The organism is Xanthomonas sp. CFBP 8445, assembly GCF_025666235.1.
Lineage (GTDB): Bacteria > Pseudomonadota > Gammaproteobacteria > Xanthomonadales > Xanthomonadaceae > Xanthomonas_A > Xanthomonas_A indica.
Genome location: NZ_CP102594.1, coordinates 885,139 through 941,457, shown reverse-complemented (window position 1 = coordinate 941,457; position 56,319 = coordinate 885,139). Strand labels below are relative to the sequence as shown.

Sequence of the window (56,319 nt, the reverse complement as noted above, 5' to 3'; positions counted from 1 at the left end):
TCGATCAGCAGCGGCCGCGCGGCCTTGATGGTCAGCTTGCGCGACTGCGACTTGCCGCCACCCAGATTGGAGAACATCTGCCGCAGTTGCTGGCCCATTTCCTCCATGCCCGGCGGGGTCATGATGTCCATGCTGACGTTGACCGCGACATCCAGCTCGATCTCGCGCTCGTCCAGTTCGCCGGCACGCAGCATGCGCCGGAACTTGCTGCGTGTGTCGCTGTCCTGCGCCGACGGCTCGTTGCGCGCGGCTTCCGGATCGAAACCGATGCCGGCGCTGCGCCGCGGCAGCAGCGCATCGAGGATACGGTCCTCGGCACGCTCTTCGGCCTGGGTGCGCACGCGGGTCTTGGCCTGCTCGCGGTACAGCTTGACCGCAGTGTCGGCCAGATCGCGCACGATCTGCTCCACGTCCTTGCCGACATAGCCGACCTCGGTGAAGCGGGTCGCCTCGACCTTGACGAAGGGCGCATTGGCCAGCGTCGCCAGGCGCCGCGCGATCTCGGTCTTGCCGACGCCGGTGGGGCCGATCATCAGGATGTTCTTCGGCATCACCTCGTTGCGCAAGGCGTCGGGCAACTGCATGCGCCGCCAGCGGTTGCGCAGCGCGATCGCCACCGCGCGCTTGGCCTCGTGCTGGCCGACGATGTGACGGTCCAGCTCCTGCACGATCTCACGCGGGGTCATGGTGGAGGTATCGGAATTTGGCATTGGGGATTGGGGATTCGTAAAAGCGGAGGAGGAACGATCGATGCGTGTCAGGGCACAGGGAAAGGAGCGCTCTTGCGAATCCCCAATCCCCAATCCCGAATCACAGCTCTTCGACCACCACGTTGCGATTGGTATAGATGCAGATGTCGCCGGCGATGTTCAGCGCTTCGACGGCGATGGTGCGCGCGTCCAGCGTGGTGTGGCCGAGCAACGCACGCGCCGCCGACAGGGCGTACGAGCCACCGGAGCCGATGGCGATGATGCCGTCCTCCGGCTCGATCACATCGCCGGTGCCGCTGATGATCAGCGAGGTCTCCTTGTCGGCCACCGCCAGCAGCGCCTCGAGCTTGCCGAGGCGGCGCTCGGTGCGCCAATCCTTGGCCAGTTCCACGGCGGCGCGGGTCAGCTGGCCGTGCTTCTCCAGCTTGGCCTCGAACAGTTCGAACAGGGTGAACGCATCGGCGGCGGCGCCGGCGAACCCCGCCAACACCTGGCCCTCGCGGCCAAGCCGGCGCACCTTGCGCGCATTGCCCTTCATCACGGTGTGGCCCAGGGTCACCTGGCCGTCGCCGGCCACGGCGACGCGGCCATCGCGGCGCACCGACAGGATCGTGGTGGCGTGGAAAACATTGGGGTTCTGACTGGGATCCATGCGGCCTCCGGAGCGATGACTCAGGTGTGGGGGCTGGCGACGCGCGGTTCAAGCGTCGTCGGTCGCAGACCGGTGGTCGCCGAGCCGGGCGTGCGCCGGCCGTGCCGGATCGGCAGAGATGCCCCAGGCAAGATGCCAATCCTCGCCCTCGGTCTCGATCGGGTGCAGGGTGCGTCCGGCGCCGTTCCCGCAGGCCAGATCATGCGCGGCGCAATAGCGGTCGCAGCCCCAGCACAACCGTTCGGGGTGGCGCGGCGCCAGCGGAAAGGGTTTGGCCATCGGTGAGCCCTCGCAACGTGGGAGGGCAGTGTCGTCCCGCCTTTGCCGAATCGCCTTGATCCAGAACAAGCGCGGGTGCGATAGCAACCGTGCGTCCGCGATGCGGCGCTCAGGACTTGCGCTTGGCCCGCGGGTGCGCCGCGTCGTAGACCTTGGCCAGGTGCTGGAAATCCAGGTGGGTGTAGATCTGCGTGGTGGCGATGTCGGCATGGCCGAGCAGTTCCTGCACGCCGCGCAAATCGCCGGAGGATTCCAGGATGTGGCTGGCGAAACTGTGCCGCAGCATGTGCGGATGCACGTGCTTGAACAGGCCCTGGCGCCCGGCCAGTTGCTTGATCCGGATCTGCACCGCACGCGCGCCGATCGGCGCCCCGCCGCGCCCCGGGAACACCGGCGCGGCGGCTTCGCCCCGGCTTTCCTCGCGCCATTCCAGCAAGGCCTTTCGCGCATGCGAACCGACGGGCACCAGCCGCTGCTTGTTGCCCTTGCCCAGCACGCTGACCATGCCGGCGACGAAATCCAGATCGCGCCAGCGCAGCGCGCACAGCTCGCTCAGGCGCAGGCCCGAGGAATAGAACAGTTCCAGCAGCGCGCGGTCGCGCAGGCCCAGCGGCGCATCGGTCGGCACTTCGACCAGGCGCACCGCCTCGTCCGCGTCGAGCACCTGCGGCAGCTTGCGCGGCGCCTTCGGCGCGCGCAATGCCGCGGCCGGACTCGCAGCGATGTGACCGTTCTTGAGCAGCCAGGCGTAGAAGCTGCGGCACGCCGACAGACGCCGTTGCAGGCTCTTGGGCGACAACCCGCGGCGGTGCTCGGCGGCGATGAAGTTGCGCAACTGCGCGGCGTCGAGCGCGGCCGGCTCGCCCAGCAGATTGGCTGCCGCCCACGCCGCCAGCGCCGCCAGGTCGCGCCGATACGCGTCCAGGGTATGCGCGGACATGCGCCGCTCGACCTGCAGGTAGGCGAGGAACCGGGACTCGGGACCCGGGACCCGGGACCCGGGAGAAGCGGCAGCGTGCGCAGCGCCTGCAGTCTCCTTCCCCGCCTCATGGACGGCGGTCCCGGTCGTGGCTTTTCCCCGGGTCCCGGGTCCCGGATCCCGAGTCCCGGCCCCACTCATCGCTGCAACGCCACCGCCAGCGCCTCGCCCATCATGCGCAGGAACAAGGTGCCCATGCCGGGATAGAAACGGTTCGGGTCGCGGCTGCCGACCGCGATCAGGCCCAGGCCGGGCAGCGGCAGCAGCGCGGTGGATTGCACCTCGTCCACGCGCTCGCCGTACAGCAGCGCCTGCTTTTCCGGTTGCAGGCGACCGCAGATCGGCTCGCCGTCCTTCAGGCAATCGCGGAACGGCGCCAGCCGCGGATCGTCCGCCGCCAGCACCTGCAGCCACGGCGCCTGCTCCAGGCCAGGCAAGGGCTGCAGCAGCACGATGCTGACCAGGTCGCCCTGGAAATCCTCCTGCAGCGAGGCGGCCATGGCGCGCACGCTGTCGGCGGCGCTGCGCTGGCGCATCAGCGCCAGAGTCAACTGGTGGGTGCGCACCGCCAGCCGTTCGTTGACCTGCGCGTTGGCGGCCAGGTCGGCCAGCCGCCGCGACAGTTCGCGGTTCTTGTCGCGCAGCACTTCCAGCTGGTAGCTGGCCAGCGACGCGGTGGGGCCGTCGTCGCGCGGCACCACCAGGGTCAGCGCCAGATCGGGAAACTGCTTGAGGAAGCCGGGATGGCGCCGCAGCCACGCGGCCACCTCGTGCGCACCGAGCTTGTCCTGGCTGTCGCTCATCGGATCCACTCTCCATCGAAGACGAAGGTCGCCGGCCCGGACATCACCACCGGCGCGGTGTCGTCCGGCCACTGCACGCGCAGCTCGCCGCCCGGCAGGCTGACGCGCACGTCGCGCTCCACCCGGCCGCGCTGCATCATCACTGCGGCCGCCGCGCAGGCGCCGCTGCCGCAGGCCAGGGTCTCGCCGACCCCGCGCTCGTACACGCGCAGACGCAGGTGGCCGCGGTCGATCACCTGCACGAAGCCGACGTTCACCGAATCCGGGAACGAGGCGTGCTGCTGCAGCAACGGGCCCAGGCGGTCCACCGGCGCCGCATCGACCAGGCCCACTTCCAGCACCGCGTGCGGGTTGCCCATCGACACCGCGCCGAAGCGCACGCTGCCGCCCTGCAGCGGCAGCACGTACTCCTCGCGCGCGCGCGGGAAGCCGACCAGCGGCACCTCCTCCGGCGCGAAGCGCGGCACGCCCATCGCCACGGCGAACGCGCCGTCGGCGCCGCGGCTGATGTGGTGACTGCCGGCAGGGCTTTCGATGACGAAATCGTCCGCGGCCGGCGCGCTGCCGTCGCGCACCAGCCAGGCGGCGATGCAGCGCGCGCCGTTGCCGCACTGCCCGGCCGCACTGCCGTCGGTGTTCCAGATGCCGTAGCTGGCCACCGCGTCGGCGGCATGCGGGGGTTCGATGGTCAGAATCTGGTCGCAGCCGACGCCGAAGTGGCGGTCGGCCAGACGCATCGCCAGTGCGGCGTCCGGCGGCGCGGTGCCGTCGCGCAGGTCGAGCACCACGAAATCGTTGCCCGCGCCCTGCATCTTGCTGAAACGCAGGCGCGCGTCGCGGCGGGCCTCACTCATTCCCATTGGTGGGCATGGTGGTGTCGTTGGCCGGCGGGCGCTGCCCGTCCACCGGTTGCGCCTGCCCGGCAGGATCGGTGGTCGCCGGCGGCGTCGCGTCGGGCGCGGGCGTGGCGGGCGCGGCTTCCACCGGCACCGGCTTCTGCGGCATCACCAGCGGCCCCTTGTTGCCGCAGCCGGCCAGGGCCAGCAGCGCAACGGCGGGGAGGACGAGACGGATCGAAGAAGAAGACGATGTGCTCATGCGCCGAGTATAGCCACACCGGCATGAACCGGCCGTGCCGCGGTCGCAGGCCGCGCCGCGCTCATTCGCGCGGCGGTTCCGGCCGCCACCACAACCACAGCGCCACCACGCTCATGCAGCCGATCGCCAGCACCTGCACCCACAGCCGGTGCACGAACAGCAGCAGCACCAGCGCGCACGCGGCCATGGCCAGCGTCGCCATCCACTTGCCGCGGCGGCTGACCGCGCCATGCCGTTCCCAGTCGCGGATGCTGCGGCCGAAACGCGGATCGCGCAGCAGGCGCCGGCGCAGCCGCGGCGAACCGCGCGCAGCGGCATAGGCGGCGATCAGCACGAACACCGTGGTCGGCAAGCCCGGCACGAAGATGCCGACGATGCCGGTCGCCAGGCTGGCATAGGCCAGCAGCCACCAGGCCCAGCGGAAACGGGAGTTCGGACGCATCGGGCCATGATAAGCCCGCGCCGGCGCGGGCAGGCATCGACCGCCTGCCGAGGCAACCGCGGTGGCCGTGCGGCAGCGGCTGTGGGAGCCGCTTCAGCCGCGACGAGCGCGGCGATGGCGTATCCGACTCATTGCAGTCGGGACTGAAGTCCCTCCCACAGGGAGTGACCAAGCCACCAGCGCTGCTGCCTGCTCTCGCGGTGATCAAGCGTTCCGCCCACCGTCCACCGTAGGAGCGGCTTCAGCCGCGAGGCGCGAAGCCACTGGTGCATCTGGTCTCATTGCAGTCGGGACTGAAGTCCCTCCCACAGGGAGTGACCAGACCATCAGCACCACGGCCGGCCCTCGCGTGAGACACACGCGATCCGCCCTTCGTAGGAGCGGCTTCAGCCGCGACGCGCGTTACCGGGAATGCCCGTCGCGGCTGAAGCCGCTCCTACGCGGCGACGGCGCTTCCTGCCAGACCGCAAAAGAGGAAGGCGATCGGTCAGCTGATGCCGCTCTTCCGAGTGCGCCGGGTCGCTCCTTGGGAGGTCCGTCATGACGACGAACGACGCCAGCGTCCCCTTCAGACCTCAGCGCAGGCTGACCCGGCACCGCGCCCAAAGGGTCGGCACATCGGCTGCCCCGCAGGCCAGCCGATGCGTGCCACGCTCACTTGGCCGGCTGCTCCACGCCCAGCTGGTCCAGCATGAAGGCGTAGGACTCGGCCATTTCGCGGTAACGACGGAAGCGGCCGGACTTGCCGCCGTGGCCGGCTTCCATGTTGACGCGGAACACGATCGGCTGGCTGCCGGTGTCGTTCTCGCGCAGCTTGGCCACCCACTTGGCCGGCTCCCAGTACTGCACCTGCGAGTCCCACAGACCGGTGCCGACGTACATCGCCGGATAGGCCTGGCGGGTAACGTTGTCGTAGGGGGAGTAGCTGAGCATGTAGTCGTAGTACGCCTTCTGCTCGGGATTGCCCCACTCGTCGTACTCGTTGGTGGTCAGCGGGATGCTCGGGTCGAGCATAGTGGTGACCACGTCCACGAACGGCACCTGCGCCACCAGCACGCGGTAGTCCTTGGGCGCCATGTTGGCCACCGCGCCCATCAGCAGGCCGCCGGCACTGCCGCCGGCCGCGGCCACGCGGTCAGGCGCGGCGTAGCCCTGTTGCACCAGCCCGCGGGTGACGTCGATGAAATCGGTGAAGGTGTTCTTCTTGTGCAGCAGCTTGCCCTGGTCGTACCAGTCGCGGCCCATTTCCTGGCCGCCGCGGATGTGCGCGATGGCATAGACCACGCCGCGGTCGAGCAGGCTGACCACCGGCAGGTTGAACGCCGGGTCGGTGGACATGCCGTAGCTGCCGTAGGCGTACTGGTACAGCGCGGCGCTGCCGTCCTTCTTGAAGCCCTTCTTGTAGACCAGCGACACCGGCACCTTGACCCCGTCGCGCGCGGTCACCCAGACGCGTTCGGTCTGGTACTTGCTGGCGTCGTAGCCGATCACCGGCTGCTGCTTGAGCAGCTTGCGCTCGCCGGTGCGGGTGTTGAGTTCGTAGGTGGTGGCCGGGGTGGTCAGCGAGGTGTAGCTGTAGCGTAGCCACGGCGTGTCCGGCTCGGCGTTGATCGACAGGCCCATCGAATACGCCGGCTCGTCGGCCTTGACGTACTCCTCCTTGCCGTCGGCGAAGTGCAGACGGATCCGCTCCAGGCCGTCGGAGCGCTCGGCGATGGCGGTGAAGCCGTCGAACAGTTCGAAGCCGTCGATGAACACCTTCTCGTCGTAGGGCAACCAGCTCTGCCACTGGCTGCGCGCCGTGGCGCCGTCGGGCGCGGTCATCAGCGCGTAGTTCTTGGCCTTCCAGTTGGTGCGGATCACCCAGCGGCCGTCGAAGTGGTCGGCGTGGTACTCGACGTCGCGCTCGCGCGGCGCCAGCACGGTGAAGCGCTGCGGATCGGCGGCCGGCGCGTAGCGCTGCTCGGAGGACACGGTGCTTTCCACGCCGATGACGATGTACTTGTCGTCGCGGGTGCGGCCCACGCCCATGTAGAAGCTGTCGTCCTTTTCCTCGTACACCAGCACGTCCTGCGCCGCCGGGGTGCCCAGCACGTGCTTCTTGACCCGCACCGTCAGCAGCGTCTCCGGGTCGTTCTCGACGTAGAACAGGGTCTTGTTGTCGTCGGCCCAGACCACGTCCGGCGACACGCCGGGAATGCGATCGGCGTAGACCTCGCCGGTGTCCAGGTTCTTGAAGCGCACCACGTACTGGCGGCGGCCCACCTCGTCCTCGGTCCAGGCCAGAATGCGGTTGTCCTGGCTGACCGCCGCATCGCCGACGCTGAAATAGCCCTTGCCGGCGGCCATGATGTTGACGTCGAGCAGGATCTCTTCCGGCGCCTCCATGCTGCCCTTGCGGCGTGCCTGGATCGGGTAGTCCTTGCCGCTCTCGTAGCGGGTGTAATACCAGTAGCCGCGCTCGCGATACGGCACGCTGCTGTCGTCCTGCTTGATGCGGCCGACGATCTCTTCGTACAGCCGGTCTTCCAGCGGCTTGAGCGGCTTCAGCACCTGGTCGGCGTAGGCGTTCTCGGCGTTGAGATAGGCCAACATCTGCGGGTTCTTGCGCGTGTCGTCGCGCAGCCAGTAGTAGGCGTCCTGGCGAACGGCGCCGAACGGCGCCTTGACCGCGTGCGGCTGCTTGGCCGGATGCGGCGGAGTGGCCGCGGCGGCGGAGGCGGAGGAAGCGAAGGAGGCGGTCATGAGCAGGACAAGGCTCGCTAGCAAGGGGCGGTGGGGCATCTAATGGGGCTCCGGCGGCGGTAACGCAACGGGACGCGCCGCCCCGGCCGGGCGGCGGCAGCGGGCGGGCGCCGCGCAGTGCCGGCCGAGTCTCCCTGCAACGCCGCGCCGTGGCAAGCGTGCCGAGGCCGCGCGCGCGATACGGCATGAAATTCGGTCGCTCGGCGACCCGCGGCGCCGCGATGGCGCTGCGGCATGCCGCCTTTCGCGCCATGGCGCATGGGCGTGCCACGACCGCTTGTTCGCGGGGATCGCGACGCCTGACACGCCGACCGACACATGCACCGCGCTGCACGAGCGTTCCGCCTGGGTGCAGCGCACGCGGCGCCTGGCACGGCACCGCGCTTCGCAGTCCTCTCGACACGGCTAACACGCGCGACAGCACCCTCCTCTATCATCGGCGACATGGCTTCCCTTCACGGCGACACCCTCAGTGCCTCGTCCGCCGCGCCTGGCTACAGCCAGCGCAGCCGCGAGATCGAACCCTTCCACGTGATGGCCCTGCTGGCCCGCGCCAACGAACTGGAGCAGGCCGGCCACGACGTGATCCACCTGGAGATCGGCGAACCGGACTTCACCACCGCCGCACCAATCGTCGCCGCCGGCCAGGCCGCGCTGGGCGCCGGCCATACCCGCTACACCGCCGCGCGCGGCCTCCCGGCCCTGCGCCAGGCGCTGGCGGACTTCTACCGGCAGCGCCACGACGTCGACCTGGACCCGGCACGCATCCTGATCACGCCCGGCGGCTCCGGCGCGCTGCTGCTGGCCAGCGCGCTGCTGGTCGATCCCGGCCGCCACTGGCTGATGGCCGACCCCGGTTACCCGTGCAACCGCCATTTCCTGCGCCTGGTCGAAGGCAGCGCGCAGCTGGTGCCGGTCGGCCCGGACAGCCGCTACCAACTGACCCCCGATTTGGTGCAGCGGCACTGGAACGCGGACAGCGTCGGCGCGCTGGTGGCCTCGCCAGCCAATCCCACCGGTACCGTGCTGTCGCGCGCCGAACTGGCCGCGCTGTCGCAGACGCTGCGCGCCCGCGGCGGGCACCTGGTGGTGGACGAGATCTACCATGGCCTGAGCTACGGCATCGACGCACCCAGCGTGCTGGAGGTCGACGACGACGCCTATGTGCTCAACAGCTTCTCCAAATATTTCGGCATGACCGGCTGGCGCCTGGGCTGGCTGGTGGCGCCGCGCGCGGCGGTGCCGTCGCTGGAGAAGCTGGCGCAGAACCTGTACATCAGCGCGCCCAGCATCGCCCAGCACGCCGCGCTGGCCTGTTTCCTGCCGGAAACGCTGCAGATCCTGGAAGCGCGCCGCGCCGAATTCGCCCAGCGCCGCGACTACCTGCTGCCGGCGCTGCGCGCGCTCGGCTTCCGCATCGACGTCGAGCCGGAGGGCGCGTTCTACCTGTACGCCGACGTGTCCGATTTCACCGACGATGCGCAGGCGTTCTGCGCGCACTTCCTGGAAACCGAGCACGTCGCGTTCACCCCGGGCGTGGATTTCGGTCGTCACCGCGCCCGCCAGCACGTGCGCATCGCCTACACCCAGAGCCTGCCGCGGCTGGAACAGGCGGTGGAGCGGATTGCGCGTGGACTGACGCGCTGGGCGCGCTGAGGCGACCAACAACGGCACGCGACAGCGACTGGAGCCTGGCATGCTCATCTACCGCGAAGCCATGGAATCGGATCTGCGTGCGATCTGCGCACTCGGCGAAGAAGTCAATGCGCTGCACCATGAGGCATTTCCCCACGTCTTCGCCGGCGCCGGCGATGCGGACCGCGATGCGGCGCACTGGAACAGCAGCATTGGCCGGGACGATGCCACCACCTTCGTCGCCGAAACACAGGGCGTTCTCGTCGGCTTCGTCACGGTCGGCATGGTGACGGAATCGCACTCGCTGCTGCAGCCCATGCGCTTCGGCCGGGTGGGCAGCATAGGCATCACCGGCCGCCATCGGGGCCAGGGCATCGGCCCGGCGCTGATGCAGCGTGCGCACGACTGGGTGGCACTGCGTGGCGGTGTCGAAATGCGCCTGAACGTCTGGGCCTTCAACACGCACGCGCTGCACGTGTACGAAGAACTGGGTTATGAGGTCCGTTCGCTGACCTTGGTCAAGCCTTTGGCCGGCGGCACCTGAGCACCCGCTGCGGCGGCGACCTGAAATCGAGCAGAGAGCAGGCATGGCGTCGACGCGATCGCGACGCGACGCGACGCGGTGCACGCGGGCTCGCGCGTTCAATGGCTTGCACGCGCCAGGCCGGAGATGGTCCGCGCCCCGACCGGGACGCGGACCGCACCACTCACTTGGACAGCTGCTCCCACAGGAAGCTGTACGCCAGCGCCTGCATGTGCGCCGCCTGCGCGTTGTTGGCCGCGCCGCCGTGGCCGCCTTCGATGTTCTCGTAGTAGGTCACGTTCTTGCCAGCGTCGATCATCTTCGCCGCCATCTTCCGCGCATGACCCGGATGCACGCGGTCGTCGCGCGTGGAGGTCAGGAAGATCACCGGCGGATAGGTCTTCTTCGGGTCGAACAGGTGGTACGGCGAGAAGGTCTGGATGAACTTCCAGTCGTCGGTGTCCGGGTTGCCGTACTCGGCCATCCACGAGGCGCCGGCCAGCAGGTGGCTGTAGCGCTTCATGTCCAGCAGCGGCACCTGCACCACCACCGCGCCGAACAGCTGCGGGTACTGCATCAGCATGTTGCCGGCCATCAGCCCGCCGTTGCTGCCGCCCTGCACGCCCAGGTGCTTGGCCGAGGTGATCTTGCGCGCGACCAGATCCTGCGCCACCGCCGCCATGTCCTCGTAGGCCTTGTGCCGGTTCTGCTTCAGCGCCGCCTGGTGCCAGCGCGGGCCGTACTCGCCGCCGCCGCGGATGTTGGCCAGCGCGTACACGCCACCCTGGTCGAGCCAGGCGCGGCCCAGGCTGCCGGAGTAGAACGGGGTCATCGAGATCTCGAAACCGCCGTAGGCATACAGCAGGGTCGGCGCGCTGCCGTCGGCCTTGAGCTGCTTGGGCCGGACCAGGAAGTACGGGACCTTGGTGCCGTCCTTGGACACGGCGAAGTGCTGCTCGATTTCGTCCTTGGACGCGTCGAAGAAGCTCGGCATCGCCTTCAGCGTCTCGATGCTCTGCGGCCCGCGCTGCACGTCGGCCAGCATCAGCGTGGTCGGGGTCAGGAAGTCGGTGGAGGTCAGCCACACCTGGTCGTTCTCGTCGGCATCGACCGCATCGACGCTGGTGCTGCCGAAGGCCAGGTCGCCGACCGGAAACGCCGTGCGCGCCCACTCGCCCTCGCCCGGGGTCAGCACCCACAGCCGGCTCTTGACGTCGTCGAGCACGTTCAGCACCAGCCGCGACTTGGTCCAGGCGAAGGACGCCAGCGACGCGGTCTCGGTCGGCGTGAACAGCACCTGGAAGTTGCGCTTGCCGGCCATGAAGTCGTCGAACTTGGTCGCCAGCAGCGCACCGGCCGGGTAGGTCGTGCCGCCCACCGTCCACGGATCGCGCAGCTCCAGGGTCAGCCACTGGCGGTGCACGCCCTTGTTGGCCGAATTGGGCACGTCGATCTTGGTCAGGCGGCCATCGGTGCCGCGCAGGTACATCTCATCGTTGTAGAAGGCCAGCGTGCGGCTGACGAAATCGCGCTCGTAGCCAGGCGTGTCGTCGTGCATCGCCGCGATGTACATGTCGTCCGGCTTGCCCTCGTAGACCAGCGTGGCGCTGCTCATCGGGGTGCCGCGCTTCCACTGCTTGACGACGCGCGGGTAGCCGGAGCTGGTCAGCGAGCCGGGGCCGAAGTCGGTGTACAGATAGACGGTGTCGGCATCGATCCAGCTCAGCCCGCCCTTGGCCTCGGGACGGAAGAAGCCGTCCTTGATCCACTGCTTGCTGCTCAGGTCGAACTCGCGGGTGACGTCGGCGTCGGCGCCGCCGCGCGACAGCGCGATCAGGCAGCGGCGGTACTCCGGGCGCAGGCAGTTGGCGCCATGCCACACCCAGTTCTCGCCCTCGGCCTTGTTCAGCGCATCCAGGTCCAGCACCGTCTCCCACTTCGGCTCGGGCTTGCGGTACTCGTCCAGGGTGGTGCGGCGCCACAGGCCGCGCTCGTGCGCGCGGTCCTTCCACAGGTTGTAGTAGTACGGGCCGATCTTCTGCACGGCCGGGATCTTGGCGTCGGAATCCAGCACCTCGCGGATGCCGGCCTCGCGGGCCTTGAAGGCGGGGGTGTCGGCCAGGCGCGCCTCGGTCTTGGCGTTCTGCGCCTTGACCCAGTCAAGCGCCTTGGCGCCGGTGACGTCTTCGAGCCAGGCATAGGGGTCTTGGGGCATCGCGGTTTCCTTGGCCGCGGCGGTGCCGGCGGCGAGCAGGCCGGCGATCAGGCAGGCGTGTGCGAGTGAGGACATGGTTCGGATCCGGGAAGGACAGCGCCGCACCGTAGCATGCGGCCTCGCCGCCCTCCCCTGCCGAAGGTCAGGCTGGGCGCGCGCTCCGCAGCGCCGGCCGGCGCCGCCGCGCCTGCGCCCGCGGCCGGGCCCGCCATTGCCCCCACAGCCGGCGCAGCGGCGGCAGCGGGAAGCGATGCAGGGCCCACCAGGCGCTCAGCGGCATGCCCAGCAGCCACAGCGGCCGCCAACCCAGCCATTCGCTGTGGCCGCGCGCGGCCGGCCACACCAGGACCAGGGCCAGTCCGGCGAGGATCGCCTGGCGCAGCAGGCGGCGCAGGCCGGGGTGCGGGACGTGGTGGCGCGGGGACGACGAGACGATCGGCATGGCGGCAGTTCCTGGAAGTCGAGGCGCGCAGGTTGCCGCTGCGACATCTCAGAGGCTGCGACGCATCATTGACATGGCGCACGCGCATACTTCACCGGCGTTCGCCTTTCGCCCCGGAACCCTCCTATGCGCCTGCTTTCCCTGTTCGCTTCCGTGCTGCTGCTGGGCATGGCCGTCCCCTTGCCGACGGCCCGCGCCAAGTCGCCGGACCCGGAACAGGAGCCGGCACAGCCGCCGATCGATCTGCAACGCTTCATGGGCCGCTGGTACGTGATCGCCCACGTGCCGTACTTCGCCGAGCGCGGCCACGTCGCCAGCAGCGACGAGTACACCCTCAAGGACGACGGCAAGATCGCGGTGCGCTACGAGTACCGCAACGGCTTCGACGAACCGGTCAAGGAGCTCAACTCCCGCGCCACGGTCAAGGAAGGCACCGGCAACCGCCGCTGGACCACCTGGTTCTTCAGGATGGTGCCCACCAAGTACCGCATCCTGGAGGTGGCGCCGGACTATTCCTGGGCGCTGATCGACTACCCCGGCCGCGACCTGGCCTGGGTATTCGCACGCTCGCCGAACATGAGCCACAAGCAATACCGCGAACTGGTCGACAAGCTGGACCACCAGTACGGGGTCAACATCGACAAGCTCAAGCGCGTGCCGCAACGCCGCGACCAGGTCGGCAAGCTCGGCTTCGAAGTGCCGAACAAGCCCTAGGCAACACCCTGGGCCAGGCCGGTCGCGACGAACGACCCGGCCCGCGCCGCCGGCGCACCCGGTGCCGCCCATAAGCCGTTCGGTCCGCAGCGTCCCACGGCTGCCAACGCTCGCCGCCGCCACGCCATCGCACGCCCGGCATGGGAGCGACGCCACGATCACCCGCCGCTCAGCGAAGCGCCCGGCGCGGCCCGTATGATCGGGGCGCCCTCCCCCACAGACAGGTGCATCGCTTGGCCAGCGTCCTTTCCGAACCCCTCGACGAAGCGCCCCGCGGCTGCGCGGACGCCACCCTGCTGCGCGGCCAGGTGTTCGCGCAGAACTGCCCGTCCCGCGCCGTGCTCAGCCATGTCACCAGCCGCTGGGGCGTGCTGGTGCTGGTGGCGCTGCGCAAGGGCACCCACCGTTTCGGCGACCTGCGCCGCAGCCTGGAAGGCGTCAGCGAGAAGATGCTGTCGCAGACCCTGCAGGCGCTGGAGGCGGACGGCCTGGTGCAGCGCACTGCCTACCCGGTGGTGCCGCCGCACGTGGAGTACGACCTGACCCCGCTCGGCGAGGAAGCCGCGGCGCACGTGCACGCGCTGGTGGACTGGATCGAGCGCAATATCGGCGTGATCCTGGGTGGCGGCGCGCCACTGGACGCGGCCTAGGCGTCCACCTCCAGGCTGCAGCGGTCAGCGGCGGAATGCCCCAGTCGCGGCTGAAGCCGCTCCTACGAGGGCCGCTGCGTCGCCCAGAGACGGACTGCATCCCGCACGCTACGGCGCACGCCGCCGCGGCACGCCAGTTCCCACGTAGGAGCGGCTTCAGCCGCGACGCTTTCCGGTCATGTCGCGGCTGAAGCCGCTGCTACGGAAATCACGCCGCGCGCAGCGGCGCCTCAATCGTCGCTGTAGTTGCTCAACGCCAGCGACAGCAGCGCCTTGGCCTGCTCGCGCAGCGACCGCGGCTCGACGATCTCCGCATCCGAGCCGTAGTGCAGCACGTCCATCAGCAGTTCGCGCGAGACGCTGTAGGGCACCTTCAGTTCGTAGCGGCCGTCGGCCAGGAAGCGGCCCTGCTGCTTGGAATGCCAGTGCTCGTCGGCGACCCAGCGCGCCGCCTTGGGGCTGAACACGATGGTGGCCCAGCCCTTGGGCGCGCCGGAGAAGATGCCGTAGCTGGCCGCCAGCTGCGAATCCAGCTCGGCGTCGGCCACGTCCTGCGCCGGCTGGTCGAGCAGGCGCGCATGGTTGATGCGGTCCACCGCGAAGCTGCGCACCGCGTCGCGGCCATGGTCCCAGGCGTCCAGGTACCAGTTGTCGCGGTAGTGGGTGATGCGCTGCGGCGACACCGTGCGCTTGGTCGATTCGTCGGTGGAGCGGGCGCGGTAGTCGAAGGACAGGCGCTTGCGCTCCAGCACCGCCGAGGCGACGGTGCGGAAACTGGCTTCGTCGAGCTTGCGGCCGCGGTGCGGGATCACCCGCACCCGCTCCACCGGCCAATGGGTCGCCCCCGCCTGGGCCGCGAGCAGGCTCTCGATGCGCTGCTGCAGCGGCGCCAGCACCGAGGACAGCACCCCGCCGCCGGTACGCGCCAGCAACTGCTGCGAGGCCAGCAGCGCATGCAGTTCCTCCGAACTCAGCCACAGCCCCGGCAGCTCGAAACGGTCGCTCTCGCCGGATTCGTAGCGGAAGCCGGCCTCGCCGTCGCCCTCCACCGGCGCCATCAGCGCATCGCGCAGGAAGGCCAGATCGCGGTAGACGGTGGCGCGGGAGCAGCCCAGTTCGTCCTGCAGCCGCGCCACCGTCACCGGGTAGCGCGCGGACTTGAGCAGGCGGTGCAGTGCGTTGATGCGTTCGTAGCGGTCCATGGCCTCGATTATGTCTGAGTCGCGGGCGGAAAACGCCTGCCCGGCGCAGCGGCCGGCAGCGCGCCCGAACCGTCGATGAAGCCGGCGCCCGGGGCCGGCCAGGGTGTCATGTGGATCCGGTATGATGAAATCGTTTCCATTTCGTTAGCCGAAGGCTGCGTCCTCACCCCCGGAGAGAAGCCATGTCCCGCCGCGCCACCCTCGTATCCGCCATCGCCTCGTTGCTGCTGAGCACGTCCCCGGCCTGGGCCGCCGACGTCGCCACCTCGTCGGCAACCACGGACCCGGCCAGTTCGCCGTGGAGCGGATCGGGCGAACTCGGCTTCGCCTCCTCGCACGGCAACAGCACCAACGAAAGCCTCAACGGCCGGCTCAAGGGCCAGTACGTGGACGGCGACTGGATCCACAGCCTGGACCTGCTCGCCCTGCACGCCAGCGCCGAGTACACCGACACCAATCCGGACGGCACCACCACGCGCAAGCGCCAGACCACCTCCAACCGCTACACCGGCAGCGCCGGCAGCGCGCTGCAGCTCGGCGAACACCGCCAGCTGACCGCCTCGCTGCGCTACGAGCGCGACGACTTCGCCACCTACGACCGCCTGGCCACGATCGGCATCGGCTACGGCACCCGGATCATGGACGGCGACCGCCGCAGCATCGATGTGCAGATCGGTCCCGGCGTGCGCCGCGCCCACGACGTGGTCGAGGACCGCACCGAGACCGGCCTGATCGGCCGCGGCCTGGTCGACTTCAAGTACGGCCTGACCAGCAACACCGAACTGGGCAACACCCTGCTGGTCGAATCCGGCGCATACAACACCTTCGCGCAGAACGACCTGGGCATCTCGGTGAGCATGAACGAGCGCCTGGCGCTGAAGGCCGGCTGGCAGGCGCGCTACAACAGCGACGTCAGCGACGACAAGAAGAAGACCGATACCTTGACCACCATGAACCTGGTCTACAAGTTCAAGTGAGCGGGGATTTGGAAGTGGGGATTCGGGATTAGTTACGGGGGTGCGGCGAGCTGCCGCGCCGCAGAGACCCGTTGATCCGCCTCTCGTCGTAGGAGCGGCTTCAGCCACGACGGGCATTTCCGGTACGGCCGTCACGGCCAAGGCCACTCCTGCGAATGGCCTTTCGTCGTTGTCAGAGGCGTCCTGAAGCCGCTTCTACCAGTCGCTGCCGCGGCACCGCGCACGCCATCAGACCGGCAGGTCGACATCCAGCAATTCGCGCGCGCCGGCGCCCAGCAAGGCCTCGGCCACGGCCTGGCCCAGGGCGTCCGGGTCCCGGGCGCTGCGCTGCAGCTCCGCGCGCACCAGGCGTCCGTCGGCGACGCCGCCGACCAGGCCCTGCAGCAGCAGGTCGTCGCCGCGCCATTGCGCGAAGGCGGCCACCGGCACGTGGCAGCTGCCGTGCAGGGCGCGGTTCATCGCCCGCTCCGCCTCCACGCAACGACGGGTCGGCGCGTCGTCGAGCGCGGCGAACAGCGCCAGCGCGGCGCTGGCGTCCTCGCGGCATTCCACCGCGATCGCGCCCTGCGCCGGGGCCGGCAGCCAGTCCGGCGCCTGCAGGCGCTGGGTGATGCGCGCCTCCAGGCCCAGCCGCTGCAGGCCGGCGCAGGCCAGCACGATGCCGTCGTAGCCGCCGTTGTCGAGCTTGGCCAGGCGCGTGTTGACGTTGCCGCGCAGATCCAGCAGTTCCAGGTCCGGGCGCCGCGCGCGCAGTTGCGCCTGCCGCCGCAGCGAGGAGGTGCCGACGCGCGCGCCGAGCGGCAGCGCGTCCAGCGAGGCATAGAGGTTGGAGATCAGCGCATCGGCCGGATCGGCGCGCGGCAGGATCGCCGGCAGCACGAACGGCCGGTCCAGCTCCATCGGCACGTCCTTGAGCGAATGCACCGCGCAATCGGCCTCGCCGCGCAGCATCGCCAGCTCCAGTTCCTTCAGGAACAGGCCCTTGCCGCCGATCGCCGCCAGCGAGCGGTCCAGGACTTCGTCGCCGCGGGTGCTCATCGGCACCAGCACCACGTCCAAGTGCGGGTGCGCGCGGCGCAGGCAGGCGGCGACATACTCGCTCTGCCACAGGGCGAGCGGACTCTTGCGGGTAGCGATGCGCAGGATCTTCATGCGCGCATTATCGCGGAAAGCCGCTGCCTGCCGCTGCCGCCGTGCGAACTGGCCGGCGTCAACGCTGGTGGATCTCCTTGCGCAGCTGCGCCACGCAGCGCCGGCTGACCTCCAGCGGCTGCTTGCCATGGCGCAGCACCGCCTGCACCTGGCCCTCGCCGAGCCGGCGCAGCTCCACCAGTTCGTGGCGCGCGACCAGGCAGTTGCGGTGGATGCGCACGAAGCGCTCGGCGAACTCCTCCTCCAGCGCGCGCAACGATTCCTCGATCAGGTCCTCGCCGCGGGCGTGGTGCACCACCACGTACTTTTCCTCGGCCTGCAGATAGTGGATGTCGTCGACCGGGATCAGCCGCAGGCTGCCGCGCAGGCGCGCGCACAGGTGGGTGCGCCGCTGCGGCGCCGGCGCAGCGGCATCGCCGTTGACGCGGCCGGCCATGAAGGTGCGGGCGCGCTGCAGGGCCGCGGCCAGGCGCTCGGCGCGCACCGGTTTCATCAGGTAGTCGATCGCCGCCGCCTCGAACGCGGACAGCGCATGCGCGTCGTAGGCGGTGCAGAACACCACCGCCGGGCGCGGCTCGAACGTGGCCAGGTGGCGCGCGGCCTCCAGCCCGTCGAGGCCGGGCATGGCGATGTCCAGCAGCACCAGGTCCGGCTGCGCGGCGGCGCAGGCGTGCAGCGCGTCCATGCCGTTGTCGGCTTCGGCCACCACTTCCACGCCGGCATGCGCGGCCAGCAGCGTGCGCAGGCGTTCGCGCGCCAGGGGTTCGTCGTCGGCGATCAGCACCTTCACCCAGGTCTCCCTCGCTCGGCTGGCGTGCGCTGCGGCCGATACTAGCCCCGGTTCCGGGCGCCCGCCACGGGTATCGCATCAGACCGCCAGGCGGCCACCAGGCTCAGGTGCCGGCGAGGCAGGCATCCATCCAGTCGCCCAGGTCGGCGATTTCCTCGGCGCACACCTGATGCGCCATCGGGTAGCGCCGCCACTGCACCGGCATGCCCAGCGCCTGCAGGGTCTGCGCGGTGCGCTCGGCGTACGTCTGCGGGATCACCGGGTCGCCCTGCCCATGGGCCATGAACAGCGGTTGCCGCAGGGCCGCCGGCGCGTGCCAGCGGGCGACGCTCTCCAGTTCGGGCAGATAGGTGGACAGGCCGATCAGGCCGGCCAGCGGCCGTTCGCGGCGCAGGCCGGTGGCCAGGGTGATCGCGCCGCCCTGGGAAAAGCCGGCGAGCAGCAGGCGCTCGGCCGGCACCCCACGCGCGTCCTCGCGCGCGATCAGTTCCTCGACCTGGGCCACCGATTCGGCGACACCGGCGCTGTCGGCGCGATTGGAGAAATCCATGCTGACGATGTCGTACCAGGCGCGCATGCGCACGCCATTGTTGATCGTCACCGCCCGCACCGGCGCGTGCGGGAACACGAAACGCATGGCCGGCCAGTGCGGCCGCAGCAGTTCCGGCACCAGCGGCGCGAAGTCATTGCCGTCGGCGCCCAGGCCGTGCAGCCACAGGACGGTCCAGGCCGGCGCAGCGCCGGTCTCGTGTTCCACTGTTTCCAGCATGTCGGTTCCCGATGGAGGAGGCCGGCTAGTATGCCCGCGTCAGCCCTGGGCCTGCGCCTCGGCCTCGGCACGGCGCGCAGCGGCCTCGCGGCGCAGTTCCGCCGCGCGCAGCAGCACCGCCGGCGGCTGCGATTCCTCGGGAATGGCGAGGATGCGCAACTTGCGCAGCCACAGGCCGGCGGCCCGCGAGGAACTGATCGCCACCACCGGCACCGCCAGCGCCATGCCGATCACCACCGGCGCCATCCATGCCGCCAGCGACGGCGACACGGCATAGGCCATGCCGCCCATCAGCAGGCCGAACGCGCTGAGTCCACCGTAGCTGCGCAACAGCGCCGACCACGAAATGCGGCCGTCGTCGCGCTGCTGCGCATCCCAGCCCGAATCCTTGCCGGCCAGCACTTCGGCGACGCCGCGCGACTGCACGTACATCACCACCGGCGCCATCAGCGCGGCCAGCAGCGTTTCCAGCAGCATGCTCACGAAAGCGCGCACCCCGCCGCCGCAGCCGCGGCGTTCGCCGGGCTTGAGCAGCATCGCGAAGTAGCCCATCACCTTGGGCGCCAGCAGCACGAACATGGTGACAGCGAACACCCAGGCCACCCGCGTGGAATCCTGCTGGTGCCAGTAGCGCGCCGGCGAGAACGGCGAGATCACCGAGGCGACCAGGTCGAACCCGCCGTTCTGCAGGGGAATGGCGATGCCGATCAGCATCAGCATGCCCCACATCGGCGCGGTGAAGTAATGGCCGATGCCGATCAGCATGTGCATGCGGCTGACCCAGTGCAGGCCGCGCGCGCGCACCACCTTGGAGTGCTGCAGGTTGCCCTGGCACCAGCGGCGGTCGCGCACCAGCAGGTCGGTCAGCGTCGGCGGGCCTTCCTCGTAGCTGCCCTGCAGGTACGGCACCATGTGCATGGCCCAGCCACCACGGCGCATCAGCGCCGCCTCGACGAAGTCGTGGCTGAGCACGTGGCCGCAGAACGGCTTGCGTCCGGGCAGCGACGGCAGGCCGGCCTGCGCGGCGAAGGCCTCGGTGCGGATCATCGCGTTGTGGCCCCAGTAGTTGCTTTCCGAACCGTGCCACCAGGCCACGCCGAAGGCGATCACCGGGCCGTAGACTCGGCCGCCGAACTGCTGCATGCGCGCGAACAGGGTATTGCCGTTGACCACTTCCGGCAGGGTCTGGATCAGGCCCACGTCGGGGTTGGCCTCCATGCCGGCGGCCAGGCGCACGATGCTGTCGCCGGTCATCAGGCTGTCGGCGTCCAGGATCAGCATCTGCGGGTAGGCACCACCGAAGCGGCGCACCCAGTCGGCGATGTTGCCGGCCTTGCGCCCGGCGTTGCTGGCGCGGCGCCGGTAGAACAGCCGGCCGTGGCCGCCGACGCGCTCCACCAGCTCGGCGTACACCTTTTCTTCTTCCGCGCCGACCGCCGGGCGCGTGGTGTCGCTGAGGATGAAGAAATCGAAGCGCTCGATCTGGCCGGTGGCCTCCACCGACTCGTAGATCGCCTGCAGGCCAGCCATCAGCCGGTGCGGATCCTCGTTGTAGGTGGGCATCAGCAGCGCGGTGCGGTTGCGCACGACCGGCAACGGCGCGTCCGGATCGATACCGAGCTTGCGGCCCTTGCCGAACACCAGGGTGAAGAAGCCGGCCAGGGCGCTGACGAAGGACAGCGCGATCCAGGCGAACAACGGGATGAACAGCACCATCAGGCAGGCTTCGAGCACGCTCACGCCGCCGATCAGCAGCACCTTGCAGATCAGCCAGCTAGCGTAGGCGGTCATCGCCGCAGTCGTGCCGAACACGTAGAAGCGCCGCCAGCCGATCCCGACCGGGGTGCTGGGCAGGCGCTTGTTGCGCAGCTTGCCTTCCTGCAGCGACTGCAGCGGCATGGCCAGTGGCGCTTCGGGCGGCAAGACCGCCTGGCCGGCATCCAAGGGCGTATCGACGGGCACGGCCGGTGTGGGGGCGACCGCGCTCATGCGATCCGCCGATCGCATCCGGCGCCGCAGCGCCATCGGGAAATGCCGCGGGCGGCCGGCGCGGCGGATGCCGCTGCGGCCACGCGCGTCTTGTCATGTACGCCAGTTGCTACCACGTGCTCTCCTGTCGACGGGCAAAGACGCCTGTCAATGTAAACCTTAAATAGTAAGCTTTCGCGAAGGCGGCCATCGGCGCCATGGCGGCGCTGCCCGCCCGTCCGTTCAGCCACGCCTTCACTCGCGCTCACCCTGGTTTCACCGCGCGCGCCGACCATGAAGCCCTGTCCGGCAATGGAGGATCGGCGCATGCGGCACCCGGCCCGGCGACGCACTGACACCCCTGACGACCAGCAACGGCCATCGACGGCCGCGGCGGCACCGACGCAGCCCGGCCAACCGGCGTTGCTGATCGTGGACATGATCAGCCGTTTCGATTTCCCCGGCGGCGCGCGCCTGGCGGCCGCCGCGCTGCCGGTGGCCGAGCGCATCGCCCAGGTCCGCGCGCGCTTCCATCGCCGTGGCTGGCCGGTGCTGTTCGCCAACGACAACTTCGCCGACTGGCGCACCGATTTCGAAGGCCTGTGGACGCTGTGCGCCGATCCGAAACAACGCGGCGCGCGCATCGCCGCCTGCCTGGCGCCGCGCCCGCAGGACTACTACGTCCTCAAGCCCAAGCACTCCGCCTTCCTCGGCTCGGCCCTGGCCCTGCTGCTGGCGCGGCTGCAGACCACCCACCTGCTGGTCACCGGCATCGCCACCGACGCCTGCGTGCTGGCCACCGCGATCGACGCGCGCATGCGCGACTTCCAGGTGCAGGTGCCGCCATCGTGCTGCGCGGCGCTGGACGCCGGGCGCCAGCAACGGGCGCTGCGGCTGCTGCGCGAGGCGTTCGCGGTGCACATCAGCGAGCGGCTGCCGGCGCGCGCGGGTCGATGAGCGGGGCTACTCCGCCGCCGGCACCAGGTCATCGCCCGCGTCGTCGAGCGGCCGCGGCACGAACGGAAACGCCAGGGTGATGGTGGTGCCGCATCCCAGTTCCGATTCGACGTCGACGAAGCCGCCCGCCTGGCGTACTAGGCCATAGACCTGGGCCAGGCCCAGCCCGGTGCCCTTGCCCTCGGGCTTGGTGGTGAAGTACGCCTCGAACAGGCGGGACTTCACCTCGTCGGACATGCCCTCGCCCTGGTCGCTGACCGCCAGGGTCACGTAGCGGCCGGGCTGGCGCATCGCCGCCGCGCGCGAGGGCGGCACCGCCAGGGCGCTGCAGCGGATCGTCACCGCATCGCCTGGGCGGCTGGCGTCGCGCGCGTTCAGCGCCAGGTTCATCACCGCCTGCTCGACCGCGTTGCGGTCGGCATAGGTCGTCGCCACCTCGGCGCAGGGCAGGAGTTGCAGGCGCATCTCGCCGCCCAGCGCCTGCGCCAGCAGCGGCTGCATCTGCGTCACCAACGCGTTCAGGTCCAGCCAGGCCGGCTTGACCGGATGCGCGCGGGCGAAGCCGAGCAGGCGCCGGGTCATCCCCGCGCCGTGCTGCAGGGCCTCATTGGCGATGCCGAGCAGCCGCCGCTGGTCCGGCTGCAGGCGCTGCGGATGGTCGGCGACCATGCTCACCGAGGTCATGGCGGTATGCAGCATGTTGTTGAAGTCATGGACCACGCCGGCGAGCATCTGCCCGATCGCCTCGCCCTTCTGCGCCTGGGTCATCGCGCGCTCGGCCACGCGCTGCGCGGCCAGGGCGATATCCAGTTGCCCGCGCAGTTGCGAATGCTCGGCCTGCCAGCGGCGGCCCAGCGCGACGGCATCGGCATCCTCGATCGCGTTTCCCTCGCCCTCGACCGGGGGAAGATGGCCGAGCGCGCGCAGGGCCTGTTCGACCTGGCGCTGCTGGGTGACGTCGCGGCTGATCACCAGCACGCTTTCGACCCGGGCCGCGGCATTGGCCAGCGGGCTGACCATCACGTGCCACCAGCGCTGCCGTCCGTCCAGCGACGGGCGCTGCGCCCAGAATTCGCGCTGCTCATTGCCCAGCGCCGCGGCGAAGGCGGCCTGGGTGAGCGAACGCATGTCCTCGGGCCACAGTTCGGCCCAGGGGTGGCCGACCACATCGGCAGGATCGGAGACGCCAAGCAGGGCAAGGCCGTGGGGATTGATCGAGCGCACGATGCCGTCGCGGCCGACTTCCTTGATGCAGTCGTGTGAGAGCTCGACGATCTGCCGATAGTGGGCGTGCGTGGTCAAGCTGCATCTCGCAGTAAGTAAGGTCGAGAATATCGGGATTCACACAACGTCACCAGCGCTTCACTGCCGAATCGTGAATCTGACAACGATCACTCACGGGGCGATAACGGCATTATGCGCGCGACATCCGTCTCCACCGCCATTCTTTTGGTGGAGGACGACCAGACGATACGGGAGTTAGCCGCCGCCATGCTGGCCGCCGATGGATACCGGGTGCTGTCGGCGGCGACCGCACAGGAAGCGCTGGAGGTGCTGGAGCGGCACCCGGACGTGGAGTTGATCTTCAGCGACGTGCAGATGCCCCGCTGCGACGGCCTGAGCATGGTGCGTCAATTGCGCCGCCGCGGCATCGTCATCCCCGCCCTGCTCACGTCCGGCATGCATGCGCCAGAACCCTGGATGCTGCCTGCACGCACCGGCTTCCTGCCAAAGCCATACCGCCGCACCGACCTGTTGGCGGCGTTGGACCGTCTGCAGACCGGAAGCTGAGTGGCGCACGCGCCGGCATGCGTTGCCGCGGCGCTCGCACGCGGCATGCCCGACATGGGGGGTCAGGCGAAGACCAGCTTGCCGTACCGTGCCGAACGGATCGCCGCCAGGCGCTCGGCGACGAAGTACGCGCCGGCGTGCGCATCACGGAAGTACACCCCGTCGAATGCGTGCCGACCGCGCACCACGCCATCGTCGCCGGTGATCCGGATCTGCGGCTCGAGCACGCCATCCGGGCACGCGCGCAGCAAGCCGTCGAGGACGAAGCCGTCCAATTCGCGACGCATCTGCGGTTTCAGGACTGTCATGAGCACACTGCACCATAGACCGCATGAAGCTCGCACAACGGAGGTGTCCGCCGCGGTCGCACCGAAGCGCGGCACGCATGCGGCAATGAAAGCTAAACGGTTCATTGGCGCCCAGGCCGCGATGCAGGCCTGCGGCGCCTGACGTTCGGCGAATCCACTATGCGCCGCTCTCGCAATTTCGCTGTAGACAAGCGCGCGCTTCACGCCTCTTTTATCGCGCCATTCGTACTTTGCTCCTGCATTATCGCATTGCAACAACGCTGTCCCGTTTCGACGCTGCTGTGCCTCTTTCCTTGCTTCACGTCGCGCGCCCGCCAGGACGCGCGGCGGCAGTCGCTTTCCGTGTGCCCCGTCCTCCCCCTTCCCAGACGGAACCGCCATGTCGCCCCCCACTCCCGCCGACCTGACCGATAGACAACGCGATACCCATCCGGTGCTGCATGCGCCGCGCCGCCGCTACCGCGACGCGCGCGGCCGCTTCGTCCGCAATGCCGAGGTGACCGTCAAGCTGAACCCGGCGCCGCGCCGGACCAGCCTGTTCGTGACCTCGGAAATGGCCGACTTCATCAAGGCCGGCGGCCTGGGGGACGTGGCCGCGGCCTTGCCGCGCGCGCTGCGCGGCAGTTGCGACATTCGCGTGCTGATCCCGGGCTACCCGGCGGTGCTGCGCAAGACCGGGCCGCTGGAGATCGTCGGCCACATCGCCGCGCACGCCGGGTTGCCGGATTGCGCGCTGGGCCGGGCCGAGCGCCCGGACGGCCTGTGCGTGTACGTGCTGCTGTGCCCGCAGCTGTTCGAGCGGCAGGGCTCGCCTTACGTGAGCAGCGAAGGCCGCGACTGGGAAGACAACGCACTGCGCTTCGCCACCTTGTCCCATGCCGCCGCGCAGATCGCCGGCGGCCGCGCGGGGCTGGACTGGACCCCGGAGCTGCTGCACCTCAACGACTGGCCGTGCGCGCTGGCCGCTGCCTACGTGCGCTGGTCCGGCGGGCGCACGCCGTGCCTGCTGACCATCCACAACCTGGCCTACCAGGGCCTGTTCCCGTACGCGATGGCCGGTGCCCTTGGCATCCCCGCCGAGGGCCTGCAGGACCTGGAGTTCTACGGGCAGATGTCGTTCCTGCGCGCGGGCATCGTCCACGCCGACCACGTCAACACGGTCAGCGTCAGCTACGCCGCGCAGATCACCGGCCCGGCCCAGGGCTGCGGCCTGGACACGCTGCTGGCGCGACGCGCCGCCAGCGGCCGCCTGAGCGGCATCGTCAACGGCATCGACGCCAGCTGGGACCCGCGCACCGACGCGCACCTGCCGGCCCACTTCGGTATCGGCCAGATCCAGGGCAAGCGCGAGAACGCGGCGCAGGTGCGCCAGGCGTTCGGCCTGCTCGACAGCGACGGCCCGCTGTTCGCGGTGGTCTCGCGGCTGGTGCACCAGAAGGGCCTGGACCTGATCTGCGAGGTGGCGCCGCAGATCGTCGCGGCCGGCGGCCAGATCGTGATCATCGGCGGCGGCGAGCCGCAGATCGAGCAGGCGGTGGCGGCGCTGGCGCGGCGCTACCCGGGCCATGTCGGCGCGCACATCGGCTTCGAGGAGCGGCTGGCGCGGCGCATGTTTGCCGGCTCCGACTTCCTGCTGATGCCCTCGCGCTTCGAGCCCTGCGGGCTGAGCCAGATGTACGCACAGCGCTTCGGCAGCCTGCCGATCGCCCACGCCACCGGCGGCCTGATCGACACGGTGGACGACGGCGTCACCGGCTTCCTGTTCGAGGAAGCCTCGGCCGACGGCCTGCGCCGCTGCCTGCAGCGGGTGTTCCGTACCTTCCGCCTGCCGGGCCTGCTGCAGGCGATGCGCCGCGCGGCGATGCTGCGGCCCAGCGGCTGGGAACTGGCCGGGCGCAAGTACATGGCGCTGTACGAGCGCACCGCCGGCCCGGTGGCGGCGAGCGGCCATGTGTCGGCGATGGCCGGCGCCACGCCGCCGGCCGCGGCGGGCGCCACGGCTGCCGCATGAGCGATCGGGAACACGTCGTGGACCCGGCCGCCGGCCGGGACCCGGCGGCGGACACGGAGGACGACGGCGACGGCCTTGCGCTGCAGGCGCTGGCGCGCGGCGAGGCCGGCGATGCGTTCGCCTGGCTCGGCCCGCATCCGCAGGCCGACGGCACGGTCCGGGTCCGCGTGCTGGCGCCGGGCGCCGAGGCGCTGGGCCTGCTCGATGCGCAGGGCAAGCTGGTGGCACGGATGCGCGCGCATGCGCAGGCGACGGGTGTGTTCGAGGGCGAGCTGAAGCAGCCCATGCGCTACCGGCTGCGCATCGTGTGGCCGGACGCGGTGCAGGAGTGCGACGACCCCTATGCGTTCGCGCCGACGCTCGATCCGGCCTGGCTACAGGACCTGGCCGCCGGCGACGGCGCCGCGCTGCGCACCGCGCTCGGGGCGCACCACATCCGTGTCGGCGAGGTGGAGGGCGTGCGCTTCGCGGTGTGGGCACCGCAGGCCAGGCGCGTGGCGCTGGTCGGCGACTTCAATGGCTGGGACGCGCGCCGGCATCCGCTGCGCCTTCATGCGGAATCCGGGGTATGGGAACTGTTCGTGCCCGGGCTGCACGGCGGCGAGCACTATCAATACGAATTGCAGGCTGCCGACGGCAGCGTGCTGCCGCGCAAGGCCGATCCGGTCGCGCGCTGCAGCGCGCTGGCGCCGTCCACCGCCTCGGTGGTGCCGTCCACCGACACCCATACATGGAATGACGCGGCCTGGCTGGCACAGCGCGAGGCGCAGGCCGGCAGCGCGCAGCCGCTGAGCATCTACGAACTGCACGCCGGCTCCTGGCGCCACGACCGCCACGGCCAGCCGCTGCACTGGGATGCGCTGGCCGCCGAGCTAATTCCCTACGTGCGCGGGCTCGGCTTCACCCACATCGAACTGCTGCCGATCGCCGAGTATCCGTTCGGCGGCTCCTGGGGCTACCAGCCACTGGGGCTGTACGCGCCGACCGCGCGCCACGGCGACGCCGACGGCTTCGCACGCTTCGTCGACGCCTGTCACCAGGCCGGTATCGGCGTGCTGCTGGACTGGGTGGGCGCGCACTTCCCCGACGACCCGCACGGCCTGCACCGCTTCGACGGCAGCGCCCTGTACGAACACGCCGACCCGCGCGAAGGCGTGCACCGCGAGTGGAATACGCTGGTCTACAACTACGGCCGCCCGGAAGTGGTGGCCTACCTGATCGGCAGCGCGCTGGAGTGGATCGAGCGCTTCCATGTCGACGGCCTGCGCGTGGATGCGGTGGCGGCGATGCTGTACCGCGACTACGGCCGCAACGCCGGCGAGTGGATCCCCAACGCCCACGGCGGCCGCGAGAACCTGGAGGCGATCGCCTTCCTGCGCCGCCTCAACGACGAGATCGCGCAGCGCTTCCCCGGCGTGCGCACCATCGCCGAGGAATCCACCGCCTGGCCGGGCGCCACCGCGCCCACGCAGCAGGGCGGGCTGGGCTTCAGCCACAAGTGGAACATGGGCTGGGCGCACGACACGCTGCGCTACCTGCAGCGCGATCCGCTGTACCGGCAGCACCACCACAGCGAGATGACCTTCGGCCTGGTGTATGCGTTCTCCGAGCACTTCGTGCTGCCGCTGTCGCACGACGAGGTGGCGCGCGGCAAGGGTTCGCTGCTGGCGCGCATGCCCGGCGACGCCTGGCAGCGCTTCGCCAACCTGCGCGCCTACCTGGCCTTCATGTGGGCGCATCCCGGGCGCAAGTTGCTGTTCATGGGCTGCGAGTTCGGGCAGTGGCAGGACTGGGACCACGACCGGCCGCTGGACTGGGCGCAGGCGCAACAGCCCGAGCACCGCGGCGTTGCCCGGCTGGTCGCCGACCTCAACCGGCAGTTACACGCGTTGCCGGCGCTGTACCGCAGCGACCGCAGCAGCGACGGCTTCGAATGGAGCATCGCCGACGACTCCCGCAACAGCGTGTTCGCCTTCGTCCGCCACGACCGCGACGGCACCACGCCGCCGCTGCTGGCGGTGAGCAATTTCACGCCGAACGTACACCACCAATACCGCGTGGGGGTGCCGCGTGGCGGACGCTGGCGCGAGCTTCTCAACAGCGACAGCGGCTATTACGGCGGTTCCAACCAGGGCAACGGCGGCGTGCTGTCGACCCTGCCGCAGCCGATGCACGGGCATGCGCAATCGCTGGCGCTGACCCTGCCGCCGCTGTCCACCCTTTGGCTGCAACCGGACCTTTGACCATGGCCACGACTGCTGTATCGACCGATTCCCCCGCCGCACCGCGCGCGGCGCTGCGCCCCGGCGCCTGGCCCGGCGCCAACGGCGAGGTCGCCTTCGCGCTGTGGGCGCCGGATGCCGAGCGCGTGGAGCTGGTGTTGGGCGACGATCGGCGGCAGCCGCTGGAGGCGATCGGTGACGGCTACTTCGCCGCCACCCTGGCGTGCGCGCCCGGCACCCGCTACCGCTACGCCATCGACGGCGGCACGCCGGTGCCGGACCCGGCCTCGCGCTGGCAACCCGACGGCGTCCATGGCCCAAGCGCGGTGCTGGCCACCGACGGCTATGCCTGGCGCCACGGCGACTGGCGTGGCCGGCCCTGGGCCGAGACCGTGTTCTACGAACTGCACGTGGGCACCTGCGGCGGCTATGCCGGGCTGCGCGCGCAGTTGCCGACGCTGGCCGCGCTCGGCGTCACCGCGATCGAACTGATGCCGCTGGCCGAATTCCCCGGCCGCCACAACTGGGGCTACGACGGCGTGCTGCCATACGCGCCGGCCTCGGCCTATGGCCATCCCGACGAACTCAAGGCGCTGATCGACGAGGCCCACGGTCTGGGCCTGAGCGTGTTCCTGGACGTGGTCTACAACCATTTCGGCCCGGATGGCAATTACCTGGGCCAGTACGCCTCGACCTTCTTCCGCGAGGATGCGCCGACGCCTTGGGGCGCGGCGATCGATTTCCGCTTGCCGCCGGTGCAGCGCTACTTCATCGACAACGCGCTGATGTGGCTGCACGAGTATCGCTTCGACGGCCTGCGCCTGGATGCGGTGCACGCGATCGTGCCCAACGCCTTCCTCGACACCTTGCGCGAGGCGATCATGGCTAGCGTCGCCGACGGGCGCCACGTGCACCTGGTGCTGGAGAACGAGGCCAACCAGGCCGGCGTGCTCGAGCGCGGCTACAGCGCGCAGTGGGACGACGACTTCCACAACAGCCTGCACGTGCTGCTGACCGGCGAACACGAGGGCTACTACGCCGGCTTCGCCGATGCGCCGGCGCAGCACCTGGCGCGGGTACTCGGCGAAGGCTTCGCCTTCCAGGGCCAGGCCGACCACCGCGGCCACGCGCGCGGCGAGCCCAGCGGCCACCTGCCGCCGCACAAGTTCGTGATCTTCGCGCAGAACCACGACCAGATCGGCAACCGCGCCCGCGGCGACCGGCTGATCACCCAGGTGACCGAGCCAGCGCTGCGCGCGGCGCTGGCGTTGACCGCGCTGACCCCGATGATCCCGCTGTTCTTCATGGGCGAGCCGTGGGGCAGCCGCGCCCCGTTCCAGTTCTTCACCGATTTCGCGCCGCCGCTGGACGAGGCGGTGCGCGAGGGCCGGCGCCGCGAGTTCGCGCACTTCGCCGCTTTCGCCGATCCGGAGCAGCGCGCCACCATCCCCGATCCCAACGCGCCCAGCACCTTCCAGGCCTCGATCGCCGACATCAGCGATGCCACCCATGGCGAGGGCGCGCGCTGGCGCGACTGGTTCGCGGCGCTGCTGGCGCTGCGCCGCGAGCATCTGGTGCCGGCGCTGACCCAGGCCAGTGCGCTGGGCGCGCGGGTGCTCGGCCCGCGGGCGGTCGCCGCGGGCTGGCGCCTGGGCGATGGCGAATGGCACGTGGCCGCCAACTTCGGCGACGCGCCGGTGGCGCTGGACCTGCCCGGCGGCACCGTGCACGCGGAGAACGCCGGCGGCGATGCCGCGCAGTTGCCGCCCAACGCCTTCGTTGCGCGCTACCGGCCTGGCAACGCCGCATGAGCACCCGCTGTCGCGACGCCATCGCGACAGCGCACCCGGCACGCTGGCCGCCTCGTTCGCTGCCCACCGCCGCGCACGCGCCGACGGCGCGCGCGAGCGGGAGCGCGGCGGGCGCCACTTCCTCCGCTTTGCAGCCCGGTTCGCCCTGCCCATGACCGACACTTCCTTGCACACCCTGGCCGACGCCGCCGGCCTGCTGGTCGACTGGATCGACGCCAGCGACACCCCGCGCACCGTCGGCGACGACACCCTGCGTCACGTGCTCGGCGCGCTGGGCCTGGACGCGCGCGACCCCGCCGCCTGCCGCGACAGCCTGCGCCGGCTGCAGGCCAACGTGGCGCTGCCGCCGCTGCTGACCGCCGACGCCGGCGCGCCGGTCGAGATCGGCGCCGCACCCGGTGCGGCGTACCGGCTCGACAGCGAAGACGGCCGCGCGCTGCACGGCCACTGCGACGCGCAGGGCCGCCTCGTCGCGCCCGAGGCCGCCGGCTACTGGACCTTGCAGCACGGCGACCGCCGCACCATCCTGGCGGTGGCGCCGCCGCGCTGCTACGGCGTCGCCGACGCGGTGGGCGCGGCGCAGCCGCGGCGCTGGGGCCTGTCGCTGCAGGTGTATTCGGCGCCGGGCGCCTACGATGCCGGCATCGGCGACGCCGACGGCACCGCTGCCTGGGCCACGCGCATCGCCGCGGCCGGCGGCGACGCCATCGCGCTGAGCCCGGTGCATGCGGCGCGGCCGATCGGCGCGCACTACAGCCCCTACTCGCCCAGCGACCGTCGTTTCCTCGATCCGCTGCAGGCGGCGCCGGCGCGCGTGCTCGGCGCCGACGCCGCGCAGCGCGCACTGGACGCGGCCGGGCTGGCGCAGGCCTTCGCCGAGGCGCAGGCGCGGCCGCTGATCGACTGGCCGGCCTCGGCCGCCCTGAAGTGGCAGTGGCTGCGGCAGCTGCACGCCGATTTCGACCAGGCCGACGCGGCGCTGCGCGCCGACCTGGCCGCGTTCGAACGCGACGGCGGCAGCACCCTGCATGCGCATGCCGCATTCGCCGCGCAGGATTTCGGCGATGCCGATCCAGGCCTGCACCGGTTCGCGCAGTGGTTGGCCGCGCGCAGTTGGGCCGACGTGCAACGCCAGGCGCGTGCCGGCGGCATGGGCATCGGCCTGATCGCCGACCTGGCGGTGGGCTTCGACGCGCAGGGCGCCGAGGCCGCGGCCTGGCCGCAGGCGGTGCTGCAGGGGCTGGAACTGGGCGCGCCGCCGGACGCGTTCAACGGCGACGGCCAGGCCTGGGGTATCTGCGGCTACGCACCGACCGCGCTGCGCGCGAGCGGCTTTGCGCCGTTCATCGAGCTGCTGCGCGCGGTGATGCGCGATCGCGGCGGCGTGCGCATCGACCACATCCTCGGCCTGCTGCGGCTGTGGGTGATCCCGCGCGGCGCGCCCTCGTCCACCGGCGTGTACCTGCGCTATCCGCTGCACGACCTGCTGCGCCTGCTGGCGCTGGAGTCCTGGCGGCACCGCGCGATCGTGATCGGCGAAGACCTGGGCGTGGTGCCGGACGGCATCCGTGCCGAGCTGTCGCGCCGCGGGGTGATGGGCATCGACGTGCTGCTGTTCACCCGCGACCGCGATGGCATGTTCCTGCCGCCGGCGCAGTGGCGCCCCGACGCCCTCGCCACCACCACCACCCACGACCTGCCGACCCTGCGCGGCTGGCGCCGCGGCGAGGACATCGACTGGCGCCGGCGCCTGCAGCTCAGCGACGCCACGCAGCAACGTGCCGATCACCAGGCACGCACCGACGACGTCGCGCGCATGGACCAGGCGGTGGCCGCGGCGCTGCCGCCCGCTGAGGCCGCCGACCCGGAACTGGGCGCGCTGCGCTTCGTCGCTGCCACGCCGTCGCCGCTGGCGCTGCTGCCGGCCGAGGACGCGCTGGGCCTGGACCAGCAACCCAACCTGCCCGGCACCGTCGACGGCCATCCGAACTGGCGCCGGCGCCTGCCCGCACCCGATGCGGCCGCATCCGCCGCCACCCTCGCCACACGCCTGGACGCCTTCGCCCAAACCCGCCAGACCACCGCCACCGCCGCGCAAGGAGCCGACGCATGCGCATGATTCCCCTGCGGGCCACCGCCCGCCTGCAACTGCATGCCGGTTTCACCCTGCTCGATGCCGCCGCGCAGGTGCCGTACTACGCCGGGCTGGGCATCAGTCACCTGTACCTGTCGCCGATCGGCACCGCCGTGCCCGGCTCCACCCATGGCTACGACGTCACCGATCCGCGCCAGGTCAATCCCGAGCTCGGCGGCGAGCCGGCGCTGCTGCACCTGTCCGAGCGCGCGCGCAGCCACGGCATGGGCCTGATCCTGGACATCGTGCCCAATCACATGGCCACCCACCCGAGCAATCCGTGGTGGTGGGACGTGCTCACCCATGGCCGGCGCAGCCGCCATGCCGGCTGGTTCGATATCGATTGGCGTGCGCCCGGACGCGAGGGCAAGCTGTGGCTGCCGGTGCTGGACCGCCCCTATGCGCAGGCGCTGAGCGAAGGCGCGCTGCAACTGCAGGTGGCCGAGGACGGCAGCGTCGTCCTGCTGCACCACGACCAACGCTTCCCGATCCGCCTGGACGGTGCCATCGCCCAGGAACCGGCCAGCGCGCGCCCGGCCTGGGCGGCCCGGCTCAACGACGCCGCGCGGCTGGGCGACGACGCCCTGCACCGGCTGATCGAACGCCAGTGCTATCGCCTGGCCTGGTGGCGGGTCGGCAACGACATGCTCAACTACCGCCGCTTCTTCGACATCACCTCGCTGGCGGCGCTGCGCGTGGAGCAGAACGACGTGTTCGCCGCGGTCCACGAGTTGCCGCTGCGGCTGGTCGCCGAGGGCCATCTCGATGGCGTGCGGGTCGACCACGTCGACGGCCTGGCCGATCCCACCGGCTACGTGCAGCGGCTGCGCACGCAACTGGACCGCGCCGGCCGCCGCCGCGGTATCGCCCCGGGCGGCATCGCCCTGTACCTGGAAAAGATCCTGGCCCCGCACGAGCACTTGCGCAGCGACTGGCCCTGCGACGGCACCACCGGCTACGACTTCATGGACCAGGTCGCCGCAGTGCTGCACGATCCGGCCGGCGCCGCGCCGCTGACTGCCCTGTGGCGGCGCTGGAGCGGGCGCAGCGGCGACTTCGGCCAGGAACAGCGCGCCGCGCGCGACGAGATCCTGCAGGGCTCGCTGCAGGCCGAGTTCGTCCGCACCGTGCAGGCGCTGGGCGCCGCCGCGCACCTGGATCCGCTGACCCGCGAGTTCAGCCCGCAGATGCTGGCGCGCGGGCTGATGGCCTTGCTGCGGCAGTTCGAGGTGTACCGCACCTACGCCGGACCCGACGGCCTGGACGACGACGACGCGGCGCGCCTGGCCCAGGCCGCGCAGCGCGCGCGCGCCGGCGCCGAACCGCGGGTCTGCGCGGCGATCGACGCGATCGAACGCTGGAGCCGCGACGGCCGCGGCACCGGCAAGGCGCAGGTGGCGCTGCGGCGGATCGTGCGCCGGCGCCTGGAGCAGCTGTCGGCGCCGCTCAACGCCAAGTCGGTGGAGGACACCTCCTTCTACCGCCACGGCGTGCTGCTCTCGCGCAACGAGGTGGGCAGCGAGCCGGACGTGTTCGCGCTGACGCCGGAGGAATTCCACGCGGCCAACGCGGTGCGCGCGCAACGCTATCCGCGCGCGCTGCTGGCCACCGCCACCCACGACCACAAGCGCGGCGAAGACGTGCGCATGCGCCTGGCCGCGCTCAGCGCGCAGGCGCCGTGGTGGGACGCGCAGGTGACGCGCTTCCAGGCGCTGTCGGCCGACCTGCTGCCGGCCGGCAGCGCCGCACCGCTGCCCGGCGACCTGCTGATGTTGTGGCAGATGCTGGTGGCGGCCTGGCCGCTGGAACTGGCGGTGGACGACGCCGACGGCCTGCACGACTACGCCGAACGCATCGGCGCCTGGCAGCTCAAGGCCGCGCGCGAAGCCAAGCTGCGCACCCACTGGACCTGGCCGGACGAGGACTACGAGCGCAATGCGCGCGCCCTGCTCGACGCCGCGCTGCTGCAGCCGGCCGGTGCCGCGCTGCGCGAGGCGCTGGCGCAGGCGGCCGCGGCGCTGGCCCCGGCCGGCGCGCTCAACAGCCTGGTGCAGACCACCCTGCGCCTGACCGTGCCCGGCGTGCCCGACCTGTACCAGGGCAGCGAAGGCTGGGACCTGTCGCTGGTGGATCCGGACAACCGCCGCCCCGTCGACTACGCGCTGCGCCAGGCCTGGCTGCGCGACGCCACCGCGCCGGACGCCCTGCTGCAGGATTGGCACAGCGGGCACGTCAAGGCCTGGCTGACCGCACAGTTGCTGCAGTTGCGGCGCGCGCATCCGGCGCTGTTTGCAGGCGGTAGCTACCGGCCGCTGCAGGCGCAGGGCGCACAGGCGCAGCACGTGCTGGGCTTCGTGCGCGAACACGAGGGCGCCTCGCTGGTGGTAGCGGTGCCGCGGCTGAGCGCCGCCGCGCAGGCGTTGCGGCCGGACGCGCCGCTGCGGGCGCAGCTGGATTGGCGTGACACGGTTCTGACACTACCGCAGGCACAGTATCGTCCGGTGCTGGCCGGTGCTACCGTCGACGCCATGTCGGCCGTCCCGGTGTCGGCCCTGTTCGCCGAATTCCCGGTTGCCGTGCTGGTGGCCTCCCCCTGATCCCGCAAGAAGCCATGGACGCAGAAACACGCCAACGCCGTATCCGCCAACTCGCACACGAAATCTGGGAAGCCGAAGGGCGACCCGACGGCCATGCCGCCCGCCACTGGGCCATGGCCGAACGCCTGGCGGACGCGGAAGCGGCCGCTGAAGCCCACGTCGACGCCGACGCACTGCCGCCTCCGCAATCGCTCCGCAGCGCCGGCAACGGCTCCGCCTCCTCGTAAGGATTGTCCATGCCCGTGCGTAAGCTCACCCGCCGTTCGCGTATTCGCGAAGGCCTGCCCTACCCCCTGGGCGCCACCTGGGATGGCCTGGGGGTGAACTTCGCCCTGTACTCGGCGCACGCCACCAAGGTGGAACTGTGCCTGTTCGACGATCGCGGCCGCGAGATCGAGCGCATCGCGCTGCCCGAGTACACCGACGAGGTCTGGCACGGCTACCTGCCCGACGCGCGCCCGGGCCAGCTCTACGGCTACCGCGTGTACGGCCCGTACGCGCCCGACGCCGGGCACCGCTTCAACCCCAACAAGCTGCTGCTCGACCCCTACGCCAAGCAACTGGTCGGCGAACTGAAGTGGGCGCCGGCGCTGTTCGGCTACACCATCGGCCACAAGGATGCCGACCTGAGCTTCGACCGCCGCGACAGCGCCGCCTACATGCCCAAGTGCGCGGTGATCGATCCGGCCTTCACCTGGGGCAAGGACCAGCGCCCGCAGACGCCGTGGGACAGCACGGTGATCTACGAGACCCACCTGCGCGGCACCACCATGCGCCATCCCTCGGTTCCCGAGGCCTGGCGCGGCACCTTCTCCGGGCTGAAGGTGGACGAGGTGGTCGAGCACATCAAGCGCCTGGGCATGACCGCGGTGGAACTGCTGCCGGTGCACGCCTTCGTCGACGACGAATACCTGCTCAAGCAGGGCCTGCGCAATTACTGGGGCTACAACACCATCGGCTTCTTCGCCCCGCACCCGCGCTACATGGCCACGCGCACGGTGTCCGAGTTCAAGCAGATGGTGGCGCGCCTGCACAGCGCCGGGCTGGAAGTGATCCTGGACGTGGTCTACAACCACACCGCCGAAGGCAACGAACTGGGGCCGACGCTGTCGTTCAAGGGCATCGACAACGCCAGCTACTACCGCCTGGCCGAGGACCGCCGTTTCTACATCAACGACACCGGCACCGGTAACACCTTCGACCTGACCAACGCCGGCGCGCTGCGCATGGTCAACGACTCGCTGCGCTACTGGGTCTCGGAGATGCACGTGGACGGGTTCCGTTTCGACCTGGCCACCATCCTCGGCCGCGAACACCACGGCTTCGACCCCAAGGGCGGCTTCCTCGACGCCTGCCGCCAGGACCCGCTGCTGAGCCAGGTCAAGCTGATCGCCGAGCCATGGGACGTGGGCCCGGGCGGCTACCAGGTCGGCGCATTCCCGCCGGGCTGGTCGGAGTGGAACGACAAGTTCCGCGACAACGTGCGCGCGTTCTGGCGCGGCGACGAAGGCCAACTGGCCGAACTGGCCACGCGCCTGACCGGCTCGGCCGACCTGTTCCACCACCGCGGCCGCCGCCCCACCGCCTCGGTCAACTTCGTCACCGCCCACGACGGCTTCACCCTGCACGACCTGGTCAGCTACGCGCACAAGCACAACGAGGCCAACGGCGAGCACAACCGCGACGGCTCGGACAACAACATCTCCGCCAACTACGGCGTGGAAGGCGAGACCGACGACGAGCAGATCAATGCCCTGCGCCTGCGGCAGATGCGCAACATGCTGGCCACGCTGCTGCTGTCGCAAGGCACGCCGATGCTGCTGGCCGGCGACGAGTTCGGCCGCAGCAAGGGCGGCAACAACAACACCTACTGCCAGGACAACGAACTGACCTGGCTGAACTGGGAAGCCGGCCCGCGCGCGCACCAGCTCAGCGCCTTCGTCTCGCGCCTGACCCACCTGCGCGCGCACTACCCGCTGCTGCACCGCGCGCGCTTCTTCGACGGCGTCTACGACGAGGAACTGGGCATCAAGGACGTGACCTGGCTGGCCCCGGACGGCGAGGAAATGACCGAGGCCTCCTGGCACGACCCGCACGCCCGCGCGCTGATGATGCGCCTGGACGGCCGCGCCCCGTCCAGCGGCCTGCGCCAGGCCGCCTCCAACGTGACCCTGCTGATGATCGTCAACGGCGCGGTCGAGGACGTGCAATTCACCCTGCCGCTGGTCGAAGGCGAACACTGGCGCGTGCTGATCGACACCGCCGAGCGCGACCACGAGCACGGCCTGCCAGGCGGCGCGCAGTGGCACGGCATCGGCCGCTCGCTGACCCTGCTGGCGGCCGAGCGCGACAGCAAGTCCACGGCGTCGCATCACCGCAATGCGGATGCGCCGACGGCGTGAGGTGATGGCAGCGCCCGGCGCTCTGCCGGGTGCTGCCGGTCGCGGCTGAAGCCGCTCCTACGAAAATCGCTTGCCACGCCAGCAGTGCGCTGAGGCTGTGTAGGAGCGGCTTCAGCCGCGACCCGCCATCCACGCAGCGCCGGGCGATGCCTACCTCGTCGCGTTCAACAGCGCCGACACAGCCGCCACGGACCGCCGCACTGAGGCGCCAGCCTGCACACCGCTACCGCGCGTGTCCGTCCACATACGGCCGCGCCTGCAGGATCACCACCTCGTCGCCGACCACCGCCCACTCGATGTCCTGGTCCGCGCCGCCCAGCGCCTGCTTGGTCATCGCGCCAACCTTGGCCAGTCGCGCGATGAGGGCATCGGTCAGCACCTGGCGAGGACCGGTGATCGGGACCTCGCGGACGCCGCCGGCGGCATTGGCCACGAGTCGGGTGTCCTCGGCCGAGCGGCTCAGCACCTGCACCGCCTTGGACCAGCTCGAATACATCACCTGTTCGGCCTGGCGCTTGCCCTCCACCACGCGAATGCCCAGGCCGCGCTTGGCCGAGATGTAGGTGACGTGGCGGCGCGCGGCATCGAACGGGTCGCGGGTGATCATCACCCCGGAGCTGTCGGACGGCGCGGCCAGTTGCACCAGCACCGCCATGGCCACCGCGTCCTGCGGCAAGCCGGCGGCAGCGCGCGCTTCGTAGGCTTCGAAGTTGTACACCGACGCCCACACCGTCTGCACGGCCTTGGCCAATGCATCGGCGCGGGTGACGTTGGGCACGGTGGTGTACAAACCCGCACCGCTGAAGCCGGGCAGGTCCTCGGAGTTGGACGAGCTGCGCACGAACACGCCGGCGCCGTGCAGTTGGTCACGCCATTGCGCCTCCAAGGCACGCACGAAGGCAGGATCCGGCGCGGCATCGGCGATCTCGGCACGCAGCGCCGCCAGCGCGTCGCGGCGCACGTTCGCGTCGGTGGCGAAGCCGGGGCGGCGCTGCAGGTCGCGCAGGCGCCGCTGCACCTGCAGGCGCTGCAGCGTCGCCTGGTAGAACGCGAACGGAATGCAGAAGCCATCGGGCACACGCGCGGCCGGCGGCAGCACCGCCTTCAAGGTGCCGAGATTGGCGGCCTTGGTGCCGCAGGCGCGGCTGTCGCGGGCGCGCAGCACAGCCAGGGGTTTCAGCGCGGCCACGCTCAAATCCGGACGCGGCAGCGTGCGTGCCGCGGTGCGCGGGACCGCAGCGGATGCGGCCGCCGGTGGAGCCGCAAGCGGCGTCACCCGGTAATCGTTGTGGGTGACGTCCAGTTGCACCCAGCGGCCGTCGTACTGGCGCAACGCCGCCTGCGCGTCGCGCACATACACATTGGGAATGCCCCAGCCCTTGGCCAGCAGGTTGACGTGCGACAGCAGCGTGGATGGACGCTGCGTGACCAGGCCGGCGACCGGCGCCAGCGCGATCGGCACCTCGTCCAGCACCGGGATGTCGCGCGGCGACAGCGTGCGGAACTGCGCCTCCGAGCGCACGATACGCAGCCGCCCCTCGGCATGACCGGTGTTCAGCGGCAGGAAGCGCTGCTCGCGCAGCAGCGCTTCCTGGGTCACGAAGGCCAAGCCGGCGGACTTGGCCACCTGTTCGTGCAGCGTGGAGTTGGTCTTGAAGCGCAGCGTGTCGTAGAACGAGGCGCGCAAGGCCGCGTCGGTCTGCTGCAGCAAGGGCGCGGTGAGGCGGTCGCCCTCCCAGAATTCGTAGGTGTAGCCCGGCAGATCCCGCTGCCAGCTCAGGGTGCCGAACAGGAAGCGTCGCTGCGGCTCGCGGTACTGCGCCTTCAGTGCGGCCTTGCCCATGCGTGGCGCCAGGCGCTGGCGCACGAACTGTTCGTGCAGCGCGAACCGCAGGGTGTTGAGGTAATAGACGCGCCCGCCCTGCTGACGGTCGATCACGAACAGCAGATGCGGCAGTTCCAGCGCGGTGCCGGCGTCGTAGACCCGTGCGAGTTGCAGGAACTGGGCGCGGCTGTCGAGGCGCGGCAGGGAATCCGGTCCCGTCGCCGGCTGCGCGGCGGCGTCGCGGCCCGGGCGCTGCTCGTAGGCCGAGGGCTTGCGCGCGGTCTGCGCCAGCGCGGGCGCCAGCGGCCACAGCAGCACGAAAAGGAAACACCACGCCGACACGCGTGGCCAGACAAGCGGACGGGCTCGATCCATGATGCCGGTTCGGGAGGGCGACGAGCGCGGATCATACGCCAGCGCCTGCATGTTGGCTGCGCGGCGAAGCGCCATCGGGCGCGGTCGGCGTTCCGTCGCGGCATGGCCGTTGGCAACGGCAGGAGGGCAAGAACGCGACGGCGCTCCCTTGCCGACTCGTTCCAGGAGACCCTCCTTTCGGTATCGTGGGCCGACAGGACGTTGTGCCGTGGCGTGTGGCCCATGCCGCACCCTCTGCGCCGCGACCTGATGCACCTCACCCAGCCAGGAGTCCGCATGCCGCTGTATCCCCTGTTCGCCGACCTGGCTGGACGCCGCGTGCTGGTCGTCGGTGGTGGCGAGGTGGCGATGCGCAAGATCGAGGCGCTGCTGCACGCCGGCGCGGACGTGCTGGTCTACGCGCACGCGCTCAATGCCACGGTGGCGCAGTGGCTGGCGCAGGGCCGGCTGCAGCGCGCCGACGGCGCCTTCGATCCGCAGTGGCTGGACGAGGCCTGGCTGGTCGTGGCGGCCACCGACGACGACGCCTTCAATCGGCAGTTGGCCGAACAGGCCGGCGCGCGGCGCAAGTGGGTCAACGTGGTCGACGACGCCGCGCTGTCGACGTTCCAGGTGCCGGCGATCATCGACCGCGACCCGCTGCTGATCGCGATCTCCTCCAGCGGCGCGGCACCGATGCTGGCGCGGCGCCTGCGCGAGCGCTGGGAAACCGAACTGGACCATTCCTATGCCCAACTGGCGCAACTGTTCGCACGCCACCGCGCCGACATCCGCGCGCGCCTGCCGCAGCTGGCGCAGCGCCGGCGCTGGTTCGAGCAGGTGCTGGAGGGGCCGGTGCAGACGCTGCTGCAGAGCGGCCAGCACGCCGCCGCCGAGCAGGCCTTCGCCGACAGCCTGCAGCGCAGCGACGAGGTACCGCGGCAGGGCAGCGTGTGGCTGGTCGGCACCGGCAATGGCGATCCCGGCGCGCTGACGCTGAAGGCGCTGCGCGCGCTCAACCAGGCCGACCTGCTGCTGTGCGGTGCGCAGGTGAGCGCGGCGGTGCTGAGCCTGGCGCGCCGCGATGCCAGCCGCCAGCCGCTGCCGGACGATCCGGCCGCGCACCTGGCGTTGCTGATCGAACAGACGCAGGCCGGACAGCGCGTGGTCAGCCTGCTGCCGGGCGATGCGTTCCGGCAGCCGCCGCATGCGGCGCTGGCGATGCAATTGGCCGCCGCCGGCATCGCCTGCGAGGTGGTGCCCGGCGTCGCGCCGGGCTGACCCCTACGCCGGCAGCGGCGGCACCGGTGCGTCGGCAGCACGTTCGCGGTTCGCCACCACCAGGTGCTTGCGCATGCCCACCCACAACGCCAGCGACAGCAGCGAGACGCCGCCCAGCAGCAGGAACGCGGCGCGATAGCCGAACGCCTGCGCGATCCAGCCGCCCAGCGCCGGACTCAGCGCCGCGCCGACGCCCTGCATCGTCATCACCGCGCCCTGCCCCACGTTGACCCGGCCGGTGCCCTGCAGCAGGTGCGCCACCAGCGCCGGCACCGCCACGCTCTGCAGGCCGGCGCCGACGCCGTCGAGGATCTGCACCGGGAACACGCCCCAGGTATGGATGAAGCTGGCGGCGATCAGCCCGCGCAGCGGCAGCGCCAGGAAGGTCAGCAGCAGGACCCACCAGTGCCCGCGCACGCGGATCAGGCGCATCGCCAGCAGCGAGACCAGCACCATGGTGGCCTGGGCGACGATGATGGTGGTGGCGGTCAGCGCGCTCGGATCGCCCTGGTGCGCGGCCACCACCGCCATGCCGTACAGCGGCAGCATCGCCGCATTGCCGAGATGAAACAGCGCCAGCGCCGCGGCCAGCACCAGCAAGGGTTTGCAGGTCAGCAGCACCGACCAGCCGCTGACGTGGGCGCCGTCGGCGTCCTCCTTCTCGGCCATGCCGCGCGCGGCGCGGTGATCGATGGCGTCGCGCGGAATCAGCAACACCGACACGATCGCCAGCACGCCGAAGCAGCCGGTCAGCACGAACACCGCACCGAAGCCGAACTTCCAGCCGAGCACGCCGGCCAGCGCCGCGGCCACCACGTTGCCGGCATGGCTGCCGACCTGGTTGCGCGCGATCTGGTGATCGAAGCCGGCCTGCCGCACCAGGCCCAGGGTGATGCCGGACAACGCCGGCCCCAGTGCGGCGGCGGCAAGCGCGGTCATCACCTGCGCGGCGATGACGCCCGGCAACGTCGGCGACCACCACAGCAGCGCCGAGGCCAGCAGGATCATGCTGCAGCCGACCACCACGATGCTGCGCTTGCGCTTGGTCGCATCGACCAGCGCACCGCCTGGGGTGGTGGCGAGCATGCCCACGATGCCGCCGGCAGTCATCACCGAGCCGATCGCGCCCAGCGACCAGCCCTTGGATTGCAGGAACACGCTCAGGAACGGGCCGAGCCCGTCCTGCACGTCGGCCATGGTGAAGTTGAGCGCCTCCAGTGCGCGCGTGCCACGCGGGCGCTGGCGCGGACCGGCGCCGCTCATGCGCGCACCGCCAGCGACGCCGACAGCGGCAGGGACAGGAAAGCGTGGTGCTGCGCAGGTGCGACAGGCGGCATGACGGTGTCCTGAAGGAGCGGAGGGAAACACAGGCGCGGCGGTGGCCAGGGGCGCACCGCCGCGACGACGCGGGACTCAGTGGGACTTCGGCTTGGGCTTCGGTTTCGCCTTGGGCCCATGCTTCGGCGCAGCATCATCCGCATGCCCGTGCAACGGCTTGTGATGAGGCTTGGGCGGCTTCGGTTTCGCTGCCAACGGCTGCAGCGTCGCGTCGCTCGCACCCAGCGCCTGCGCATGCAGCACCTGGCCATGCGCGGACTCCAGCCGCTCGCCCTGCGCCGCCAGCGGCTTGCCGGCGGCCAACCAATGCGCCTGTTCCGGCACCGCGTGCGGCGGGAAGCGCACGATCAGCCCATCCTCCAGCAGCGCGCCATGCACCTGCCCATGCGGGCCGTGCAGCAGCCGCGCGATGGTGCCGGCGTGGCGCACCGCGTCCTGCGCGGGCTTGGGCTTGCCCGGCGGCTTCGGCTTGGGCTTGGGGGGCCCGGCATGCGGACCTTCGTCGACGATGCGGTCGGCCCCGTCCGGGTCCACCGCCAGCGCCACCAGCACATCGGCGCCGCGCGGCTTGAGTCCGCGCACACCCAGGCTGGCACCGGGACGCAGCGCCTGCAGCAGTTGCGCCGACAGGTGCGGCGGGGTGTGCACTTCGGTGCCATCGTCGAACAGCAGACCGTCGACGTCGGCCTTGGGGTTGAGCAGGAACCGCGCGAGCGTGCCGCGGGTTTCCGGCAGGGAATCGGGATCGACCCAATGCATTGCATTCTCCAGGCGAACAAGGGGGATGCCGGCGGCGGCCGGCAGCGCCCGCCGCGAACGGCGGGCGCATGGGGTCAAGCGTGCGCGACGGACCGGATCAGCCAGCCGCCGGCGGCGGCGGGGGCGGATTCGCCGGCGCACCCGGGGCGCCGGCCGGCGGCGGCGGAGCGGCCGGCGGCGCAGGCGGCGCCGGCGGTGCGAACACTTCGTGCTGCGAGTTGCGATTGCGGCCCAGATGGGTCGCTTCCAGCGAACGCCCGATCATGGTCACCACGCCGAAGCCGCTGACGCTCAACGGCGCGCCGACGCGCAGCAGGTCGGGATACTGCTGCGCCACGTGCGGCGGCATCCGCACGATGGTGCCGTCGCTGAGCAGCACGCCGCCGGTCTCGCCACGCGGGCCGTAGATCAGGCGGTCGATGCGGCCATCCGCCTGCAGCGGAGTCAGTGCCGGCGGCGCCGGAGGCGCCGGCGGCGGCATCGCCGGATTCGGCGGACGGTCGACCACCTGCTTGCCGCTGCGGCGATCGGTGACGGTGTAGGCCTGCAGCACCGCCAGGTCGCCGAGACGGTAGCCCTGCACGTTCACCGCGTCGCCGCGGCGCACGGCGGCCTGCAGGTCGGCCGACAGATGCGGCGGGAATCCGACCTGGGTGCCGTTGGTCAGCCAGAAGCCATCGACATCGCCATTGGGATTGAGCATGAACCGCTCCACCGTGCCATCGATGCCGACGGGGGTGGCGGCCACCGGGGGCGCGCCAGGAGCACCGGGAGCACCCGGAGGCGCGGGCGGAGCCGGCGGCGGCGGCGGAACCTGCGCGACGGCAGTGGCAGCGGCGGTGGCCAACACCAGGGACAGAGCGAGTGCGCTACGACGGATCATGGACGTTCTCCTGAGCGGCAAGGGGGAGCCGCTCGCAGGAGAGGTAATGCAGAGGCCGTGCCAACTTTTAAAGCATTGATATCTAAGGCAATCGACGACCGATTCGGCCTTGGGGGCGTCTCCATTCCATCCACACCTGTCCGCTTTGCGGACAGGTGTGGATGGAATGGGATTGGGGATTGGGGATTCGTCACAGCAACGGACATCCGGCGGCACGCGCTTTGACGAATCCCCAATCCCCAATCCCCAATCCCGCGGCGCGCCAGCGCGCCGCTACAGCCCGTACTCGTCGAGCTTGCGGTACAGGAGCTGGCGATGGATACCCAACCGGCGCGCGGCCTCGGCACGGTTGCCGTGGGCCTGGGTCAGCGCGGCCTGGATCATCTGCCGTTCCAGTTGCGCGATCGCCTGCGGCAGGGTCAGCGCATCGGTCTCCAGCGCTGCCGGCGAATCGGACGACGGCGACGCCAGCAGTTCGTCCAGGTCGTGCGCCTCGATCACCGGCGCACGCACCAGCACCTGGCAACGTTGCATGGCGTTGCGCAGCTCGCGCACGTTGCCCGGCCACGGGTAGCTGCGCAGGCGCGCCTGCGCCGCGGGCGCCAGCGTCTGCGGCGCGCTGGCGCCGGCTGCGAGGAAGTGCTGCGCGAGCAGCAGGATGTCGTCGCCGCGCTCGCGCAGCGGTGGCAGTTCGATCGGCACCACGTTGAGCCGGTAGCGCAGGTCGCTGCGGAAGCGCCCGGCGTCCACTGCCTGCAGCAGGTCGCGGTGGGTGGCGGCGATCACCCGCACGTCCACCTTCTGCGCGCCGCGCCCGCCCAGCGGCGACACCTCCCCTTCCTGCAGGAAGCGCAGCAGCTTGGCCTGCATCGGCAAGGGCATGTCGCCGATCTCGTCGAGGAACAGGGTGCCGCCGTCGGCGTCGCGGATCAGGCCATTGCGGTCGCTCGCCGCGCCGGAGAACGCGCCCTTGCGGTAGCCGAACAGTTCGCTCTCCATCAGCTCGGCGGGGATGGCCGCGCAGTTGATCGCCACGAACGGCTGCGTGGCGCGGGCGCTGGCACGGTGCAGCGCGCGCGCCGCCAGTTCCTTGCCGGTGCCGGTCTCGCCGGTGATCAGCACCGGCAGGTCGGAGGCGGCCGCCAGGCCGATGCGCTTGTGCACGGTGCGCATCGCCGCGCTATGGCCAAGCAGCGCGTCCTCCTCCTCGGCCGGCCGCGCCGGCGCGGCGTCCGGCGCGGCGTCGCCGCGGCTGCGCAGTGCGCGCTCGACCACCTCGGCGATGTCGGCGCGGCCCACCGGCTTGACCAGGTGATCGAAGGCGCCGAGCTTCATCGCCTCGATAGTGTTGCCGCTGGAGGCGTGCGCGGTGAGCATCACCAGCGGCACGCGCATGGCCTGGGCGTCGTCCTGGCGCGCGCGCATCAGCGCGATGCCGTCCATGCCGGGCATGCGGAAATCGACGAAGGCCAGGTCGATGCCGTCCTCGCCCAGGCGCGCCAGGCCCTCGCGCGGGTCGGCGACGGCGATGGTGTCGTGGCCGAAGGAGCGCAAGGTCGCCTGCAGCGTGCTCAGGAATGCGGTGTCGTCGTCGATGATCAGGATGCGCGCCATGGCAGTTCCAGGCTGAACTCGGTGATGCCGTCGCGGTGCGCGTACTGCGCCTCGCCGCCGTGCGCGCGGGCGATCTCGCGCACCAGCGCCAGGCCCAGGCCGTTGCCGTCGCTGCGGCCGCTGGCGAAGGGTTCGAACAGGTGCGCGGCCACGGGCGCCGACACCGGCGCGCCGTGGTTGCGCACGCGCAGGCGCAGGCGGTCGTCCTCGGCCTGCACCGCCAGGGTCACCTCGGTCCCGGGCGTGGCGTGCTGCAGGGCATTGCGCAGCAGGTTGTGCAGCGCACGCGCGGCCTGCTGCGGGTCCAGCATCCACTGCGCCGGCGCAGCCTCCAGGCGCAGCACGACCGGCGGCGCCTGCCCCTCCCACTCGGCCGGGGCAAGCAGCGCCTGCAGCCATGGCTGCAGGTCCACGGTCTGCCGCTGCAGGCGGATCGGCTGGACCATGCCGAGCAGGCTTTCGACCACGCCATCCAGGCGCTGGATCTGCGCCAGCATCAGTTGCGCCTGGGCGTCGTCGAAGCCATCCGCGCGCGCGGCGATCTGGTTCTCCAGGGCCAGGCGCAGGGTCGCGATGGGGTTGCGGATCTCGTGCGCCACGGTCGCGGTCATGCGCCCGAGCGCGACCAGGCGCTCGTTCCGCGACAGTTCCTCGCCGAGCCGGCGGGTCTCGGCCAGCGCCTGCGCGCTGCGCTGCGCGTAGTCGGTGACGGCGGCGCCGAGCCGGTCCAGCTCCGGCGCGCCGGTGCGCGGGATCTCCGGCACCTCGGCAGGCGTCGCCAGCGCCTGCTGGATGCCTTGCAGGCGCTGGCTCCAGCGCCGTACCACCCAACCCAACGCCCACGCCGAGACCACCACCAGGGCCAGGATCAGCGCCAGGCCCAAGGCCAGCGGCAGGCTGGCCGCCGCATCGCTGGAGGCGACCCGGGTCATGGTCCAGGCCGCGGCGTTGCGATCCAGCGGACAGGCCGCGATCAGCAGGCTCTCGCGCTGCCCGTCGCGGCGGTAGTCCACCGTGTGCTGCGCCTCCACGCCGCGCTGCGCGGTGGTGACGATGACGTTGCGCTCGGCCGAGGGCACGTCGGTCTTGTGCTCGGTGCCGTCGTAGGTGGGATAGGCATAGGCGAGGAAGCCGCGCTGGCGGTCCCAGAACCCGCCCTCCACGCCGGTGGCATCGGTGAGCACCAGTTGCGTGACCACCGCCGCCAGGCCGGCGCCGTCGCTGCCGTGGGCGGCGACGCTGGCACCGTTGTAGCGCTGCACCATGCGCGTGCACACCTCGCGCAGCCCGGTCTGCGCGCGCTCGGCACGCACGCCCTCGCTGTGCCGGTACAACCCAACCAGCACCACCGCCATGCCCACGCAGGCGGCGACGATGACGATCCAGATCAGCAGCAGTTGCCGCAGCAGCGAACGGGGCATGGCCTACCTTGGGCGCACGGGAGGGGTGGAGCGAACCGCGGGGATCGTAACCGGGACACCGTGGGGCTGCGACTCAGCGCGGCCACCACAACGTCGCGAGCGCTCGTTGAGTGGGCGCGGGGGCGCAGGAACCGCGGTGTACGCGTGTACGCGTGTACGCGTGTACGCGAGGATTCCAGGCACGATCCGCACTCGTGTGGCGCGGCGCTGCAGTTTGCAGGGCCACGCTCAGCGCAGGTTGGTCTTGACCAGTTCCATCACCTCGTCGCCGCGCCCGCTCATGACCGCGCGCAACAGGTACAGGCCCATGCCCTTGGCCTGCTCCAGCTTGATCGCCGGCGGGATCGCCAGTTCCTGGCTGGCCACGCGCACGTCCACCAGCGCCGGCCCGGGATGCGCGAACGCCTCGCGCAGGGCGGGCTCCAGTTGCGCCGATTCGTCCACGCGCAGGCCCAGGATGCCCATGGCGTTGCTCATCGCGGCGAAGTCCGGATTGCTCAGGTCGGTGCCGGTATCCAGATAGCCGGCCGACTTCATTTCCATCGCCACGAAGCCGAGCGAGCCGTTGTTGTAGACCACCACCTTCACCGGCAGGCCGAGCTGGGCCAGGGTGATGAAGTCGCCCATCAGCATCGTGAAGCCGCCATCGCCGGACAGCGAGATCACCTGCCGGCGCGGGAACTGCGCCTGTGCACCCAACGCCTGCGGCATCGCATTGGCCATCGAGCCGTGGTTGAACGACCCGAGCAGACGGCGCTGGCCGTTCATGGTGAGGTAGCGCGCCGCCCACACCGTCGGCGTGCCGACGTCGCAGGTGAAGATGGCATCGGCATCGGCCAGTGCATCGACCATGCGGGTGACGAATTGCGGATGCAGCGGTTCGCCGGGCGCCGAGGCCACCGCCAGATCGTCGAGCCCTTCGCGCGCCTTGCGGTAGTGGGCGAGCGACTTCTCCAAGAACCCGCGGTCCTCGCGCCGCTGCAGCCGCGGCAGCAGCGCGGCGATGGTCTCGCGCACGTCGGCGGCGATGCCCAGTTGCAACGGCGTGCGCCGGCCCAGCGCAGCCGGGTCGTTGTCGACCTGCACGATGGTGGCGTCCTTGGGATAGAACTGCCGATACGGGAAATCGGTGCCGAGCATCAGCAGGGTGTCGCAGTTGAGCATGGCCTGGTAGCCGGAGCTGAAGCCGATCAAGCCGGTCATGCCGACGTCGAACGGGTTGTCCCACTCCACGTATTCCTTGCCGCGCAGTGCATGCACGATCGGCGCACCGAGCGCGTCGGCCAGCGCCACCACCTCGTCGTGCGCGCCGGCACAGCCGCTGCCGCACAGCAAGGTGGTGGCTTTGCTCGCCTGCAGCACATCGGCCAGCTTGGCCACGTCGGCGTCGGCCGGCAGGATGCGTGGCGCGGCCAGCGCCGGCCACGTCGTCGGCGTGCCCTTGGGCATTTCCTGCAGGGCCACGTCGCCGGGGATCACCACCACCGCCACGCCGCGGCGCAGGATCGCCGTGCGCATCGCCCGCTGCAGCACCTCCGGCATCTGCGCCGGATTGGTCACCAGTTCGACGTAGTGGCTGCACTCGCGGAACAGTTCCTGCGGGTGGGTCTCCTGGAAATAGCTCAGGCCGATCTCCGAGGACGGGATGTGCGCGGCGATCGCCAGCACCGGCTGGTGACTGCGGTGGCAGTCGAACAGGCCATTGATCAGGTGCAGGTTGCCGGGGCCGCAACTGCCGGCGCAGACCGCGAGCTTGCCGCTGACCGCGGCTTCCGCGCCGGCGGCGAAGGCAGCCACTTCCTCGTGGCGTACGTGCATCCACTCGATGCTGTCCATCTGCCGCAGCGCGTCGGTCAGGCCGTTGAGGCTGTCGCCGGTAACGCCCCAGATCCGCTCCACGCCCGCGCTGTGCAGGGTTTCGGCGAGCAGGCGGGCCATGGTCTGCTTGGACATACGCGCTTATCTCCGGGTGGGGAGGCGCATGGTCGCACCGTGCGCGTTACCGACACGTGGCGCCGACGGCAAGCGCCTGCGCTTGCCGAATGCGTGTTCAGCGCGCAGTGCGGCTAATCTTCGCCGCGTGCAGCGGCGGGATCGCGCGCCGCGTCGTCCGCCTCGTCCTCGTGATAGCCGCCGGGAGTGGCGGCCTTGCCGTGGGCGCCGCCCGCATGCTCGCCGGTGGCGCCATAGGTGCCGGCCTGGCCGAGGTTGGGCTGGCTGCGCCCGCTGCGGTCCTCGCCGTGGTCCTGCGGTGTCCGTACCTGCGACGGCGGCATCGGCTGCGACGGCACGTCCCGGTCGCGACCGCGCGGCACGCCGCTGTCGGAGGCAACATCATCGCCTTGCGTGCCGCGGTAGGCGGCCTGGCGGACATCGTGCGTGCCGGTGGGAGATGGGGTGCGCTGGGCCATGACGGTCTCCTGCAGAAGCGGTGAGCGCCTCACGCTAGGCCGGCCGTCGTTAGCCAGGGCACAAGGAGCGATGAAGGCCGTGCGAGCAGCACCTGGATTGCCGACCGGAGGCACCACGCCGCCCGCACGCGACGTGCACGCGTGCGCCACCTGCGCTGGCCGACGCTGGCGGTTCCTTCCTCACTGGAGCCCTGCGATGTCCGGTCTACTCTGGAAACTTGCGCTGGCCGGCACGGCCTACGCCGCCTTCCGCGCCTATCGCCGTCAGACCCAATCTCCCCTGCCCAACACGGCCGCCTCCATGCCGTCTGCCGAACCCGACGAGGGCCGCGCCACGCCGCCGCACGGCGACACCCTGCAGGCCGCCGAGCGCGCGTCGACCACCGCCGCGACCGACGACCCGGACGGCGCCGTCCCGGCCTGATCCCGGCGACGCGCAGCGGCGTGTCGCGCACACTGCCGACACGCCGCTCCTGCGGGTGGCAGCCGTACGGGCGTCAGTCAGTCCTTGGGGCGATCGTGGGTCTCGCGGCCGTCGCCGTGGCGGGCGTTGCGCGCACGCAGGGCCTCGCCGGCCTTGCGCGCCAATGCCTCGTATTGGCGGCGGATCTCTTCCAGCCGCTTCTCGTCCAGTTCTTCCAGATCCAGCAACTCGTTGTTGGCCTTGGCGCTGACCCGGATGAGTTCGTCGAGCTTGATCTGCATCGCCGCGGTGTCGGCGTTCTGAGTGTGCTGGATCAGGAACACCATCAGGAAGGTGATGATGGTGGTGCCGGTGTTGATGACCAGTTGCCAGGTGTCGTTGAAGCCGAACACCGGCCCGCTGATGCCCCAGATCAGCACGATCGCCACGGCGATGCAGAACGTCCATGGCGTGCCGGCCGCATAGGACGCCTTCTTGGCGACGACATTGAACAGCTTGGCAGGTTTCATCGCAGGCCCTCAGGCAACGGGAGATGCCTGTAACGCCGTCGCCGGCATGTGCAGGCGACCAGGATGATCTGCAGCGCGCCGTGAGCGAGACGTGCACATCGCGCCAGCGCCGAGCCAACGCAGAAGGCGGGGTCGCCCCCGCCTTTTTGCTCTCCCTGACGCGGCGCTCAGCCGGCCTGTTGCGTCGCTGCCTGCAGCGCGCGCGCCGGGCGCGGCCGGCTCGGGAAGGCATGGCGCAGGATCCGCCACACCACCTGGCCGAACTGCCGCGGCAGCGAACCGGTGTTGTAGTGCTGGCCGTAGCGCGCACAGATCTCGCGCACCTGCACCGCCAGCGCCGCGTAGCGGTTGGCCGGCACGTCCGGGAAGAAGTGGTGCTCGATCTGGTGGCTGAGGTTGCCCGACAGCACGTTCAGCAGCTTGCCGCCGGCCAGGTTGGACGAACCGCGCAGCTGGCGCAGGTACCAGTGCCCGCGCGACTCGTTCTTGATCGACTCCTTGGGGAAGGTCTCGGCGTCGGCGGTGAAGTGGCCGCAGAAGATGATCACGAAGGTCCAGATGCTGCGCAGCACGTTGGCGGCCAGGTTGCCCAGCAGCACCGGCAGGAAGAACGGGCCGGCCAGGGCCGGGAACAGGATGTAGTCCTTGAAGATCTGCCGGCCCATCTTGCGCCCGACCGGCAGGAACGTCCGCTTCAATTCGCCGCGCTTCATCTTGCCGGCCAGCCAGCGGCCCAGGCGCAGGTCCTGGATCGCCACGCCCCATTCGAACAGCAGCGCGAACACCACCGCGATGAACGGCTGCGCCAGGTAGAACGGACGCCAGCGCTGCTCGGGGAAGATGCGCAGCAGGCCATAGCCGATGTCGTCGTCCATGCCGCGCACGTTGGTGTAGGTGTGGTGCTTGAAGTTGTGCGTCTTGCGCCAGTTGTCGCCGGTGGCGACGATGTCCCACTCGTAGGTGTTGCCGTTCAGATGCGCATCGCCCATCCAGTCGTACTGGCCGTGCATCACGTTGTGGCCAAGTTCCATGTTTTCCAGGATCTTGGACAGGGTCAGCAGCAGCACGCCGGCGATCCACGCCGGCACCAGCACGCTGTGCACGAAGGCGCCCAGGAACAGCAGCGCGCGGCCGGCCACGCCTGTGTAGCGCACCGCGGCGACGATGCGGCGGATGTAGCGCGCGTCGCGCGCGCCCAGGTCGGCCAGGGTGCGCGTACGCAGCGCGTCCAGTTCGTCGCCGAAGGCCTGCAGTTCGGCCGGGGTGAGTGCGCGGTTGCGGGGAGCGGCCATGGGGAAATCCTTCAGAGGTCCAGGGTCAGGTCGCTGCTGGCGCTGTTGACGCACAGCTTCAGCGAACCGGGTTCGGCGGCGTGGGCGCCGCTGAGCAGATCACGGGTGACGCCGGCCTGCTTGCCGCAGGCGCAGCTGTTGCAGATGCCCATGCGGCAACCATGCTTGGGCCGCAGGCCTTCGGCTTCCAGTGCGGTGAGCAGCGACTGGCCGCGCGGCAGCTGCAGCACGCGACCGCTGCGCGCCAGGGTCACCGACACGGTGCCCTGCTCGACATCGGCCGGTGCCGGCGGCGGGCTGAACGCCTCGGCCTGGAAGCGCGCCACCTGTTGCTGCAGGCGCGTACGTGCGGCCTGCACGAAACCGCCCGGGCCGCAGGCCAGCACCTGCGCCTGCCCCAGGTCGCCCAGGGCCTCCAGCGGCAGCGTGTCCACGCGCGGCGCCGGCGTTTCGCCCTCGCCGGTGATGGCCAGATGCAGGCGGAAGCGCGGATGCGCCGCCGCCAGCGCCTGCAGTTCGTCGCGGAAGCAGACCTGGTCGTGGCGCCGCGCCCAGTACAGCAGGTCGACGTCGGCCGGCATGCCGGCGTCGGCCAGTTGCCGCAGCAACGCGCGCATCGGGGTGATGCCGCTGCCGGCGGCCAGCAGCAGCCAGCGGCCGTGCGGTGCGGTCGGCAACACCATCTCGCCGTAGGCCTGGCCGAGTTCGAACACCTCGCCGATGCGCGCGGCGCCGGCCAGGTATTGACTGACCCGGCCGCCATCGACGGTCTTGACCGTGATCGCCAGGCGCCCGCCCGGCAACGGCGTGGGGCTGTAGCTGCGCAGCAGCCGGCGGCCATCGATCTCCACGCCCAGCTCCACGTGCTGGCCGGCGCGCAGGCCGCGCCAGTGGCGGTTGGGCTGCAGCACCAGGGTCACCGCGTCGCTGCTGGCGGCCTCGCGCTGCACCAGACGCGCGCGCGGACGCTGCCAGGTCCACAGCGGATGCAGTCGGGTGGACCAGAAATCGAACACGTCCGGCTTGACCCAGGCGCGCAGGGCGCGGGCGGCGGGGCGGAGCTTGGCGGGACGGCGGGCAGCGTTCATGGGTCCACTATACAGGCACAGATACAGATGTCTATACACTTGTGCATTCAGCGGAAGCGGTATCATCCGCCATTGCCTGGCCCGGTCTGCCCATGACGACGATCTCCCCTCCCCCGTCCGCGGACACGCCGAACGCCCGCAAGGGCGCGATCTCGCGCGAAGACCTGCTGGCGGCGGCGCTGAAGCTGATCGGGCCGCACCGCAGCGTGTCCACCCTGAGCCTGCGCGAGGTCACCCGCGAGGCCGGCATCGCCCCCAACAGCTTCTACCGCCAGTTCCGCGACATGGACGAGCTGGCGGTGGCGCTGATCGACCTGGCCGGCAGCTCGCTGCGCACCATCATCGGCCAGGCGCGGCAGCGCGCCGCCGGCACCCGCCGCAGCATCATCCTCAGTTCCGTGGAGACTTTCATGGAACAGTTGCGCGCCGACGACAAGCTGCTGCACGTCCTGTTACGCGAGGGCACGGTCGGCTCGGACGCGTTCAAGCACGCGGTGGACCGCGAACTGAACTATTTCGAGGAAGAACTGCGCGTGGACCTGATCCGCCTGGCCGCGCTGGAAGGCGCGCCGCTGCACGAACCGGCGCTGGTGTCCAAGGCGATCACCCGGCTGGTGTTCGCGATGGGCGCCACCGCGATGGACCTGCCGCCGGAGAAGGACCCGGAACTGATCCGCCAGATCACCGCGATGCTGCGCATGATCATCGTCGGATCGCGCACGCTCGCCGCGGGCTGAGTGCGCGGCGCGGCGGCACCCGCCACCACAGGCGGCCGCCGGTGCGGGGTTTCACCCGCGTCGTGACACGACGCCGACACGGCCTTGGCCCCCGCTTTACCCGTGCCTGCCCACCCTCGTTGGACACTTCCCCAAGCGAGGCATGCACATGGCCATCCCGAATTACCCGTCGCCGCCGTTCAAGGCGCAGCAGCAATCCTTCCCCGGCAAGACCCAGGCCATGGATCCGAAACCGGACCATGGCGAAGACAGCTATGTCGGCCACGGCCTGCTGCAGGGCAAGCGCACCCTGATCACCGGCGGCGACAGCGGCATCGGCGCCGCGGTGGCGATCGCCTATGCGCGCGAAGGCGCCGACGTCGCCATCGCCTATCTGCCCGACGAGCAGGACGATGCCGAGCGCATCGGCAAGCTGGTCGAAGACGCGGGCGTGCGCGTGCTGTTGCATACGTGCGACATCAGCGACCGCGCGCAGGCCGAGACGTTGATCAAGACCGTGGCCGAGGCCTTCGGCGGCCTCGACGTGCTGGTCAACAATGCGGCCTACCAGCGCTACTTCCACAGCTTCGACGAGATCACCCTCGACGAATGGGAGAAGACCTTCGCCACCAACGTGCACGCGCCGTTCCACCTGGTGCGGCTGGCGCTGCCGCACATGCCCGAGGGCGGTTCGATCATCAATACCGCCTCGGTGAACTCGAAGAAGCCCACGCCCAACATCCTGCCGTATTCGGCCACCAAGGGCGCGCTGGCCAACCTGACCATCGGCCTGGCGGGCCTGCTGGCCGAGAAGAAGATCCGCGTCAACGCGGTGCTGCCGGGCCCGATCTGGACCCCGTTCATCCCCACCGGCATGGACGAGGAATCGGTGCGGACCTTCGGCGAACAGACCCCGTTCGGCCGCCCCGGGCAACCGGCGGAATTGGCTTCGGCCTATGTGCTGTTGGCTGCGGACACCTCGAGCTACACCTCGGGCACGCTGCTGACGATCTCCGGTGGGGCGGTGACGCTGTAGGGCGGGGATTCGGGATTGGGGAATCGGGAATGGGAACAGCACCGCTTTGGCGGTGCTGTAGGAGCGGGTTCAGCTGCAACCGGCCTTTCCATTGATATGTCGCTGTGGCTCTCCACGCGAGCACACGCATTGCACTTTCAGCCACGGGGCGTTCCCGCGAACGCCTGTCGCGGCTGCAGCCGCTCCTACGAGGAGCATGCGGCACCCGCGCGTGGCGCCCTTCGCCGCCGTGCACATTTCCTCACACGCCATCTCGCACGGCATTCACTCTGCGCTGCACCTGCTCTAACGGCGACGGGTCTAGGTTGGTCGCACAGGGGAAAAACACACGGACGCGCGATGCGATGCAGGTGCGTCGCGCACAACATCTGGAGCGATATCCATGACCCGAAGCAACACCGAACGCTTGTTGAAGTGGCTGCAGGACGCCTACGCGATGGAGCAGGAGGCCAACACCATGCTCACTGCCACCGCCGGGCGCCTGGAGCACTACCCGCAGCTGAAGGCGCGCATCGAGCAGCATGTCAACGAAACCCGCGATCAGTCCGAACAGGTCAAGCGCTGCATCGAGATGCTCGACGGCTCGATCCCCACGATCAAGGGCACGGTCGCCAGCGTAATGGCCTCCGTACACGCCGCCGGCAATTCGATGATGAGCGACGAAGTGGCCAAGAGCCTGGGCGTGAGCTATGCCTTCGAGCACATGGAGATCGCCAGCTACCGCTCGCTGGTCATCGCCGCCAAGGAAGCGGGGCAGACCGAGATCGCCGACATCTGTGCCGCCATCTTGGACCAGGAAATCGCAATGGCCGAATGGCTGATCGAGCACCAGGAAGCCACGATCCTGGCCTTCCTGAAGCGCGAGCGCACCGAAGGCGAAACCGCCAAGCACTGAGCGCCGTCGTACACGACACGACGTGCGCGCATTCCCCGAAGCACCATCATCCATCACCGATCGGAGACTCCCATGGCCGTCAAGACCATCGACGAATTGTTCATCCACGAGCTGTCGGACATCTACAGCGCCGAGAAGCAGCTGACCAAGGCGTTGCCGCGTCTGGCGCGCGCCTCCACCAACCCGGCGCTGCGCGCGGCGTTCGAGGCACACCTGGAGGAAACCCAGGGCCAGATCGAGCGCATCGACCAGATCGTCGAAAAAGGCAACCTGCGCCTGAAGCGAATCAAGTGCGCCGCGATGGAAGGCCTGGTGGAAGAAGGCAAGGAAGTGATCGAGTCGATCGAGGCCGGCCCGGTGCGCGATGCGGCACTGATCGGCGGCGCGCAGAAGGTCGAGCATTACGAGATCGCCTCCTACGGCACCCTCGCCGCCATGGCCAAGCAACTGGGCATGGACGATGCCCTGACCCTGCTGCTGGAAACGCTCAACGAAGAAAAGTCCACCGACGAGAAGCTGACCCTGCTCGCCGAACAGGGCGGCAACGAAGAAGCCGCGCGCAAGCGCAAGGCGGCCTGACCGCCCGGCCGCGGCTCGCCAGAGCGGGCCGCGGCGTCCCAGACGCCTATCCCCCACGCGCGGCCGCCGGCCGCGCCATGACGTCGTCGCGACGTTCGGGCGGCACTCCAGGAGATTTTCCATGTTCATGCACAACAAGCGGCTGATGTACACGGTCCGCGTGGCGCAGCCCGACCCGGCGCTGGCCTCGCTGATGCTGGAACAGTTCGGCGGCCCGCAGGGCGAACTGGCCGCGGCCATGCGCTATTTCACCCAGGCCATCGGCGAAGTCGATCCCGGCCGCAAGGATCTGCTGTACGACATTGCCACCGAGGAACTGAGCCACCTGGAAATCATCGGCTCGATCATCGCCATGCTCAACCAGGGGCCGAAGGCGGTGCTGTCCGAAGGCATGGCCGAAGCCGAGGACATGCGCAACCTTACCCGCAACAACAACACCAGCCAGACCCAGCAGATCCTCTACGGCGGCGGCCCGGCCCTGGTCAATTCCAGCGGCGTGCCGTGGACCGCAGCCTATGTGGACAGCATCGGCGAACCGACGGCCGACCTGCGCTCCAACATCGCCGCCGAAGCCCGCGCCAAGATCGTCTACGAGCGGCTGATCAACGTCACCGACGATCCCGGCATCATCGATGCGCTGACCTTCCTGATGACCCGCGAAGTGGCGCATCAGAAGTCTTTCGAGAAGGCGCTGTACTCCATCGAGCCGAACTTCCCCCCGGGCAAGCTGCCGGGCGACCCGGCCTTCACCGATCGCTACTACGACATGTCGCAGGGCGACGGCGACATGCACGGCCCCTGGAACAGCGGCAGCCAGTGGGAGGCCATTGCCGACCGCAATCGCCAGGTGGCAGTGGATGGCGGCAGCGGCATGCCGACCGTGGGCCTGAGCGAGCTGGAACAGAGCGCGCTGCAG

Annotated in this window: 50 protein-coding genes (2 of these 50 cut by a window edge); 21 read left to right on the top strand and 29 right to left on the bottom strand. The window is 70.4% G+C overall.

What is annotated here, in order from left to right; all coding sequences use genetic code 11:
- The 9 genes from hslU to NUG21_RS04075 form a co-directional block, all read right to left on the bottom strand.
- On the bottom strand, positions 1 to 710 hold the 5' portion of the coding sequence (hslU, locus tag NUG21_RS04115; RefSeq protein ID WP_263392359.1) for an ATP-dependent protease ATPase subunit HslU. Its footprint begins 658 nt before the window's first position; only the first 710 of its 1,368 coding nucleotides appear in the window; its start codon is at positions 708 to 710; the stop codon falls past the left edge of the window.
- Positions 711 to 810: 100 nt separating this feature from the next.
- Positions 811 to 1,362: an ATP-dependent protease subunit HslV gene (gene hslV / locus NUG21_RS04110; protein ID WP_010341232.1), complete on the bottom strand. Its 552-nt coding sequence runs from the start codon at positions 1,360 to 1,362 to the stop codon at positions 811 to 813.
- A gap of 48 nt (positions 1,363 to 1,410) precedes the next feature.
- Positions 1,411 to 1,641: a DUF3079 domain-containing protein gene (locus NUG21_RS04105; RefSeq protein WP_019798094.1), complete on the bottom strand. Its 231-nt coding sequence runs from the start codon at positions 1,639 to 1,641 to the stop codon at positions 1,411 to 1,413.
- Positions 1,642 to 1,750: 109 nt separating this feature from the next.
- Positions 1,751 to 2,581: a tyrosine recombinase XerC gene (gene xerC, locus NUG21_RS04100; protein ID WP_263392358.1), complete on the bottom strand. Its 831-nt coding sequence runs from the start codon at positions 2,579 to 2,581 to the stop codon at positions 1,751 to 1,753.
- 176 nt (positions 2,582 to 2,757) lie between these two features.
- On the bottom strand, positions 2,758 to 3,423 hold the full coding sequence (locus NUG21_RS04095) for a DUF484 family protein (protein WP_152180725.1): 666 nt from the start codon (positions 3,421 to 3,423) through the stop codon (positions 2,758 to 2,760).
- Positions 3,420 to 4,277, bottom strand: a complete 858-nt coding sequence (gene dapF, locus NUG21_RS04090; RefSeq protein ID WP_263392357.1) for a diaminopimelate epimerase — start codon at positions 4,275 to 4,277, stop codon at positions 3,420 to 3,422. The genes NUG21_RS04095 and dapF overlap by 4 nt, the downstream gene beginning before the upstream one ends.
- Positions 4,270 to 4,521 (bottom strand): LPS translocon maturation chaperone LptM, encoded by a 252-nt coding sequence (locus NUG21_RS04085; RefSeq protein ID WP_263392356.1) that lies wholly within the window; start codon positions 4,519 to 4,521, stop codon positions 4,270 to 4,272. The genes dapF and NUG21_RS04085 overlap by 8 nt, the downstream gene beginning before the upstream one ends.
- A 61-nt stretch (positions 4,522 to 4,582) precedes the next feature.
- Entirely contained in the window at positions 4,583 to 4,963 is a 381-nt protein-coding gene (locus NUG21_RS04080; RefSeq protein ID WP_263392355.1) for a YbaN family protein, read from the bottom strand.
- A gap of 654 nt (positions 4,964 to 5,617) precedes the next feature.
- Positions 5,618 to 7,708, bottom strand: coding sequence for a S9 family peptidase (locus NUG21_RS04075; RefSeq protein ID WP_184502642.1), 2,091 nt, complete (start codon positions 7,706 to 7,708; stop codon positions 5,618 to 5,620).
- 444 nt (positions 7,709 to 8,152) lie between these two features.
- On the opposite strand from NUG21_RS04075, the gene NUG21_RS04070 reads away from it, so the two are divergent.
- Both NUG21_RS04070 and NUG21_RS04065 read left to right on the top strand, forming a co-directional pair.
- Entirely contained in the window at positions 8,153 to 9,364 is a 1,212-nt protein-coding gene (locus NUG21_RS04070) for a pyridoxal phosphate-dependent aminotransferase (RefSeq protein ID WP_263392354.1), read from the top strand.
- Between the two features lie 40 nt (positions 9,365 to 9,404).
- On the top strand, positions 9,405 to 9,887 hold the full coding sequence (locus NUG21_RS04065) for a GNAT family N-acetyltransferase (RefSeq protein WP_019796333.1): 483 nt from the start codon (positions 9,405 to 9,407) through the stop codon (positions 9,885 to 9,887).
- A 163-nt stretch (positions 9,888 to 10,050) separates the two neighbouring features.
- On the opposite strand, the gene NUG21_RS04060 is transcribed toward NUG21_RS04065, so the two are convergent.
- Together NUG21_RS04060 and NUG21_RS04055 are read right to left on the bottom strand one after the other, a co-directional pair.
- Positions 10,051 to 12,156 (bottom strand): prolyl oligopeptidase family serine peptidase, encoded by a 2,106-nt coding sequence (locus tag NUG21_RS04060; protein WP_160945473.1) that lies wholly within the window; start codon positions 12,154 to 12,156, stop codon positions 10,051 to 10,053.
- Between the two features lie 67 nt (positions 12,157 to 12,223).
- Positions 12,224 to 12,523 (bottom strand): hypothetical protein, encoded by a 300-nt coding sequence (locus NUG21_RS04055; RefSeq protein ID WP_160945474.1) that lies wholly within the window; start codon positions 12,521 to 12,523, stop codon positions 12,224 to 12,226.
- Between the two features lie 168 nt (positions 12,524 to 12,691).
- Between NUG21_RS04055 and NUG21_RS04050 the strand changes: the two genes are divergently transcribed.
- Positions 12,692 to 13,237: a lipocalin family protein gene (locus tag NUG21_RS04050; RefSeq protein ID WP_237473033.1), complete on the top strand. Its 546-nt coding sequence runs from the start codon at positions 12,692 to 12,694 to the stop codon at positions 13,235 to 13,237.
- Positions 13,238 to 13,470: 233 nt separating this feature from the next.
- On the top strand, positions 13,471 to 13,887 hold the full coding sequence (locus NUG21_RS04045; protein WP_160945476.1) for a winged helix-turn-helix transcriptional regulator: 417 nt from the start codon (positions 13,471 to 13,473) through the stop codon (positions 13,885 to 13,887).
- 230 nt (positions 13,888 to 14,117) lie between these two features.
- On the opposite strand, the gene NUG21_RS04040 is transcribed toward NUG21_RS04045, so the two are convergent.
- On the bottom strand, positions 14,118 to 15,089 hold the full coding sequence (locus NUG21_RS04040) for a helix-turn-helix transcriptional regulator (RefSeq protein ID WP_010341069.1): 972 nt from the start codon (positions 15,087 to 15,089) through the stop codon (positions 14,118 to 14,120).
- A 182-nt stretch (positions 15,090 to 15,271) separates the two neighbouring features.
- On the opposite strand from NUG21_RS04040, the gene NUG21_RS04035 reads away from it, so the two are divergent.
- Positions 15,272 to 16,066: a DUF481 domain-containing protein gene (locus NUG21_RS04035; protein ID WP_160945477.1), complete on the top strand. Its 795-nt coding sequence runs from the start codon at positions 15,272 to 15,274 to the stop codon at positions 16,064 to 16,066.
- A gap of 228 nt (positions 16,067 to 16,294) precedes the next feature.
- Here the strand turns inward: NUG21_RS04035 and hemC are convergent, their stop codons facing one another.
- The 4 genes from hemC to mdoH all read right to left on the bottom strand — a co-directional run bounded on the left by hemC (position 16,295) and on the right by mdoH (position 20,766).
- Positions 16,295 to 17,218 carry a hydroxymethylbilane synthase gene (hemC, locus tag NUG21_RS04030; protein WP_263392353.1) on the bottom strand — a complete coding sequence of 308 codons (924 nt, stop codon included), beginning with the start codon at positions 17,216 to 17,218 and terminating at the stop codon, positions 16,295 to 16,297.
- 58 nt (positions 17,219 to 17,276) lie between these two features.
- Positions 17,277 to 18,008, bottom strand: coding sequence for a LytR/AlgR family response regulator transcription factor (locus NUG21_RS04025; RefSeq protein ID WP_242081969.1), 732 nt, complete (start codon positions 18,006 to 18,008; stop codon positions 17,277 to 17,279).
- Between the two features lie 103 nt (positions 18,009 to 18,111).
- Positions 18,112 to 18,777, bottom strand: coding sequence for an alpha/beta hydrolase (locus NUG21_RS04020; protein WP_160945480.1), 666 nt, complete (start codon positions 18,775 to 18,777; stop codon positions 18,112 to 18,114).
- Positions 18,778 to 18,816: 39 nt separating this feature from the next.
- Positions 18,817 to 20,766 (bottom strand): glucans biosynthesis glucosyltransferase MdoH, encoded by a 1,950-nt coding sequence (gene mdoH / locus NUG21_RS04015; protein ID WP_263392352.1) that lies wholly within the window; start codon positions 20,764 to 20,766, stop codon positions 18,817 to 18,819.
- A gap of 306 nt (positions 20,767 to 21,072) precedes the next feature.
- Here mdoH and NUG21_RS04010 point away from each other — a divergent pair, with 306 nt between their 5' ends.
- The gene (locus NUG21_RS04010; RefSeq protein ID WP_242081967.1) at positions 21,073 to 21,702 is read left to right on the top strand and encodes a cysteine hydrolase family protein; all 630 of its coding nucleotides are present in this window, start codon (positions 21,073 to 21,075) and stop codon (positions 21,700 to 21,702) included.
- 6 nt (positions 21,703 to 21,708) lie between these two features.
- Here the strand turns inward: NUG21_RS04010 and NUG21_RS04005 are convergent, their stop codons facing one another.
- A complete protein-coding gene (locus tag NUG21_RS04005; protein ID WP_263392351.1) occupies positions 21,709 to 23,004 on the bottom strand; it encodes a two-component system sensor histidine kinase NtrB in 1,296 nt (431 codons plus the stop codon).
- A 114-nt stretch (positions 23,005 to 23,118) separates the two neighbouring features.
- On the opposite strand from NUG21_RS04005, the gene NUG21_RS04000 reads away from it, so the two are divergent.
- Entirely contained in the window at positions 23,119 to 23,493 is a 375-nt protein-coding gene (locus NUG21_RS04000; RefSeq protein WP_019796007.1) for a response regulator, read from the top strand.
- Positions 23,494 to 23,555: 62 nt separating this feature from the next.
- Here the strand turns inward: NUG21_RS04000 and NUG21_RS03995 are convergent, their stop codons facing one another.
- A complete protein-coding gene (locus NUG21_RS03995; protein WP_237473015.1) occupies positions 23,556 to 24,005 on the bottom strand; it encodes a hypothetical protein in 450 nt (149 codons plus the stop codon).
- 175 nt (positions 24,006 to 24,180) lie between these two features.
- Between NUG21_RS03995 and glgA the strand changes: the two genes are divergently transcribed.
- The 7 genes from glgA to glgX all read left to right on the top strand — a co-directional run bounded on the left by glgA (position 24,181) and on the right by glgX (position 36,978).
- Positions 24,181 to 25,812 carry a glycogen synthase GlgA gene (gene glgA, locus NUG21_RS03990; RefSeq protein ID WP_160945484.1) on the top strand — a complete coding sequence of 544 codons (1,632 nt, stop codon included), beginning with the start codon at positions 24,181 to 24,183 and terminating at the stop codon, positions 25,810 to 25,812.
- A 17-nt stretch (positions 25,813 to 25,829) separates the two neighbouring features.
- Positions 25,830 to 28,055 (top strand): 1,4-alpha-glucan branching enzyme, encoded by a 2,226-nt coding sequence (locus NUG21_RS03985; protein ID WP_317852484.1) that lies wholly within the window; start codon positions 25,830 to 25,832, stop codon positions 28,053 to 28,055.
- A 2-nt stretch (positions 28,056 to 28,057) separates the two neighbouring features.
- Positions 28,058 to 29,845: a malto-oligosyltrehalose trehalohydrolase gene (treZ, locus tag NUG21_RS03980; protein WP_263392349.1), complete on the top strand. Its 1,788-nt coding sequence runs from the start codon at positions 28,058 to 28,060 to the stop codon at positions 29,843 to 29,845.
- 151 nt (positions 29,846 to 29,996) lie between these two features.
- Positions 29,997 to 31,964 (top strand): 4-alpha-glucanotransferase, encoded by a 1,968-nt coding sequence (gene malQ / locus NUG21_RS03975; RefSeq protein ID WP_263392348.1) that lies wholly within the window; start codon positions 29,997 to 29,999, stop codon positions 31,962 to 31,964.
- Complete coding sequence (treY, locus tag NUG21_RS03970; protein WP_263393028.1) at positions 31,961 to 34,576, top strand: malto-oligosyltrehalose synthase; 2,616 nt, start codon at positions 31,961 to 31,963, stop codon at positions 34,574 to 34,576. Before malQ ends, treY begins: the two co-directional genes overlap by 4 nt.
- Before the next feature lie 14 nt (positions 34,577 to 34,590).
- Positions 34,591 to 34,803 carry a DUF2934 domain-containing protein gene (locus NUG21_RS03965; RefSeq protein ID WP_160945488.1) on the top strand — a complete coding sequence of 71 codons (213 nt, stop codon included), beginning with the start codon at positions 34,591 to 34,593 and terminating at the stop codon, positions 34,801 to 34,803.
- Between the two features lie 9 nt (positions 34,804 to 34,812).
- A complete protein-coding gene (gene glgX, locus NUG21_RS03960) occupies positions 34,813 to 36,978 on the top strand; it encodes a glycogen debranching protein GlgX (RefSeq protein ID WP_242081959.1) in 2,166 nt (721 codons plus the stop codon).
- A 223-nt stretch (positions 36,979 to 37,201) separates the two neighbouring features.
- Here the strand turns inward: glgX and NUG21_RS03955 are convergent, their stop codons facing one another.
- Positions 37,202 to 39,121, bottom strand: a complete 1,920-nt coding sequence (locus NUG21_RS03955; protein ID WP_263392347.1) for a PEP/pyruvate-binding domain-containing protein — start codon at positions 39,119 to 39,121, stop codon at positions 37,202 to 37,204.
- Positions 39,122 to 39,454: 333 nt separating this feature from the next.
- Here NUG21_RS03955 and NUG21_RS03950 point away from each other — a divergent pair, with 333 nt between their 5' ends.
- A complete protein-coding gene (locus NUG21_RS03950; RefSeq protein WP_263392346.1) occupies positions 39,455 to 40,438 on the top strand; it encodes a siroheme synthase domain-containing protein in 984 nt (327 codons plus the stop codon).
- Positions 40,439 to 40,441: 3 nt separating this feature from the next.
- On the opposite strand, the gene NUG21_RS03945 is transcribed toward NUG21_RS03950, so the two are convergent.
- From NUG21_RS03945 to NUG21_RS03915, 7 genes are all read right to left on the bottom strand, one after another.
- Entirely contained in the window at positions 40,442 to 41,701 is a 1,260-nt protein-coding gene (locus NUG21_RS03945) for an MFS transporter (RefSeq protein WP_263392345.1), read from the bottom strand.
- A gap of 150 nt (positions 41,702 to 41,851) precedes the next feature.
- A complete protein-coding gene (locus NUG21_RS03940) occupies positions 41,852 to 42,535 on the bottom strand; it encodes a hypothetical protein (RefSeq protein WP_263392344.1) in 684 nt (227 codons plus the stop codon).
- Positions 42,536 to 42,632: 97 nt separating this feature from the next.
- On the bottom strand, positions 42,633 to 43,418 hold the full coding sequence (locus NUG21_RS03935; protein ID WP_263392343.1) for a hypothetical protein: 786 nt from the start codon (positions 43,416 to 43,418) through the stop codon (positions 42,633 to 42,635).
- 273 nt (positions 43,419 to 43,691) lie between these two features.
- Positions 43,692 to 45,032, bottom strand: a complete 1,341-nt coding sequence (locus tag NUG21_RS03930; protein ID WP_263392342.1) for a sigma-54-dependent transcriptional regulator — start codon at positions 45,030 to 45,032, stop codon at positions 43,692 to 43,694.
- Positions 45,017 to 46,453: a sensor histidine kinase gene (locus NUG21_RS03925; RefSeq protein WP_263392341.1), complete on the bottom strand. Its 1,437-nt coding sequence runs from the start codon at positions 46,451 to 46,453 to the stop codon at positions 45,017 to 45,019. Before NUG21_RS03925 ends, NUG21_RS03930 begins: the two co-directional genes overlap by 16 nt.
- Before the next feature lie 228 nt (positions 46,454 to 46,681).
- A complete protein-coding gene (gene poxB / locus NUG21_RS03920; RefSeq protein ID WP_263393027.1) occupies positions 46,682 to 48,391 on the bottom strand; it encodes a ubiquinone-dependent pyruvate dehydrogenase in 1,710 nt (569 codons plus the stop codon).
- Positions 48,392 to 48,519: 128 nt separating this feature from the next.
- Positions 48,520 to 48,864: a hypothetical protein gene (locus NUG21_RS03915; protein WP_263392340.1), complete on the bottom strand. Its 345-nt coding sequence runs from the start codon at positions 48,862 to 48,864 to the stop codon at positions 48,520 to 48,522.
- A gap of 196 nt (positions 48,865 to 49,060) precedes the next feature.
- Between NUG21_RS03915 and NUG21_RS03910 the strand changes: the two genes are divergently transcribed.
- On the top strand, positions 49,061 to 49,288 hold the full coding sequence (locus tag NUG21_RS03910; protein WP_263392339.1) for a hypothetical protein: 228 nt from the start codon (positions 49,061 to 49,063) through the stop codon (positions 49,286 to 49,288).
- Between the two features lie 77 nt (positions 49,289 to 49,365).
- On the opposite strand, the gene NUG21_RS03905 is transcribed toward NUG21_RS03910, so the two are convergent.
- From NUG21_RS03905 to NUG21_RS03895, 3 genes are all read right to left on the bottom strand, one after another.
- Positions 49,366 to 49,797 carry a low affinity iron permease family protein gene (locus NUG21_RS03905; RefSeq protein ID WP_019796955.1) on the bottom strand — a complete coding sequence of 144 codons (432 nt, stop codon included), beginning with the start codon at positions 49,795 to 49,797 and terminating at the stop codon, positions 49,366 to 49,368.
- 167 nt (positions 49,798 to 49,964) lie between these two features.
- Positions 49,965 to 51,089 (bottom strand): fatty acid desaturase family protein, encoded by a 1,125-nt coding sequence (locus NUG21_RS03900; protein WP_019796954.1) that lies wholly within the window; start codon positions 51,087 to 51,089, stop codon positions 49,965 to 49,967.
- 11 nt (positions 51,090 to 51,100) lie between these two features.
- Positions 51,101 to 52,177 (bottom strand): ferredoxin reductase, encoded by a 1,077-nt coding sequence (locus NUG21_RS03895; RefSeq protein WP_263392338.1) that lies wholly within the window; start codon positions 52,175 to 52,177, stop codon positions 51,101 to 51,103.
- A gap of 92 nt (positions 52,178 to 52,269) precedes the next feature.
- Between NUG21_RS03895 and fabR the strand changes: the two genes are divergently transcribed.
- The 5 genes from fabR to NUG21_RS03870 form a co-directional block, all read left to right on the top strand.
- The gene (fabR, locus tag NUG21_RS03890) at positions 52,270 to 52,914 is read left to right on the top strand and encodes an HTH-type transcriptional repressor FabR (RefSeq protein ID WP_019798171.1); all 645 of its coding nucleotides are present in this window, start codon (positions 52,270 to 52,272) and stop codon (positions 52,912 to 52,914) included.
- Between the two features lie 148 nt (positions 52,915 to 53,062).
- Entirely contained in the window at positions 53,063 to 53,929 is an 867-nt protein-coding gene (locus NUG21_RS03885) for an SDR family oxidoreductase (RefSeq protein WP_263392337.1), read from the top strand.
- Between the two features lie 382 nt (positions 53,930 to 54,311).
- On the top strand, positions 54,312 to 54,824 hold the full coding sequence (locus tag NUG21_RS03880; RefSeq protein ID WP_019795903.1) for a ferritin-like domain-containing protein: 513 nt from the start codon (positions 54,312 to 54,314) through the stop codon (positions 54,822 to 54,824).
- 72 nt (positions 54,825 to 54,896) lie between these two features.
- A complete protein-coding gene (locus NUG21_RS03875; RefSeq protein ID WP_019795902.1) occupies positions 54,897 to 55,403 on the top strand; it encodes a YciE/YciF ferroxidase family protein in 507 nt (168 codons plus the stop codon).
- Between the two features lie 121 nt (positions 55,404 to 55,524).
- Positions 55,525 to 56,319, top strand: the 5' portion of a protein-coding gene (locus NUG21_RS03870; protein ID WP_019795901.1) for a manganese catalase family protein. The gene runs 108 nt beyond the window's last position; only the first 795 of its 903 coding nucleotides appear in the window; its start codon is at positions 55,525 to 55,527; its stop codon lies beyond the right edge, outside the window.

What these genes read in the sequence shown, in the direction of transcription:
- glgA (WP_160945484.1), top strand. Translation starts at nt 24,181, where the DNA reads ATGTCGCCCCCCACTCCCGCCGACCTGACCGATAGACAACGCGATACC.
- NUG21_RS03940 (WP_263392344.1), bottom strand. Translation starts at nt 42,535, where the DNA reads ATGCATTGGGTCGATCCCGATTCCCTGCCGGAAACCCGCGGCACGCTC.
- poxB (WP_263393027.1), bottom strand. Translation starts at nt 48,391, where the DNA reads ATGGCCCGCCTGCTCGCCGAAACCCTGCACAGCGCGGGCGTGGAGCGG.
- NUG21_RS04010 (WP_242081967.1), top strand. Translation starts at nt 21,073, where the DNA reads ATGCGGCACCCGGCCCGGCGACGCACTGACACCCCTGACGACCAGCAA.
- NUG21_RS03910 (WP_263392339.1), top strand. Translation starts at nt 49,061, where the DNA reads ATGTCCGGTCTACTCTGGAAACTTGCGCTGGCCGGCACGGCCTACGCC.
- hemC (WP_263392353.1), bottom strand. Translation starts at nt 17,218, where the DNA reads ATGAAGATCCTGCGCATCGCTACCCGCAAGAGTCCGCTCGCCCTGTGG.
- NUG21_RS04065 (WP_019796333.1), top strand. Translation starts at nt 9,405, where the DNA reads ATGCTCATCTACCGCGAAGCCATGGAATCGGATCTGCGTGCGATCTGC.
- NUG21_RS04095 (WP_152180725.1), bottom strand. Translation starts at nt 3,423, where the DNA reads ATGAGCGACAGCCAGGACAAGCTCGGTGCGCACGAGGTGGCCGCGTGG.
- treY (WP_263393028.1), top strand. Translation starts at nt 31,961, where the DNA reads ATGATTCCCCTGCGGGCCACCGCCCGCCTGCAACTGCATGCCGGTTTC.
- NUG21_RS04035 (WP_160945477.1), top strand. Translation starts at nt 15,272, where the DNA reads ATGTCCCGCCGCGCCACCCTCGTATCCGCCATCGCCTCGTTGCTGCTG.
- NUG21_RS03895 (WP_263392338.1), bottom strand. Translation starts at nt 52,177, where the DNA reads ATGAACGCTGCCCGCCGTCCCGCCAAGCTCCGCCCCGCCGCCCGCGCC.
- NUG21_RS04050 (WP_237473033.1), top strand. Translation starts at nt 12,692, where the DNA reads ATGGCCGTCCCCTTGCCGACGGCCCGCGCCAAGTCGCCGGACCCGGAA.
- NUG21_RS03930 (WP_263392342.1), bottom strand. Translation starts at nt 45,032, where the DNA reads ATGGCGCGCATCCTGATCATCGACGACGACACCGCATTCCTGAGCACG.
- malQ (WP_263392348.1), top strand. Translation starts at nt 29,997, where the DNA reads ATGACCGACACTTCCTTGCACACCCTGGCCGACGCCGCCGGCCTGCTG.
- NUG21_RS03915 (WP_263392340.1), bottom strand. Translation starts at nt 48,864, where the DNA reads ATGGCCCAGCGCACCCCATCTCCCACCGGCACGCACGATGTCCGCCAG.
- NUG21_RS04105 (WP_019798094.1), bottom strand. Translation starts at nt 1,641, where the DNA reads ATGGCCAAACCCTTTCCGCTGGCGCCGCGCCACCCCGAACGGTTGTGC.
- NUG21_RS03875 (WP_019795902.1), top strand. Translation starts at nt 54,897, where the DNA reads ATGGCCGTCAAGACCATCGACGAATTGTTCATCCACGAGCTGTCGGAC.
- NUG21_RS03905 (WP_019796955.1), bottom strand. Translation starts at nt 49,797, where the DNA reads ATGAAACCTGCCAAGCTGTTCAATGTCGTCGCCAAGAAGGCGTCCTAT.
- fabR (WP_019798171.1), top strand. Translation starts at nt 52,270, where the DNA reads ATGACGACGATCTCCCCTCCCCCGTCCGCGGACACGCCGAACGCCCGC.
- NUG21_RS03925 (WP_263392341.1), bottom strand. Translation starts at nt 46,453, where the DNA reads ATGCCCCGTTCGCTGCTGCGGCAACTGCTGCTGATCTGGATCGTCATC.
- NUG21_RS04040 (WP_010341069.1), bottom strand. Translation starts at nt 15,089, where the DNA reads ATGGACCGCTACGAACGCATCAACGCACTGCACCGCCTGCTCAAGTCC.
- NUG21_RS04075 (WP_184502642.1), bottom strand. Translation starts at nt 7,708, where the DNA reads ATGACCGCCTCCTTCGCTTCCTCCGCCTCCGCCGCCGCGGCCACTCCG.
- NUG21_RS04020 (WP_160945480.1), bottom strand. Translation starts at nt 18,777, where the DNA reads ATGCTGGAAACAGTGGAACACGAGACCGGCGCTGCGCCGGCCTGGACC.
- treZ (WP_263392349.1), top strand. Translation starts at nt 28,058, where the DNA reads ATGGCCACGACTGCTGTATCGACCGATTCCCCCGCCGCACCGCGCGCG.
- NUG21_RS04060 (WP_160945473.1), bottom strand. Translation starts at nt 12,156, where the DNA reads ATGTCCTCACTCGCACACGCCTGCCTGATCGCCGGCCTGCTCGCCGCC.
- xerC (WP_263392358.1), bottom strand. Translation starts at nt 2,581, where the DNA reads ATGTCCGCGCATACCCTGGACGCGTATCGGCGCGACCTGGCGGCGCTG.
- NUG21_RS03935 (WP_263392343.1), bottom strand. Translation starts at nt 43,418, where the DNA reads ATGATCCGTCGTAGCGCACTCGCTCTGTCCCTGGTGTTGGCCACCGCC.
- NUG21_RS03945 (WP_263392345.1), bottom strand. Translation starts at nt 41,701, where the DNA reads ATGAGCGGCGCCGGTCCGCGCCAGCGCCCGCGTGGCACGCGCGCACTG.
- NUG21_RS04085 (WP_263392356.1), bottom strand. Translation starts at nt 4,521, where the DNA reads ATGAGCACATCGTCTTCTTCTTCGATCCGTCTCGTCCTCCCCGCCGTT.
- mdoH (WP_263392352.1), bottom strand. Translation starts at nt 20,766, where the DNA reads ATGAGCGCGGTCGCCCCCACACCGGCCGTGCCCGTCGATACGCCCTTG.
- NUG21_RS03965 (WP_160945488.1), top strand. Translation starts at nt 34,591, where the DNA reads ATGGACGCAGAAACACGCCAACGCCGTATCCGCCAACTCGCACACGAA.
- NUG21_RS03880 (WP_019795903.1), top strand. Translation starts at nt 54,312, where the DNA reads ATGACCCGAAGCAACACCGAACGCTTGTTGAAGTGGCTGCAGGACGCC.
- dapF (WP_263392357.1), bottom strand. Translation starts at nt 4,277, where the DNA reads ATGAGTGAGGCCCGCCGCGACGCGCGCCTGCGTTTCAGCAAGATGCAG.
- NUG21_RS03885 (WP_263392337.1), top strand. Translation starts at nt 53,063, where the DNA reads ATGGCCATCCCGAATTACCCGTCGCCGCCGTTCAAGGCGCAGCAGCAA.
- NUG21_RS04080 (WP_263392355.1), bottom strand. Translation starts at nt 4,963, where the DNA reads ATGCGTCCGAACTCCCGTTTCCGCTGGGCCTGGTGGCTGCTGGCCTAT.
- NUG21_RS04055 (WP_160945474.1), bottom strand. Translation starts at nt 12,523, where the DNA reads ATGCCGATCGTCTCGTCGTCCCCGCGCCACCACGTCCCGCACCCCGGC.
- NUG21_RS04070 (WP_263392354.1), top strand. Translation starts at nt 8,153, where the DNA reads ATGGCTTCCCTTCACGGCGACACCCTCAGTGCCTCGTCCGCCGCGCCT.
- glgX (WP_242081959.1), top strand. Translation starts at nt 34,813, where the DNA reads ATGCCCGTGCGTAAGCTCACCCGCCGTTCGCGTATTCGCGAAGGCCTG.
- NUG21_RS03900 (WP_019796954.1), bottom strand. Translation starts at nt 51,089, where the DNA reads ATGGCCGCTCCCCGCAACCGCGCACTCACCCCGGCCGAACTGCAGGCC.
- NUG21_RS04000 (WP_019796007.1), top strand. Translation starts at nt 23,119, where the DNA reads ATGCGCGCGACATCCGTCTCCACCGCCATTCTTTTGGTGGAGGACGAC.
- NUG21_RS03950 (WP_263392346.1), top strand. Translation starts at nt 39,455, where the DNA reads ATGCCGCTGTATCCCCTGTTCGCCGACCTGGCTGGACGCCGCGTGCTG.
- hslV (WP_010341232.1), bottom strand. Translation starts at nt 1,362, where the DNA reads ATGGATCCCAGTCAGAACCCCAATGTTTTCCACGCCACCACGATCCTG.